Origin of the sequence: Enterobacter sp. PL1 (genome assembly GCF_945957325.1) — a bacterium.
Taxonomy (GTDB): Bacteria; Pseudomonadota; Gammaproteobacteria; order Enterobacterales; family Enterobacteriaceae; genus Enterobacter; species Enterobacter roggenkampii.
Genome location: NZ_CAMFKT010000008.1, coordinates 114,182 through 171,235, shown reverse-complemented (window position 1 = coordinate 171,235; position 57,054 = coordinate 114,182). Strand labels below are relative to the sequence as shown.

Sequence of the window (57,054 nt, the reverse complement as noted above, 5' to 3'; positions counted from 1 at the left end):
CACGATCGCTGCCTTTACCCCCTGATTCATCAGTGCGGAATCAATCAGCGGGCGGCTGCCCGAGGCATAATCTTGTAAAACCAGGTTTGCGCCCTGCAGTGACTGCCACCTGACGTCAGGCAACGCTGCCAGCGGATCGTCGTCACGGCAGAGCAGCAAAAAGGGCTCCGAAAGTACGCTTTCGCACTCCAGATCGCTCACCTGGCCGGGATCGATAACAATACCAAAATCGACATCCCCCTGGCGGATGCTCTCCAGTACCCACTGCTGTGGCCGGTCATGCAGGACAAAGTCAATGTCCGGGTAGCGATGGTTCCCCTCGGCAATACACTGCGGGATAAGGTGTGCAGATATCGTCTGGCTGGCCGCGACCCGCACGGTACCCGAAAGCTGCTGCCCCAGCCTCCCCACGTCTCTGAGCGTGCTGTTCAGCTCATCCAGCAGCCGTTCAAGGCGCAGAGCAAGCTGCTGCCCGGCTTCGGTCAACACCACTTCGCGCGTGGTGCGGTCAAGCAACCGGACGCCGGTCTGATTTTCCAGTTCTTTCACGCTGTGGCTGACCGCCGACTGGCTCAGGCCAATCATCTCCCCTGCCCGGCTAAAGCTGCGGGCATTGGCGACGGTAACGAAAATGCGGAGCTGGCGTAAGGAATAATTCATCTGTTTAATTCATGAATGGATGCAATAAATCAATTTTATTTCTCAAAAGGAAAAAAGCACAATAGCGACATCTGTTTTCAGGAGTCATTATGAAACTATTTCGTATTGTTGATCCGTTTACGCTCACCCTGGTCGTTACCGTTTTACTGGCCTCGTTCTTTCCCGCTCGCGGCGGGTTCGTCCCGTTCTTTGAAGGGCTGACGACGGCCGCCATCGCACTGCTGTTTTTTATGCACGGCGCGAAGCTGTCCCGTGAAGCGATTATCGCAGGGGGGAGCCACTGGCGGCTGCATCTCTGGGTAATGTGCAGCACGTTCATTCTCTTCCCGATCCTCGGCGTGCTGTTTGCCTGGTGGGCACCGGTTAACGTCGACCCGGCGCTCTATACCGGTTTTCTGTATCTCTGTATTCTGCCGGCTACCGTGCAATCCGCCATTGCCTTTACCTCTCTGGCGGGAGGGAACGTTGCGGCCGCCGTCTGCTCGGCATCGGCATCCAGCCTGCTGGGGATTTTCGTCTCGCCGCTGCTGGTGGGCCTGCTGATGAACATGCACGGCGCGGAAGGTAACCTTGAGCAGGTCGGCAAAATCTGTTTGCAGCTGCTGCTGCCGTTTGTGCTGGGGCATCTCTCGCGTCCGTGGACGGGCGCATTTGTGGCAAAGCACAAGAAATGGATTTCAAAAACCGACCAGTCGTCGATCCTGCTGGTGGTCTATTCCGCCTTCAGCGAAGCGGTCGTGAACGGGATCTGGCATAAGGTGGGCGCTGGTTCGCTGCTCTTTATCGTGGTGGTCAGCCTCATCCTGCTGGCAATTGTCATTGCAGTAAACGTCTTTGTGGCACGCAAGTGCGGCTTCAACAAAGCGGATGAAATTACGATTGTGTTCTGCGGTTCGAAGAAGAGCCTGGCAAACGGTATCCCGATGGCCAACATTCTGTTCCCGACCTCGGTGATTGGAATGATGGTACTGCCGCTAATGATTTTCCATCAGATCCAGCTGATGGTCTGCGCGGTGCTGGCGCGTCGCTACAAGCGCCAGACGGAAAAACTGGCGCAGGAAGGGACCCGCGCCGCAAAGGCTTAAGGACGTTTCAGGGGCTGCACCAGCTGGGTCAGCCCCTCGGTTTTGATCAGTAACGTGATAGCCATCAGCTCGCCCAGTCGCCCTGCCGGGAATTCATCCTTACGGGCAAACCACAGCAGATACTCCTCCGGCAAATCAATCAGCCTGCGGCCCTTGTATTTACCGAACGGCATCTCCGTATTGGCGATCTCAACGAGCTGCTCTTTCTCCACGTTACTCTCCTAACAGACGCATCATTTCTGCTTCGTCGATAACCTCAATGCCGAGCTCCTGGGCTTTCGCCAGCTTCGAACCGGCGGCCTCCCCGGCGATCACCAGATCAGTTTTCTTCGACACGCTGCCCGCCACTTTGGCTCCCAGCGCCACCAGACGTGCCTTTGCATCATCACGGGATAGCTGGCTCAGGCTGCCGGTCAGCACCACCGTTTTACCGGCGAACGGGCTGTCGATCTCTTCGGCGTTGACGACGACCGGCGCAGGCCATTTGATGCCCTCTGCCAGCAGTTGGCCGATGACCTCGCGGTTGCTCTCTTCAGCAAAGAAGTTAAAGACGTGCGTGGCGACGACGATGCCGACATCCGGGACTTTCTGTAGCTCCTCGATGCTTGCCTTTTCCAGCGCCTCCAGCGTACCAAAGTACGCCGCCAGCCCTGCTGCCGTCGCTTCACCCACTTCACGAATGCCGAGCGCATAAAGGAAACGGGCGAAGGTGGTCTCTTTAGCCGCTTCTAGGGCGTTAACCACGTTCTGGGCTGATTTTGGCCCCATGCGATCCAGACCGGTTAGTTTACCTGCGGTCAGCCTGAAGAGATCCGCTGGCGTGTGGACGTACTCTTTCTCAACCAGCTGGTCGATAATCTTGTCGCCCATGCCGTCGACGTCCATCGCCCGACGGGAGACAAAGTGCTTCAGTGACTCTTTACGCTGCGCACCACAGATTAAGCCGCCCGTACAGCGCGCCACCGCTTCACCTTCTACGCGCTCAACGTCCGAGCCGCACACCGGGCAATGGGTCGGGAAGACAACTTCGCGCGTATCGTCAGGACGCTCTGACTCAACGACGTTAACCACCTGCGGGATCACGTCCCCCGCGCGGCGAATTACCACTTTGTCACCAATACGCAGACCCAGGCGGTCGATTTCATCGGCGTTATGCAGCGTGGCATTACTCACCAACACACCCGCCACCTGCACGGGCTCCAGACGAGCGACCGGGGTAATGGCCCCCGTACGTCCCACCTGGAACTCCACGTCGCGGACGAAGGTCATCTGCTCCTGGGCCGGGAACTTAAACGCCACCGCCCAGCGCGGCGCGCGCGCCACAAAGCCCAGCTGCTCCTGCAGCGCCAGCGAGTTCACCTTGATGACCACGCCATCAATATCAAAGCCGAGCGTCGGACGGTCCGCTTCCACCTTGTGGTAGAACGCCAGCACCGCTTCCGGCGAGTCGCAGAGCTGAACGCGGTTGCTCACCGGCAGGCCCCATGCTTTAAACTGCAGCAGACGCCCGAGATGGGTATCCGGCAGCTCGCCGCCCTCCAGAATACCGACGCCGTAGCAGAAGAACGTAAGCGGTCGCTTCGCGGTGATGCGCGGATCAAGCTGGCGCAGCGAGCCCGCCGCCGCGTTACGCGGGTTAGCAAACACCTTACCGCCGGTGCGACGTGCCTCTTCGTTAATTTTCTCGAAGCCCGCCTGGGGCAGAAACACCTCGCCGCGCACTTCCAGACGTGCAGGAATATTGTCACCCTGCAGCTTCAGCGGGATCGCGCGGATGGTACGCACGTTGGTGGTGATGTCTTCGCCCGTCGTACCGTCGCCACGCGTCGCGGCACGCACCAGCACGCCGTTTTCATAGAGAAGACTGACCGCCAGGCCATCCAGCTTCAGTTCGCAGCACCAGGTGAGAGCGTCGCTGCTTTTCAGGCGATCCTGCACGCGCTTGTTAAACGCGAGAAAGCTCTCTTCATCGAAGACGTTATCCAGCGACAGCATCGGTACTTCATGACGCACCTGGCTGAAAGCGCCCAGCGGCTCAGCGCCGACGCGCTGGGTGGGAGAATCCGGTGTGATAAGCTCCGGGTGCTGCGCTTCTAATTCGCGCAGCTCGCGCATCAGGCGGTCATACTCCGCATCCGGGACTTCCGGCGCGTCCATAACATGATAGAGATATTCATGATGGCGAAGCGTGGTTCGCAGTTCAGTGAGTTGTTGTTCGATTGAGTCCATATCACACCATCAATGAGAAAAAACCCCCGACATGCGGGGGTTGAGGAGGAGTTGAAGATAACGCGTCGGTTACGCGTTGGCTTCCTTAACTTCGCGGATGCGGTCCTGATACTCGCGCAGCTTCTGCGGGGTCATCATGCGACGCTGATCGTCGAGCACCACACCACCCACTTCGTCAGCGATGTGCTGAGCGGATTGCAGCATCAGCTTAAAGTTTTGCAGTTCGTCGCCGTAGGACGGCACCTGCATAAAGATAGTGACACCCGGCGTCACGAAATCGCCCGTCATTTCTGGGTCGAATGTGCCAGGGTTAACCATATTGGCCAGGCTAAATAGCGCCGGGCCGCTACCGTCCGGGCTCAGGTGACGATGGAAGATATTCATATCACCAAACTTGAAGCCGGCCTGTTGAATACTGTTCAGCAGTACGTCACCGTTCAGATGGCTGCCGTGATGGGCGGCCACGTTCATGATGATCACCGCTTCTTTACGCTGCGGTTTTTCAACAACCGGCTCTGGCTCTACAACGGGCTCAGGCTCAACGTGCGGGGCAGGAGCGGGCTGCGGCGCAGGTTGAACATGAACAGGCTGCTGCGGTTGATGTACCGGTTGCGCAGGCTGCTGTTGCACAGGCTGCTGCACGGGTTGCTGTTGAACCGGCTGTGGCGCAGCAGGCTGCTGATACACACGCTGTTGCGGCGGCTGGCGCACCGGTTCTTCCACAGGCTGTGGCGCTGGCTGGCGCGGCTGTGCAGAAGCATACGGCGGTTGATACTGGTGCTGCGAAGGACGAGGTGCTTCATGCTCCCCATGGCCTACGCCGGGCGCAGTATTGACCCGATGAACACGAACTTCACCCACGCCGTCATCGTCGCTTCCATCGATGTCATCTTCACTGTCATCGTCGTCACGACTGGACTTCATGCGCTTCAGTGGGCGATCGCGAAACATCGAGGAACGCTCTTTACGGCTGGTCCAGAAACCATGTACCAGTAAAGCGATTATGGCGATCGCGCCAACAATGATTAATATCAGACGCAAATCCTGCATCATTATATTCTCTGTTGTTCTAACACCTTGCCACCACGGCAAACATTTACTCACTAAGAGTATTTGCCGTTTACGTCAAGTGCAAGTGTGTGCAGAGCATTCACAGCATAAAGATGAAGGAAATCGTGCTTTTTGCTGGTTTTTCGAACATTTCCGAACTGGTCATTGGTCCGTAAGTGGATAATATAGGCGGGCAATTCCACTGGTTGTGTAAAAAGGAGTACAGCCTGGCTATGGTTTCAACATCTTCTTCTCCCCCGCGCAGCGGCGTCTGGTATTTTTCTCAGGGCTGGAAACTGGTCTCTCTGCCGGGTATTCGACGCTTCGTCATTCTGCCGCTGTTGATCAACATTATTCTGATGGGCGGCGCGTTCTGGTGGCTGTTCACAAAACTGGAAAGCTGGATCCCATCGCTGATGAGCTACGTGCCGGACTGGCTGCAGTGGCTTAACTACCTGCTCTGGCCGGTGGCGGTGATCTCCGTTTTGCTGGTATTTGGCTACTTCTTCTCGACGATTGCCAACTGGATAGCCGCGCCGTTTAACGGTTTGCTGGCGGAACAGCTGGAAGCGCGCCTTACCGGCGCAACACCGCCGGACACGGGCATCCTGGGGATCATGAAAGACCTCCCTCGCATTATGAAGCGTGAATGGCAGAAGTTTGCCTGGTACCTGCCCCGCGCGGTTGTGCTGCTTATCCTCTATTTTGTGCCCGGCATTGGCCAGACGGTGGCACCGGTGCTGTGGTTCCTGTTCAGCGCCTGGATGCTGGCCATCCAGTACTGCGACTATCCGTTCGATAACCACAAGGTGCCGTTTAAAGAGATGCGCACCGCCCTGGGCAGCCAGAAGATCGCCAATATGCAGTTTGGCGCGCTGACCAGCCTGTTCACCATGATTCCGTTCCTGAATCTGTTCATCATGCCGGTTGCCGTTTGCGGCGCGACCGCCATGTGGGTCGACTGCTACCGTGCTAAGCACGCGTTATGGAAATAATGCAAAAATGTGTAAAGCAGGGGTGGCTTATGCCGCCCCTTATTCCATACTGATCCCCATTATTTCCTTGCAGTATATAGATATGCGAATTCCTTACTTCCCCCTACCTGCTTAGCAGGTATGCTGGGTCGGTATCCCAATTTCATACAGTTAAGGACAGGCCATGAGTAAGATTTATGAAGACAACTCGCTGACTATCGGTCATACGCCCCTGGTTCGACTGAACCGTATCGGTAATGGACGCATCCTGGCGAAGGTCGAATCACGTAACCCGAGCTTCAGCGTAAAATGCCGTATCGGTGCAAACATGATTTGGGATGCTGAAAAACGTGGCGTACTGAAGCCGGGCGTTGAGCTGGTGGAACCGACCAGCGGCAATACCGGGATCGCTCTGGCCTATGTTGCTGCCGCGCGCGGCTACAAGCTGACGCTGACCATGCCTGAAACCATGAGCATCGAGCGTCGTAAGCTGCTTAAAGCGCTGGGCGCGAACCTGGTGCTGACCGAAGGCGCGAAGGGCATGAAGGGTGCCATTCAGAAAGCCGAAGAGATTGTGGCCAGCGATCCGGCGAAATACCTGCTGCTGCAGCAGTTCAGCAACCCGGCTAACCCGGAAATTCACGAGAAGACTACCGGCCCGGAAATCTGGGAAGATACCGACGGCCAGATTGACGTCTTTATCTCCGGCGTAGGTACCGGCGGCACGCTGACCGGCGTGTCACGCTATATTAAAGGCACCAAAGGTAAAAAAGAGCTGATCACCGTTGCCGTTGAGCCGACTGATTCACCGGTTATCACCCAGGCCCTGGCGGGGGAAGAGCTCAAACCCGGCCCGCACAAAATTCAGGGGATTGGCGCAGGCTTCATTCCGGGCAACCTGGATCTGAAGCTGATCGATAAAGTGGTCACTATCACGAACGAAGAAGCCATCTCTACCGCGCGTCGCCTGATGGATGAAGAAGGCATTCTGGCAGGTATCTCTTCCGGTGCGGCCGTTGCGGCAGCGCTTAAACTTCAGGAAGATGAGGCCTTTACCAATAAGAATATTGTGGTTATCCTTCCTTCCTCGGGTGAGCGTTACTTGAGCACCGCACTGTTTGCCGATCTGTTCACTGAAAAAGAGCTGCAACAGTAGTGCCACTATGTTAATAACGCGTAAAAAAGCACCTTTTCAGGTGCTTTTTTGTGGCCTGCTTCAAACTTTTGCCCCTCCTGGCATTGCTTCACCCCGTTGGGTCTGGTATTTAAACCAGCAATTATTTTGATGCGTGAAATTAATCAGCGAACGAAATAGCCTTGCTGAATCGATTTTATGATTTGGTTCAAGTCTTGCTTTCGCTGCATAATGTTTAATGACGATCGAAACGTCAGCGCTAACAATACAGGCTAAAGTTCAGTCGCCAGGCTAGACTTTAGTTCCACAACACTAAACCTATAAGTTGGGGAAATACAATGTTCCAGCAAGAAGTTACCATTACCGCTCCGAACGGTCTGCACACCCGCCCTGCTGCTCAGTTTGTTAAAGAAGCGAAAGGCTTCACTTCTGAAATCACTGTGACTTCCAACGGCAAAAGCGCCAGCGCAAAAAGCCTGTTCAAACTGCAGACTCTGGGCCTGACTCAGGGCACCGTAGTCACCATCTCTGCGGAAGGTGAAGACGAGCAGAAAGCAGTTGAGCATCTGGTAAAACTGATGGCTGAGCTCGAGTAAGTTTCCGGGTTCTTTTAAATATCAGTCACAAGTAAGGTAGGGTTATGATTTCAGGCATTTTAGCATCCCCGGGTATCGCTTTCGGCAAAGCACTGCTGCTGAAAGAAGACGAGATCGTCATCGACCGGAAAAAAATTTCTGCCGACAAGGTTGATCAGGAAGTTGAACGTTTTCTGAGCGGTCGTGCCAAGGCATCTGCGCAACTGGAAGCAATCAAAACTAAAGCTGGCGAAACTTTCGGTGAAGAAAAAGAAGCCATCTTCGAAGGGCACATCATGCTGCTCGAAGATGAGGAGCTGGAGCAGGAAATCATAGCCCTGATTAAAGATAAAGGCATGACGGCCGACGCGGCTGCGCATGAAGTTATCGAAGGTCAGGCAACTGCCCTGGAAGAACTGGATGATGAATACCTGAAAGAGCGTGCGGCTGACGTACGTGACATCGGTAAGCGCCTGCTGCGCAACATCCTGGGTCTGGCCATTATCGACCTGAGCGCGATTCAGGATGAAGTGATCCTGGTTGCCGCTGACCTCACCCCATCTGAAACCGCACAGCTGAACCTGAAAAAGGTCCTCGGTTTCATCACCGATGCGGGCGGCCGTACCTCCCACACCTCTATCATGGCGCGTTCTCTGGAACTGCCTGCCATCGTGGGTACCGGAAGCGTCACCTCTCAGGTGAAAAACGGCGATTATCTGATTCTGGATGCCGTAAACAATCTGGTTTACGTCAACCCAACTAACGAAGAGATCGAAAAACTGCGCGCGGTTCAGGAGCAGGTTGCGACTGAAAAAGCGGAACTCGCTAAGCTGAAAGACCTGCCAGCCATCACTCTGGACGGCCATCAGGTAGAAGTGTGCGCAAACATCGGTACCGTCCGCGACGTTGATGGCGCTGAGCGCAACGGTGCGGAAGGCGTTGGTCTCTATCGTACAGAATTCCTGTTCATGGACCGCGACGCGCTGCCAACGGAAGAAGAGCAGTTTGCTGCGTATAAAGCCGTTGCTGAAGCCTGTGGCTCTCAGGCGGTTATCGTCCGTACCATGGACATCGGTGGCGACAAAGAGCTGCCGTACATGAACTTCCCGAAAGAAGAGAACCCGTTCCTGGGCTGGCGTGCCGTGCGTATTGCGATGGATCGTAAAGAGATCCTGCGTGACCAGGTTCGCGCAATCCTGCGTGCGTCCGCTTTCGGTAAGCTGCGCATCATGTTCCCGATGATCATCTCTGTTGAAGAAGTGCGTGCACTGAAGAAAGAGATCGAAATCTACAAGCAGGAACTGCGCGACGAAGGTAAAGCATTTGACGAGTCAATCGAGATCGGCGTGATGGTGGAAACACCTGCGGCGGCGACCATTGCGCGTCATTTAGCCAAAGAAGTTGATTTCTTTAGTATCGGCACCAATGATTTAACGCAGTACACCCTGGCAGTTGACCGTGGTAATGATATGATTTCACATCTCTACCAGCCAATGTCACCGTCCGTACTGAACTTGATCAAGCAAGTTATTGATGCTTCTCATGCAGAAGGTAAATGGACTGGCATGTGTGGTGAGCTTGCAGGCGACGAACGTGCTACACTTCTGTTGCTGGGTATGGGTCTGGACGAATTCTCTATGAGCGCCATTTCCATCCCGCGCATTAAGAAGATTATCCGTAACACGAACTTCGAAGATGCGAAGGTGTTAGCAGAGCAGGCTCTTGCTCAACCGACAACGGACGAGTTAATGACGCTGGTTAACAAGTTCATTGAAGAAAAAACAATCTGCTAATCCACGAGATGCGGCCCAAATTACTGCTTAGGAGAAGATCATGGGTTTGTTCGATAAACTGAAATCTCTGGTTTCTGATGATAAGAAAGACTCCGGAACTATTGAGATTGTTGCTCCGCTCTCCGGCGAGATCGTCAACATCGAAGACGTGCCGGATGTAGTGTTTGCTGAGAAAATCGTTGGTGATGGCATTGCTATCAAACCAACTGGCAACAAAATGGTTGCTCCAGTTGACGGCACCATCGGTAAAATTTTTGAAACCAACCATGCGTTCTCTATCGAATCTGATAGCGGTATCGAACTGTTCGTTCACTTCGGTATCGACACCGTTGAACTGAAAGGCGAAGGCTTCAAACGTATCGCGGAAGAAGGCCAGCGTGTGAAAGTTGGCGACCCGGTGATTGAATTCGATCTGCCACTGCTGGAAGAAAAAGCCAAGTCTACCCTGACGCCGGTTGTTATCTCCAACATGGACGAAATCAAAGAACTGATCAAACTGTCTGGCAGCGTCACCGTGGGTGAAACCCCGGTTATCCGCATCAAGAAGTAATTCTTGCCGCACAGAAAAATGGCGCCTTCGGGCGCCATTTTTGTTTATGCCGGGAGGATAAGCTCGTCGTAGCCTTTCGACTGGGTATACAGCATGACGTCAGTCACCCGATCGCCGGCCATGCGAATGGCATCGGCAACGGTTTTCCCCTCTACAATGCCGCTTACCAGCTCTGAACAGAACAGATCGCCCGTTCCCTTCAGATCGGTCTCTACGCGCGGATGTGCGCTGACGGTGACGCCCTCGCGTGAGACCAGCACCACGTGGATGTTTTGCGGATCGTCGGCAACCGGCGCACTGGTGATCGCCACCCATTTCAGGCTGTCGGAGAGCAGTCCCTGTGCTGCCGCGATGGCGCTTTCAGGTGTACGGCATGGTTTGCCGCTTAACACTTCCAGCTCGTAGACATTGGGCGTGATCCCCTGCGCCAGCGGCAGCAGGTGCTCCCGATACGCTTCGGGGAGCTCAGGCTTCACGTACATCCCGCTGTCAATATCGCCGATAACCGGATCGACCAGCACCAGCAGGTCAGGATGCTGCGCTTTGACCGCCTTCAACCACTGTGCCAGCAGGACGATCTGGCTGGCACTGCCCATATAGCCGGTGGTGACCGCCTTAAGCTCGCGCAGGATTTCGCGCTCTTCCAGCGCCTTCAGGTAGCCGCTGAACCACTCGTCGGGGATCACGCCGCCGTAGAAGGTGTCATAGTGTGGCGTGTTGCTGAACAGTACCGTCGGTACGGCGGTGACGTTCAGCCTGTGGGTACGAATATTCGGTACCGCAATGCTGTTCCCCACGCTGCCGTACACCACCTGCGACTGCACCGCGACAATATCGGTTTGCTGCGCCCGGGTATTATCCCGGAATAGAATCATCTCCATGACGCTTAAATCCCCGCCCCCTGCGAATAACTCTCTTCACCAAAGACGCCGGTAGAGAGATAGCGATCGCCGCGATCGCAAATAATCGCCACCACTACCGCACCCGGGTTTGCCTGCGCTACCCGAATCGCACCCGCTACCGCGCCGCCCGAGCTGACGCCGCAGAAGATACCTTCTCGCACGGCCAGATCACGCATGGTATTTTCCGCCTCGCGCTGGTGAAGATCCAGCACCTGGTCCACAAGCTGCGCATTAAAGATGCCGGGCATATACTCCGCCGGCCAGCGGCGAATGCCCGGAATGCTGCTCCCCTCTTCCGGCTGCAGGCCAACGATGGTGACGGTTTTCGCCTGCTCGCGCAGAAAACGGGATACGCCGGTAATGGTTCCCGTGGTGCCCATGCTGGAGACAAAATGGGTAATGCGCCCGTCGGTTTGCTGCCAGATTTCCGGGCCGGTGGTGGTGTAGTGCGCGTAAGGGTTGTCCGGGTTGTTAAACTGATCGAGCAGTTTACCTTCGCCGCGCTCGGCCATTTCTAACGCCAGGTCGCGCGCGCCTTCCATCCCCTGCTCTTTGGTCACCAGAATCAGCTCGGCTCCGTAGGCACGCATCGCGGCGCGACGCTCCTGACTCATGTTGTCCGGCATCAGCAGCTTCATGCGGTAGCCTTTCAGCGCCGCAATCATCGCCAGGGCGATACCGGTGTTGCCGCTGGTGGCTTCGATCAGCACGTCGCCCGGCTTAATCTCGCCGCGCTTTTCGGCCTGGACGATCATCGACAGTGCGGCCCGGTCTTTCACCGACCCCGCCGGGTTATTGCCTTCGAGTTTGACCCAGATTTCGCTGCCGTTATCCGGCCCCATGCGCTGAAGTTTGACCAGAGGGGTATTGCCGATGGTGTGTTCGAGTGTTTTCACGATTTTTACTCAATAAAAAAGCCGGGTTGCACGCAGCGATCCCGGCCTACAAGACGCAGTTTTAGCTGTAGGCCCGGTCAGCGCAGCGCCACCGGGCGATAAACATCCTAATAACCTATCAGGCTGACTCCGCCAGAGCAATATCCTCGCGCGTCTCGATGCGTTCCTTGCCGTGATAAATACGGGCATGCTGAAGACCGACAAACAGGCGCTCTCCCCGATGCGGCGGGACGTCGTCGCGCATGACCACGGTCAGCGGCTCGGTGTACCAGCCCAGCGGCTGAACCACCAGTTGGGTGTAATGCCCTTTAGGGCTCGCTTCCAGCACCTGTACCGGCAGCGGTGAGTCCAGGCTGGTTCGACGGCTCACGTCCACCTCCCATGGGCGCAGGAACAGATCGACCGGCCCCTGATGCGCGGAGGTATAGCCCAGCGGCCAGCGGTGCGCGCCAACGTGGAACTGACCGCCGCGAATGGTGCCCTGCAGGCGGTTCACCTCGCCCATAAACTCCAGCACGAAGCGGGTCGCCGGTTCACGCCAGAGCTGCTCCGGCTCGTCAACCTGCTCAATGTTGCCCTGACTCATGACCACCACGCGATCCGCGACTTCCATCGCCTCTTCCTGGTCGTGGGTCACGAAGACGCTGGTGAATTTCAGCTCTTCATGAAGCTGACGCAGCCAGCGGCGCAGCTCTTTACGCACCTGCGCATCCAGCGCGCCGAAGGGTTCGTCCAGCAGCAGAATTTGCGGCTCAACGGCCAGCGCGCGCGCCAGCGCCACGCGCTGTTTCTGCCCGCCGGACAGCTGGGCCGGGAAACGGTCCGCCAGATGCGCCAGCTGCACCATCTCCAGCAGTTTGGTCACTTTCGCCTTAATGGTTGCCGCATCCGGGCGCTCACGACGCGGCAGCACGGTCAGGCCAAACGCAATGTTGTCGAACACGGTCATGTGGCGGAACAGCGCGTAATGCTGAAACACAAAGCCCACCTTACGATCGCGGGCGTGCAGGCGGCTCACGTCGGTGCCGTGGAAGCGGATGTGTCCGCTGGTCTGGTGCTCAAGCCCGGCGATAATGCGCAGCAGCGTGGTTTTGCCCGAGCCAGACGGCCCCAGCAGCGCCACCATTTGTCCGGAAGAGATATCCAGCGAGATATCATTCAGCACCTGGGTGCGACCAAAAGACTTCTTAATATTGGCAATCTCAATGCTCATGATTTCCCTCCTGATGCTGACGTTTTTCCTGATTTTCTAAACGCCACTGCACCACACTCTTCAAAAACAGGGTCAAAATCGCCATCAGCGTCAGCAACGCTGCGGCAGTAAAGGCGCCGATGGTGTTGTAGTCCTGCTGCAGGAGTTCAATCTGCAGCGGCAGCGACAGGGTTTCACCCCGAATGGAGCCAGAGACGACGGAAACGGCACCGAACTCGCCAATCGCGCGGGCATTGGTCAGCACCACGCCATAAAGCAGCGCCCAGCGGATGTTCGGCAGCGTCACGCGGCGGAACATCTGCCAGCCCGAAGCCCCGAGCAGCACCGCCGCTTCGTCTTCGTTGCTGCCCTGGCTTAACATCACCGGCACCAGCTCGCGCACCACAAACGGACAGGTCACGAAGATGGTGACCAGCACCATGCCCGGCCAGGCGAACATGATCTGCAGGTTATGTGCATCCAGCCAGCCGCCCAGCGGGCCGTTGGAGCCGTAAAAGAGCAGATACACCAGACCCGCCACCACCGGCGACACGGCAAACGGAATATCCAGCAGGGTCAGCAGCAGCTGACGTCCCGGGAAATTAAAGCGCGTCACCAGCCACGCCAGCAGGGTACCGAACACCAGGTTCACCGGAACGGTGATCAGGGCAATCAGCACGGTCAGCCAGATGGCGTGCAGCATATCCGGGTTCGCCAGGTTTTCCAGCGCGGGCATCAGGCCCTTGCTGAACGCCTGAACGAAGATATAAATCGTCGGCACGACGAGAATGAGGGCGGAAACCAGCACGCCCGCCCCAATCAGAAACCATTTACCCCAGTTGATGCGGGGCGCATCGTATCGCTTCAATTGCGTAACTTCCGCCATCAGTGACCTACCACACGTCGACCAAAGCGACTTTGCAGAGTGTTAATCGAGTACAGCAGCAGCAGCGATGCCGCGAGGATCACCGAAGCGATCGCGCTCGCCGCCGGATAATCAAACTCCTGCAGGCGAATGAAAATCATCAGCGAGGTCACTTCCGTTTTCCAGGCGATGTTCCCGGCGATAAAAATCACCGCACCGAACTCGCCGAGGCTGCGGGTAAACGACAGCGCGACGCCCGCCATCAGCGCCGGAGACAGCTCCGGCAGCACCACTTTGCGGAAGCTCTGCCAGCGCGTGGCGCCCAGCGTTTCCGCCGCTTCTTCGTATTCCGGACCTAACTCTTCCAGCACCGGCTGCACGGTACGCACCACAAACGGGATGCTGGTAAAGGCCATCGCCACCGCGATACCAAGCCAGGTGTAGGTCACCTTGATGTCAAATTTCGCCAGCCACTCGCCGTACAGCCCGTTCACGGAGAAGAGCGACGCGAGGGTTAAGCCCGCGACCGCCGTCGGCAGCGCAAACGGCAGATCCATCAGGGCGTCAAGCAGCGTGCGGCCCGGGAAGCGATAGCGGGTCAAAATCCACGCCATCAGCAGGCCAAACACGCCGTTAAAAATGGAGGCGACAAACGCCGACAGCAGCGTCACCTTATAGGCCGCCACCACCTGCGGGTTGGTGATCACGTCCCAGTACTGCGCCCAGCTCATCTGCGCAAGCTGCATCACCAGCGCGCTGAGCGGCAACAGCAGAATCAGGCAGACGAACAGCAGGCTGGTCCCGAGGCTTAAGGTAAAGCCCGGCAGCACGCGTTTGGTCGAGACTGCAAACATTACTTATGCCCCGCCGCCAGCAGTTTGTCTAACTCACCGCCGCTGGCAAAATGCGTTTTCATCACGTCTGGCCAGGAGCCGAAATGGTCTTCCACGCGGAACAGCGCGGTCTGCGGGAACTTATCTTTCAGCTTGTTCATCACGTCCGGGTTGTTCACGCGGTAGTAGTAATCGGTAATGATGGTCTGCGCCTGAGGGCTGTACAGGTAATTGAGATAGGCTTTTGCCGCTTTCTCGGTACCGTTCGCCTGCACGTTTTTATCCACCCATGCGACCGGGAACTCGGCCAGAATGTTGGTTTTCGGGATAACCACCTCAAAGCCCTGCGCTTCATACTGCTTGCGGATGTTGTTCACTTCCGATTCAAAGCTGATCAGCACATCGCCCAGGCCGCGCTCTGCGAAGGTCGTGGTCGCCCCGCGGCCGCCGGTATCAAACACTTCGACGTTTTTCAGGAACTGGGTCATGAACTGCTCGGTTTTGGCTTTATCGTTGCCGTCAGCCTTGTCCGCCGCGCCCCACGCCGCTAAATAGGTGTAACGCGCGTTACCGGAGGTTTTTGGGTTCGGGAAGATCAGCTTCACGTCGGAACGCACCAGGTCGCTCCAGTCGTGGATATTCTTCGGATTACCCTTGCGCACCAGGAAACCCATGGTGGAGTAGAACGGCGAGCTGTTGTTCGGCAGACGGCTCTGCCAGTCCGCCGGGATGAGCTTGCCTTTGTCGTGCAGGATCTGCACGTCAGTCACCTGGTTGTAGGTCACGACGTCCGCTTTCAGTCCCTGAAGAATGGCCAGCGCCTGCTTTGATGAACCGGCGTGAGACTGCTTGATGGTCAGCTTGTCGCCGTTATTGTCTTTCGCCCACTGCTGTTCGAACGGGGGGTTAAGGGCGGCAAACAGCTCGCGGGAGACGTCATACGAACTGTTCAACAGTTCAGTCGCCTGCGCCTGTGCCACCAGCAGTAAACCTGCCAGCGCCAGAGTTCCTTTTTTCAGTACAGTAACGGCCATTGCGCACCCTTATAAATGTGATGACTATCTTATAGTCATAATATTTATAACGGTGATGAAAGCAGTAACGGTTTTATATACCGTTTGGTGATTTAGAAGCAGAAAAGGGAATAAGGGGGCGGGGAAAATTGCCGGGTGGCGCTAACGCTTACCCGGCCTACGTATGGAAAGCGGTTTATAGCGCCAGCAGACGCTCGACGGACGGCGCGAAGTAGTAGCCGCCGGTGACCGGTTTGGTGAAGCGCAGCATGGCGTCGCGCTTGCCGTCGGTATCGCCGAACATGCTCAGCAGCTGCTGTTCAATGTTATGCAGGCGCGCGCAGTAGGCGCAGAAGTAGAGGCCGTGCGTACCGCTTGCGGTACCGTACGGCAGGCTCTGGCGGACAATCTTCAGCCCTTTGCCGTCTTCCTTGAGGTCAACGCGGGTCAGGTGCGAGGTGACCGGACGGTCATCGCCGTCGATCTCTTCGTTAGCTTCTTTGGTGCGGCCAATCATCATCTCCTGGTCGTGCACGCTCATGCGGTTAAGCTGCTTGAGGTTATGCTCCCAGCGCTGCACGAACACGTAGCTTCCGCCCGCGTCCACGCCGTCTTTGATTACCGCGACTTCACGACGCGTCTCTTCACCCGCCGGGTTTTCGGTTCCGTCGACAAAGCCGCTCAGATCGCGCTCTTCGACCCAGCGGAAACCGTGAACCTCTTCCTGCACCTCGATGCTGTCGCCAAAGGCCGCCACCGCCGCCTGCGCAACCGAGAAGTTCACGTCGTGACGCAGAGAAAGGATGTGGATCAGCACGTCGTACTGGGTCGCAGGTGCAAGGCCTTTGCCGTAAGGAATGAAGTCCTTCAGCTCTTCTGCCCCTTCACCGCCGCTCAGCTGACGCCAGACGTTATTGCCAAACGCAACAACGGCGCCGAGGTGGGCTTCCGGGAATTTGGCCTGGAAGGTCGCCAGTTTATCAATAAAAGCTTTGCTGGCCGCACGCAGGGCATCCACGTCCCCTTTGACATTGGCTTCAATCCAAATCGCCGCGCGGCAATGTTCTGGCAAAATGCCACTCTGAACCTGAGACATCGCTCCTCCTGAAATAAAGATGCCACGTCAGCGTGGCATTGATGGCGGCTATTATACCCGGATTTCAGCGAGGCGGTTTGTTCAGACGCAAATTACTGCTTCCAGAGTATTTTGCTCACCTTCCAGCTCTTCAGGGTGTCGTCAGACGGCATCAACCCTTCCGGGCCGCTCCAGGTGCCGGTAAAAACATAGCTGATGTGCTGGCTGCCTTCCGCCTTACACTCCACCGCCACTTCATCGTCGGATGGCACGCTGGTGCAGTTGCCAAAGGCCTGCTTATAAAGATCGCTAAACGGCGTCCCGACCTTCACGCCGCTGGCGGTCGGAATATCTTCATCCATCACCGCGATCCGGTTTACCGTGCCTTTGTCACCGTTGATCGCCAGCGCCAGCTTGTCGCCCTTCAGCGCCTCGTAATAGCGAACAATATTGCCATTCTCTGTTTTCATGCCGCTGCGCAGGCGGTAGTCACTGCTGAGCGCATCCTGAATAGCATTCTGATCCAGCGCCGTCGCGGCGGTAATTTTCCCCACGCCCTGCTCGGTCACTTCCGTTGATGAGCCAAACCAGTTCCACGGATACGCGGCAGACCAGTTAATGGAGGAGAGCGTCGAACAGCCGGTCAATGCCAGCGGAAGAGCGCATAAAACTAAACGCAGCGATTTCATTGAAACGTCCTTACGTGTTAAATCAACGCTTGTTGGAGTGCGACATCGGCAAAAAGTGCCGGATTAATCATCCTGAGGCACAAAACAGGCGCGAAGGCGCGGGTTGGTCAGCAGCCACAGCAGCGCCACGATATCGGCAACCACCAGCGCAACGCCGATGCCCGTCAGCGGTTCACCGTACCACCAGAGTACCGGCTGCCAGAAGAGCAGCGCAATTTGGGCAAGGATCAGCAGCCCGCGAAGGGCGCGCCACAAGCGCGGGATTACGTGCCGCCGACCGCTGCACAAGAAAGCCACCACCGCTGGTACGCCCGGCAGCAAGCCGAGCCAGAAGGCATCGTGATCGGGATAGAAGAGCGTCAGCAGCGTGTCGCCCTGCCCGCGCGACGCAGCGGCCATTACAAACAGCACCCAGGTGCGGGCCTGAAGCAGCAGAACGCACCAGAATAAAAAGGGCAGCCTGACGCGACCCTGCGCGTCATAATCTGCCGGATGGATCTCAGTACTCTTCATCTTCGATGAGACGCTTTCCTAAATTCAGCACGTCAGCGTGTACGTAGCCCAGGCGTTCATACATGCCCAGCACCACGTCGTTATCTTCCCGCACCATGATCTGGATTTTCGGACAGCCGCGGGCGATCAGCTTCTTCTCGAGCCGGTTGAGCAGCGCATTGGCAATACCGCGACCACGGTATTCCGGATGGACGCCCAGATAATAGGCCGAGCCGCGATGGCCGTCATAACCGCCCATCACCGTCCCCACAACCTCGCCATTGACTTCCGCAACCAGAAACAGACTGACGTCGTGATTCACCTTACGTTCGATATCCATTTCCGGATCGTTCCACGGACGCAGCAGATCGCAGCGCTCCCAAAGGGTGATCACCTCTTCGAAATCTTCCTGGCGAAAAACGCGTATCTCCATGGTATTAACCGCCTTTTCGGGTTTAAAAACAGTGATTATGGCGCGAACCACGCCTTTAGCCAATAACCGGGGAAAATCTCGCCAAAATTTGGCATAATGTCACTTTGTCACGTATTGAAATGAAAAGTAAAACAATTCTCAATAAGGACTGTCGTAACGCTAAACGCGATACGATATAACACCAGGACCCCATTTTTTAGTATTCAGGCCGCATGAGCACATTCAAACCATTAAAAGCACTCACATCGCGTCGTCAGGTTCTCAAAGCGGGGCTGGCGGCCTTAACGTTAACGGGCATCGCAAAGCAGGCTCAGGCAAAAGACGAGAGCACGCTTAAAACCAGTAACGGACACAGCAAACCGAAAACCAAAAAGCCGGGCGCAAAGCGCCTGGTGATGCTCGACCCGGGCCACGGCGGTATTGATACCGGCGCCATCGGCAAAAACGGGTCGAAAGAAAAACACGTCGTGCTGGCGATTGCAAAAAATGTGCGGGCGATTTTACGCAGCAACGGCATTGACGCGCGTCTGACGCGCTCTGGCGACACCTTTATTCCGCTGTACGATCGCGTAGAGATCGCCCACCAGCACGGGGCGGATCTGTTTATGTCGATTCACGCGGACGGCTTTACCAACCCCTCTGCCGCCGGTGCCTCGGTGTTTGCGCTGTCCAACCGCGGCGCCAGTAGCGCCATGGCAAAATACCTCTCCGACCGCGAGAACCGGGCGGATGAAGTCGCCGGGAAAAAAGCCACCGACAAAGACCACCTGCTACAGCAGGTGCTGTTCGACCTCGTGCAGACGGATACGATCAAAAACAGCCTGACGCTCGGCTCGCACATCCTGAAGAAGATTAAGCCAGTGCATCGCCTGCACAGCAGGAGCACCGAACAGGCGGCGTTTGTGGTGTTGAAATCACCGTCTATCCCGTCCGTGCTAGTGGAAACCTCGTTCATTACCAACCCGGAAGAGGAGCGACTTCTCGGCACCACGGCGTTTCGTCAGAAGATCGCCAACGCCATCGCCTCCGGCATTATCAGTTACTTCAACTGGTTTGATAACCAAAAAGCGCACTCCAGGAAACGCTGATGAAACCCAATGCTCAACTGGTCAAAACCTTTCTGCTGCAGCTGCAGGACGAAATTTGCCAGAAACTGGCCGCCGCTGACGGCGGAGAATTTCAGGAAGACAACTGGCAGCGCGAAGCCGGCGGCGGCGGGCGTAGCCGCGTGCTGCGTAACGGCGGCATCTTCGAACAAGCGGGCGTGAATTTTTCCCACGTTCATGGCGACGCGATGCCCGCGTCTGCAACGGCACATCGTCCCGAGCTTGCGGGCCGCAGCTTCGAAGCGATGGGCGTTTCGCTGGTGGTGCATCCGTACAATCCGTTTGTGCCGACCAGCCATGCCAACGTGCGCTTTTTCATTGCGGAAAAAGCGGGGGCCGATCCGGTCTGGTGGTTTGGCGGCGGTTTCGACATGACGCCCTACTACGGCTTCGAAGAGGATGCCGTGCACTGGCACACCACCGCGCGGGATCTTTGCCTGCCGTTTGGCGAAGACATTTACCCGAAATTTAAAAAGTGGTGCGATGACTACTTTTACCTGAAGCACCGCGACGAGCAGCGCGGCATCGGCGGGCTGTTCTTTGACGATCTTAACACGCCTGATTTTGATACCGCATTTAGCTTTATGCGCGCGGTGGGCGAAGGCTATACCGACGCGTACCTGCCCATCGTCGAACGCCGTAAAGACACCAGCTATGGCGTGCGCGAGCGCGAGTTCCAGCTCTACCGTCGCGGGCGCTACGTGGAGTTCAACCTGGTATGGGATCGCGGGACGCTGTTTGGCCTGCAGACCGGCGGGCGCACGGAGTCGATTCTGATGTCGATGCCGCCGCTGGTTCGCTGGGAGTACTGCTACGAGCCAAAAGAAGGCAGCCCGGAGGCTGCCTTGAGTGAGTTCCTTAAAGTACGCGACTGGGTTTAACTGCCGGATGGCGCTGCGCTTATCCGGCCTGCTCAACCTGTAGGTCGGGTAAGCGAACGCGCCACCCGACTCACAAGGCTTACAGCGGCTGCGTCTGCGCCTCAACCACCGCCAGCGCCACCATATTCACGATACGGCGCACGGAGGCAATCGGCGTTAACACATGCACCGGCTTCGCCACGCCCATCAGCACCGGTCCTACGGTCACCCCTTCAGAGCTGGAGACGCGCAGCAGGTTGTAGCTGATACGCGCCGCCTCCACGTTCGGCATAATCAGGATGTTCGCCGATCCCTTCAGCGGGCTGTCCGGCATACGTTCGTTGCGGATGCTCTCCACCAGCGCCGCATCACCGTGCATTTCCCCGTCAATCATCAGCTCCGGCGCGCGCTCGCGCACCAGCGCCAGCGTCTCACGCATTTTGCACGCCGCCGCTGATTTGGACGAACCGAAGTTAGAGTGCGACAGCAGCGCCACCTTCGGCTCGATACCGAAGCGGCGCACGGTCTCGGCGGCCATCACGGTGATCTCCGCCAGCTCGTCCGGGCTCGGATCGTCGTTAACATAGGTGTCAGCGATAAAGGTGTTCCCGCTCGGCAGCAGCAGGGCGTTCATCGCCCCGGCGGTATGGACGCCGTCGCGATAGCCGAAGATCTCCTGCACCACGCTAAAGTGCTCGTGGTAGTCGCCGATGGTGCCGCAGATCAGCGCATCCGCCTCGCCGCGATGGACCATGATCGCGCCGATCACCGTCGTGTTGCTGATGACGGCTTTCTGCGCCTGCTCCTGGGTGATCCCCCGGCGCTTCATGATCGCGTAGTATTCGCTCCAGTACTCTTTGAAGCGCGGATCGGATTCGTTGTTGACGATCTCGAAGTCGACGCCCGGCTTAATCTGCAGGCCCAGCTTCTGGATACGCATTTCAATCACGCTCGGACGACCAATCAGGATCGGTTTCGCCAGGCCTAAGGTGATCAGCTCCTGGGTGGCGTGCAGCACGCGCGCCTCTTCCCCTTCCGCCAGCACCACGCGCTTCGCGTCGGCGCGCGCCTGAGAGAAGATCGGCTTCATGAACAGGTTGGTTTTATAGACAAACTCGGTGAGCTTATCGACGTAAGCGTCGAAGTCTTCAATCGGACGCGTCGCCACGCCGGAATCCATCGCCGCTTTTGCCACCGCAGGGGCAATTTTGACAATCAGACGCGGGTCGAACGGTTTTGGAATGATGTAGTCCGGGCCAAAGCTCAGATCCTGATCGCCATAGGCTGAGGCAACCACTTCGCTCTGCTCGGCGTGCGCCAGCTCCGCGATGGCGTGAACGGCGGCAAGCTTCATCTCTTCATTGATCGCCGTCGCGCCGACGTCCAGCGCGCCGCGGAAGATGAACGGGAAGCAGAGCACGTTGTTTACCTGGTTCGGGTAGTCGGAACGCCCGGTGCAGATAATGGCGTCTTCACGCACCGCTTTCGCCAGCGGCGGCAGAATTTCCGGCTCAGGGTTCGCCAGGGCCAGGATCATTGGCGCGCGCGCCATCTTCTTCACCATCTCCTGGGTCAGCACTTTCGGACCCGAGCAGCCGAGGAAGATATCCGCGCCGTCAATCACGTCCTCAAGCGTGCGCTTGCCGTCGTCTTCTACCGCATACGCCGCTTTGGTTTCCGCCATGTTCGGCTCGCGATCTTTGTAAATCACGCCCTTGGAGTCGCAGACCACAATGTTGTGTTTCTGCATACCCAGCGCCACCAGCAGGTTCATACAGGCGATGGCCGCGGCGCCAGCGCCGGAGACCACCATGCGCACGTCGGAGAGATTTTTCTCTACCACGCGCAGGCCGTTGAGAATGGCGGCGGTGCTGATAATGGCCGTTCCGTGCTGGTCGTCATGGAACACGGGAATGTTCATACGCTCGCGCAGCTTCTGCTCGATATAGAAACATTCCGGCGCTTTGATGTCTTCCAGGTTGATCCCGCCGAAGGTCGGCTCCAGCGCGGCCACCACGTTGATGAATTTGTCAGGATCGAGCTCGTCCACCTCGATATCAAACACGTCGATACCGGCGAATTTCTTGAACAGCACCCCCTTGCCTTCCATCACCGGCTTACCGGCCAGCGCGCCGATGTTACCGAGCCCCAGTACCGCCGTGCCGTTAGAGATCACGGCAACAAGGTTGCCGCGCGCGGTGTATTTATAGGCCGCCAGCGGATCTTTTTCGATCTCCAGACACGGGGCCGCCACGCCCGGCGAGTAGGCCAGCGCCAAATCGCGCTGGGTCGCCAGCGGCTTGGTTGGGGAGACCTGAATTTTGCCCGGGACAGGGAACTCGTGAAAATCGAGGGCACTCTGTTTCAACTGCTCATCCATCTTATTTTTCCTTTCACGTATCGGTCAAAAGGGTGACGAAAACGATCCGGTTGCACACCCTGGTGTGCCGCCTAGTATCGCCTCAGGCCGCCTCCTAAACTTTGAAGGCTGCCAAACTCTCACCATCACACATTAAAAATTGTTATCAATTTATAACAGCCATGTTACCCGTCTCAAAAGCAATGCCTCCCCCGTCTGCTATGCTTTTTTGTTAAGTCCATCATGATTTTCTCAGAAGTGTGAACTAACGCACTCAGCTAACGCTTTTATTTCCAAGGAGTAATCATTTATGAACCAGCTAGACGGCATCAAACAATTCACCACGGTGGTCGCAGACAGCGGCGATATCGAGTCGATTCGCCACTATCAGCCGGAGGATGCGACCACCAACCCTTCGCTACTGCTCAAGGCAGCCGGGCTTACCCATTTTAGTCATCTGATTGATGACGCCATTGCCTACGGAAAACAGCGCGGGAAGACGCAGGAGCAGCAGGTCGCCGAAGCCAGCGACAAGCTGGCAGTTAATTTTGGTGCGGAAATTCTTAAAAGCATTCCGGGTCGCGTCTCGACTGAAGTTGACGCCCGCCTCTCGTTCGATAAAGAAAAGAGCATCAACAAGGCTCGCCGCCTGGTGGAACTCTACCAGGAGCAGGGGATCGATAAATCACGCATTCTGATCAAGCTGGCGTCGACCTGGGAAGGCATCCGCGCGGCAGAGGTGCTGGAAAAAGAGGGAATTCACTGCAACCTGACGCTGCTGTTCTCCTTTGCCCAGGCGCGCGCCTGTGCCGAAGCGGGCGTGTTCCTGGTGTCACCGTTTGTTGGCCGCATCTACGACTGGTACCAGGCGAAACAGCCGATGGATCCGTACGTGGTGGATGAGGACCCGGGCGTGAAATCGGTGCGCAATATCTACGACTACTACAAACAGCATCGCTACGAAACCATCGTGATGGGGGCCAGCTTCCGCCGTACCGAGCAGATCCTCGCCCTGGCGGGCTGCGACCGCCTGACCATCTCCCCTAACCTGCTCCAGGAGCTACAGGACAAAGAAGAGACGGTCATCCGCAAGCTGATCCCCACCTCTACCGTTCTGCCAAAACCGAAAGCCATGACCGAAGCCGAATTCCGCTGGGAGCACAATCAGGACGCCATGGCCGTGGAAAAACTGGCGGAAGGTATCCGCCTGTTCGCCGTCGACCAGCGCAAACTTGAAGATCTTCTCGCTGCCAAACTTTAACCTTGCCACGGAGTGAACTATGTCCCGTAAAGAGCTCGCCAATGCCATCCGCGCCCTCAGCATGGATGCCGTGCAGAAAGCCAATTCTGGCCATCCCGGCGCACCGATGGGCATGGCCGATATTGCCGAAGTCCTGTGGAACGACTTCCTGAAGCACAACCCTAACGATCCCACCTGGTACGATCGTGACCGCTTTATTCTCTCCAACGGCCACGCCTCGATGCTGCTCTACAGCCTGCTGCACCTGTCCGGTTACGATCTGCCGCTTGAGGAGCTGAAAAACTTCCGCCAGCTGCACTCCAAAACCCCGGGGCACCCGGAGATTGGCTATACGCCGGGCGTGGAAACCACCACCGGGCCGCTCGGTCAGGGGCTGGCAAATGCGGTCGGGCTGGCGATTGCCGAGCGTACGCTGGCGGCACAGTTCAACCAGCCGGACCACAAGATTGTCGATCACTACACCTACGTGTTTATGGGTGACGGCTGCCTGATGGAGGGGATTTCCCATGAGGTCTGTTCCCTGGCGGGCACCCTGGGGCTCGGCAAGCTGATTGGCTTCTACGATCACAACGGCATCTCCATCGACGGGGAAACCGAGGGTTGGTTCACCGACGACACGGCAAAACGCTTCGAGGCCTACCACTGGCACGTGGTGCACGAGATCGACGGCCACGATCCTGAGGCGGTGAAAAAAGCGATTCAGGAAGCGCAGAGCGTGAAGGACAAACCGTCCCTGATTATCTGCCGCACGGTTATCGGCTTCGGCTCGCCGAACAAGGCGGGCAAAGAAGAGGCGCACGGCGCGGCGCTGGGTGACGAAGAAGTGGCGCTGACCCGGCAGAAGCTGGGCTGGAAATACCCGCCGTTTGAGATCCCGAAAGAGATCTACCGGGCGTGGGATGCCCGTGAAGACGGTGAGAAAGCCCAGCAGGCCTGGAACGAGAAATTCGCCGCCTACAAAAAAGCGTACCCGGAGCTGGCCGCCGAGTTTTCCCGGCGCATGAGCGGCGGTCTGCCGGAGGACTGGGACGATAAAACTCAGGCGCTGATTGAAAACCTGCAGTCCAACCCGGCAAAAATCGCCACCCGTAAGGCGTCGCAAAACACCCTGAATGCGATTGGCCCTCTCCTTCCTGAGCTGCTGGGCGGCTCGGCGGACCTGGCACCGAGTAACCTGACCATCTGGTCGGGCTCGAAATCGCTGAAGGAGGATATTGCCGGGAACTATATCCACTACGGCGTGCGCGAGTTCGGGATGACCGCGATCGCCAACGGCATCGCCCACCACGGCGGCTTCGTGCCCTACACCGCCACCTTCCTGATGTTCGTCGAGTACGCCCGTAACGCGGCGCGCATGGCAGCGCTGATGAAGGCGCGGCAGATTATGGTCTATACCCACGACTCCATCGGTCTGGGAGAAGACGGCCCCACCCACCAGGCGGTTGAACAGCTGGCGAGCCTGCGCCTGACGCCAAACTTCAGCACCTGGCGCCCGTGCGATCAGGTCGAAGCGGCGGTGGGCTGGAAGCTGGCGGTAGAACGCCATAACGGCCCGACGGCGCTGATTCTGTCACGCCAGAACCTGACGCAGATTGAGCGCACGCCGGAGCAGGTGAAAAACATTGCCCGCGGCGGCTATATCCTGAAAGACAGCGGCGGCAAGCCGGACGTGATCCTGATTGCGACCGGTTCCGAGGTGGAAATCACGGTGAAAGCGGCGGAAAAACTGACCGCCGAAGGCCACGCGGTGCGCGTGGTGTCCCTGCCCTCAACGGATATCTTTGACGCCCAGGACGAGGCGTACCGGGAATCGGTGCTGCCCTCTAACGTCGCGGCGCGCGTGGCGGTGGAGGCCGGTATTGCCGACTACTGGTACAAGTATGTCGGGCTCAAAGGGGCGATTGTTGGGATGCGGGGCTACGGTGAGTCCGCCCCTGCCGACAAGCTGTTCCCGTACTTTGGCTTTACCGTTGAGAACGTGGTAGAGAAGGCGCTGAGCGTGATTTAGTGCGGTCTGCGTTGCCGGGTGGCGGCTACGCCTTACCCGGCCTACAAAACCACCAAACCGTAGGCCGGGTAAGCGACAGCGCCATCCGGCAAAAAGCTACCGCGTGATCCACAGCGTGGGCCAGGCGTCTGGCCCATTCCAGTTATCACAGCTGGGTTCCTCGGCATAGCGCACCAGGCGGAAACGCTGGCCGTCAAACCGCCAGCGCGTCTGGATCCCACAATCCCCCATACCGCGCCCCAGCGAGAGCGTGGTCAGCTCAAGCGTCTTTTCATCAAAGCTGGCGTTCATCAACTCGATTTCGCTGCTGTCGCCTGACGGCGTAAACGGCAGACGCAGCCTCACGCTGCGGGCAGAGAACGGTTTTTTACGTGACACCAGCCACGCCAGATCGACCGTGTTATAGGCCCCCGCCTCGCAGCTGACGATCAGCAGCGCTTTGTCATCGGTTAACGCGGTGACGCGCACTTCGCGACGGTTAGGATCCAGCGAACACTGGCTGCTGTTCATCCTGCCGGTACCATAATCCAGCAGATCGTTCAGTTCAGCGTGAGAAAGCGGTGTTGGGGTAGGATTAACGATCGCCACCTTTTTCAGGGCAGGTGCGGGCGGCACGCTTAACGGCGGATCGTCACCTTTCTTGATCCACGCGGTTTCGCTGCCAACGCGCTTTTGCTGGGCATCAATGAACAGCAGCGCGGCTTTCAGACCGGCCAGTGAAATCACCTGCTTACCGCCTCGCAGAGTCAGGGCTTTTCCTTCCTGGATGTTTTTCAGAAAGGCGGTGATGGTGGCCGCATCGTCCGTTTTCAGATGCCAGGGGGTGAGCTGCCAGCGCTGTTTGTCGAGCTTCAGGGGAACATTATCCAGCAGCAGCCGCGGGGCAATATCCGGCTCTTTCACGGAAGGCGTATCAAGACCGCCGAGATCGATACGCAGCGTGGCATCCGTTTTCGCCCCGGCGCTCCGGGTGAGCGTCATGACCAGACCGCGGTGTTCGCCCGTGTTGCGGGCAAGGCAAAAGTTCTGGTTATTGCAGGTCACCTGCCAGTCAGAGAAGGCTTGCTGCGCGGGTGCAGCCCGCACCTGCGGCGCGAGGAGCACACAAAACAGGGAAAATAAAAAAACGCTGTAGCGCATGAATGACACAATCCCGGAACGAAAACGCATAACAGGGCAGTATCTTCGTGTTCCCGCCGGGGTTGCTCAATCGGATTTATCAGATATACCTGAAAAACAGGCTATATCCGTTCGAAAGGGGTGTTCATCAGCCCGGTTGTCTGTAAATACTGCAGCAATATCACCGCTTTACCATCCCTGATTTCGCCTGAACGCACCATCTCCAGCGCTCGGGCAAAAGGAAGCTCCAGCACGTCGATATCTTCATCCTCTACGCCACCGCCCCGGTGCGTGCGCTGTGCGTCGCTGTATTCAGCAATGAAGAAATGGACAATTTCCGTCACGCCGCCCGGGGACATGTACAGCTCGAAGACCTTTTTGACCTCGCCCACTTCAAAGCCGGTCTCTTCGACGGCCTCTTTGCGGATACAGACTTCCGGCTCATCGTCATCGAGCAGGCCCGCGCAGGTTTCAATCAGACGTCCGTCAGGATTGCCATTGACCCATGTTGCCACCCTGAACTGCCGGATCAGCACCACGCTCTGCTTTTCACGGTTATAGAGCAGAATGGTTGCTCCGTTACCACGGTCATAGACCTCGCGCTTGTGGCGGATCACTTCACCGTTGTTACGTGTAAGATCATAGGTGATGTTACGCAGGACAAAGTAGTTTTCAGAGAGAATTTTGTCTTTGATAACGTCAATTTTCAGGGTCATACGGGCTCCACGGCACAATGAGTCGTCCTATACTACGCCGTGAATCCCGCTTTGTCGTCCGCCGGATTAATGATGTTGTGGTACATCCACTCCCAGCCAGTCGAGTATCCCCTGCGCGGCATGACGCCCTTCCGCCATCGCGGTGACGACCAGATCCGCGCCGCGTACCGCATCGCCCCCGGCGAAGATCTGCGGGTTGGTTGTTTGATAACGGTAGCGGCTCTCGACCGAGGCCACGATCCGCCCCCAGTCATCCGTTTCGACACCCTGCGCCTGCAGCCACGGCATCGCGTGCGGATTAAAGCCAAACGCCATGATGACTGCATCCGCGGCCATCACAAACTCGCTGCCCGCCACCGGAACGGGCCGACGACGCCCCTGCGCATCCGGCTCACCGAGCGCGGTACGCAGCATCCGGATACCGTTGACCTTACCGTTCGGATCCAGCGTCAGCTCAACCGGCTGGACGTTAAACTCAAATGACGCCCCCTCTTCTCTGGCGTTCTGCACCTCTTTCTTCGAGCCCGGCATGTTGGCCTCATCCCGACGATAGGCGCAGGTGACCGTCGCCGCGCCGTGACGTAACGCCGTGCGGACGCAGTCCATCGCGGTATCGCCTCCGCCCAGCACCACCACGTTCAGGCCACGGGTGTCGATGGACGGCTCGCTGGCCGTCGCCTCCAGCCCCATAACATGACGCGTGTTGCCCACCAGGAAAGGCAGCGCGTCGTAGACCCCTGGCGCATCCTCGTTCGGGATACCCGCCTTCATCGAACGATAGGTACCCACGCCAATAAACAGGGCATCGTTATCGCTCTTGAGCTGCGACATCGACACGTCCTGGCCCACCTCGCAGTTCAGCTCGAAGCGGATCCCCATCGCGGTAAAGATCTCTCTGCGCCGGGCGAGCAGCGATTTATCGAGCTTAAATGCCGGGATGCCAAAGGTCAGCAAACCGCCGATCTCCGGATGCCGGTCATAGACCGTCACGCTCACGCCGCGGCGCGCCAGCACGTCGGCGCACGCCAGCCCGGCGGGCCCCGCGCCGACAATCGCGACACGTTTACCTGACGGCGTGACGGCGGACATATCCGGCCGCCAGCCCATCGCCAGCGCCCGATCGGAGATGTAGCGCTCGATGTTGCCTATCGTCACGGCCCCCGCCGCGTCACGAAGCGTGCAGGCGCCCTCGCATAACCGGTCCTGCGGGCAGACGCGACCGGTAATTTCAGGTAAACAGTTGGTCTGATGAGAAAGCTCGGCCGCGCCGGTGATATCCCCCGCGTTGAGGCGCTCAATCCACTGCGGGATGTGGTTGTGAAGCGGGCAGGTCCATTCGCAAATGCTGTGCTCTCCGCACTTCAGGCAGCGCGACACCTCGCGGGCGGCCTGTTCGGCCCGGAACGGCAGGTAAATTTCGTTAAAATGGCCCACGCGCTCTGCGCCAGCCAGCTTGTCGGGCTCGCCGCGGGGCGGGGTCGTTTGCATCTGCTGCAGTTTAGTACGCGGCGCGTCCACGCTGACGGCCTCGGCACCATGCCAGGGCTGCGCCTCCAGGCAGGCCGTGCGCTGTCGGCGCGATTTCGCCAGGTTTTCCAGCGCGGCGGGCGTCGCCAGGGTGAGGACATCCGCCGGGCAATTTTCGATACAGGCCGGGCCGTGTGGACGCGTCAGACAGAGATCGCATTTATTCGCCGAGGCCTTCACGCTGCCATTGTCGAGCGGAGTGACGATAATCTCCATCGTGCCAAACGGGCAGGCCACTACGCAGGCCTTACAGCCGATGCATTTTTGTTGATTCACCTGTACGCTGTCATCGCATTTGCTGATGGCGCCGTTCGGGCAGCTTTGCGCACAGGGTGCATTTTCGCAATGATGACAGGTCACGGGGTGGCTCTTCTCGCCGGATCTCAGGACCGTGATACGGGGATGAAAATGGCGCTCGCTCAGGGCATGCTGCTCACCGTTGTGCGCCATCACGCAGGCGACTTCGCAGGCGCGACACCCAATGCACTGCTGGCTGTTAGCCATAATAAAACGATTCATAACCACACCTGTTTTTGGTTCAATAACCTTTCTCTTTATAAGAGTATGGTATTTACGCATCACGGTGCGTTCGGGCAATGTTCAAATGCCTGAAGCGCCCAATTATTTCCAGTGAACCTGTGGCAGATCAATTTTATTCAGAGAGCCGTTCTGTGACCGTTAAACGACCCGTTTCCGGAAGCCTTGCCTGGGCTTTCTTTTCGATCATTGCCCTATCCGTACTCAGCAGCACCGTCGCGTTGCTGACGCTGGCCAGCAGCCAGCGCGATGCCGAAGCCATCAACATCGCTGGCTCACTGCGCATGCAGAGCTATCGTCTGGGCTACGAGATGCAGCGCAACAGCCCTTCCCTTTCGGCACATCGCGAGAGCTGGCAACAGACGCTCGGTGCGCCTGCCCTGCAGAAGCTGGATCGCTGGTACGTCCCGGACAATGTGAAAGCACGCTATCAGCAGCTGCATGTGGCCTGGCAGGAGATGGATGCGCATATCGCCCGCGGCGACAGCGCGTGGTACCAACGCAATATTGAGGATTTTGTGGGCCGCATTGATGCCTTTGTGCTCGCCCTCCAGCACTACACCGAACATAAAATTCAAACGGTCACCCTGCTCTCGCTGGCTGGCGCACTCGGGATCCTGCTGCTGACGCTGTTTACCCTGCGACGCATCCGTCGTCAGGTGGTGCTGCCGCTGAATAACCTGGTGGCGGCCAGCGAACGCATTGAGCGCGGCGAATTTGCCACTCCTGCGCCGGATAGCGCCCTGCCGAACGAGCTGGGCCAGCTTTCGCGCGCCTTTAACCACATGTCAGCCGAGCTCGATACACTCTACCGTTCGCTCGAAGCCTCGGTTGCGGAAAAGACGCGGCACCTGCACGAAGCCCACCAGCAGCTCGACATGCTGTTTAAGTGCTCGCAGGCGCTCAATACCGGCCAGATAGACAGCCACTGTTTCCGGCATATCCTGCAGATTGTCCATGACTATACGCAGATGAATTATCTGGAACTGCGCACCAGCGACGACTGGCGGCTGTGCGAAGGGACGGAGGCTGAGGGTATCCCTCTGCAAAACCTGCCGGTACTGATGCAGGACACGCTCTACGGCGAGCTGCGCTGGCAAAGCGAGGCGGACAGCGTCCCCCTTCCGCTGATGAGAAGCGTGGCGACCATGCTCGGGCGCGGGCTGTACTTTAACCAGGCGCAAAAGCATTACCAGCAGCTGCTGCTGATGGAAGAGCGCGCCACCATTGCCCGCGAGCTGCACGATTCGCTGGCGCAGGTGCTGTCGTATCTGCGCATTCAGCTTGCACTGCTCAAACGCGCCGTGCCGGAAGAAAATACCCAAGCGCAGGCCATTATCACCGACTTCTCCCGCGAGCTGAACAATGCCTGGCAGCAGCTGCGCGAGCTGCTGACCACCTTCCGCCTGACGTTGAACCACGCGAATTTACCCGCGGCGCTGCAGGAGTCACTCGATGTCCTGCAGAGCCAGACGCAGGCGAAACTGCATCTCGACTGCCGCCTCTCCTCGCTGGCGCTCGACGCGCAAAAGCAGGTGCACCTGTTACAGATCGTGCGTGAGGCGGTGTTGAACGCCATTAAGCACGCGCAGGCCAGCGAGATCACCGTGAGCTGCGTGACCGCAGCGGACGGTACGCACAGCGTCAGCATTCGCGACAACGGCATCGGGATTGGCGAGGCCAGCGAGCCGCCGGGACATTACGGTCTGAACATTATGCGCGAACGCGCGCAGCGGCTTGGAGGAGTGCTGCACTTCTCGCAGCCGCAAAACGGCGGCACGCTGGTCAGCGTGACGTTTCCGGCGCCCACGCCGTTAACGGGTAAATAACGGTAAAGAGGGAAGCGCAGGGAAAAGCGCATGATAATTTACACTATCTCCTTTATTTCTCCACGTTTGACCTGGGCCTTACCGCTAAAGTTATGCGGGCAATAAACAATAATGACGTGCAGCAAAACGAGGTCACACTTTCATGGCGAATTTTTTCATCGATCGCCCCATTTTTGCCTGGGTGCTTGCCATCCTGTTGTGTCTGACAGGTGTCCTGGCGATTACGTCACTTCCCGTTGAGCAATACCCCGACCTGGCACCGCCGAACGTGCGCGTCACCGCAAACTACCCCGGCGCGTCCGCTCAGACGCTGGAAAATACCGTGACGCAGGTTATCGAGCAGAACATGACGGGTCTGGATAACCTGATGTACATGTCCTCGCAAAGCAGCGCCACGGGACAGGCGACGGTGACCCTGAGCTTTAAGGCGGGCACCGACCCGGACGAAGCGGTGCAGCAGGTCCAAAACCAGCTGCAGTCGGCGATGCGCAAGCTGCCCCAGGCGGTGCAAAACCAGGGCGTGACCGTGCGTAAAACCGGCGATACCAACATATTGACCATCGCCTTTGTCTCGACAGATGGCTCGATGGATAAACAGGACATCGCGGACTACGTCGCCAGTAATATTCAGGATCCCATCAGCCGGATCAACGGCGTCGGGGATATCGACGCCTACGGCTCACAGTACTCCATGCGTATCTGGCTCGATCCCAACAAGCTGAACAGCTACCAAATGACGGCAACCGACGTGACGGATGCCATTAAAGCCCAGAACGCCCAGATTGCCGTGGGGCAACTGGGGGGAACGCCTTCCGTTGATAAGCAAGCCCTGAACGCCACCATTAATTCGCAATCCCTGCTGCAGACGCCGGACCAGTTCCGCAATATCACCCTGCGCGTGAATCAGGACGGGTCGGAAGTGCGTCTCGGCGATGTCGCCACGGTGGAAATGGGGGCGGAGAAATACGACTACCTGAGCCGCTTTAACGGCAATCAGGCCTCCGGTCTGGGGATTAAGCTGGCCTCCGGCGCGAACGAAATGGCGACGGCAAAACTGGTGTTAGACCGTCTGGACGAGCTGTCGCAGTATTTCCCGCACGGGCTGGAGTACAAAGTCGCCTATGAAACCACCTCCTTCGTTAAAGCCTCCATTGAGGACGTGGTGAAGACTCTGCTGGAAGCCATCGCGCTGGTGTTCCTGGTCATGTACCTGTTCCTGCAAAACTTCCGCGCGACGCTGATCCCCACCATTGCCGTCCCCGTCGTGCTGCTGGGGACCTTTGCGGTACTCTACGCCTTCGGGTACAGCATTAATACCCTGACGATGTTTGCGATGGTGCTGGCGATCGGCCTTCTGGTGGATGATGCCATCGTGGTGGTTGAAAACGTCGAGCGCATCATGAGCGAAGAAGGGCTCTCTCCGCGCCAGGCGACGCGCAAGTCCATGGGGCAAATTCAGGGGGCGCTGGTCGGGATTGCGATGGTGCTGTCGGCCGTCTTTATCCCGATGGCCTTCTTTGGCGGCACCACCGGGGCGATTTACCGCCAGTTCTCGATCACCATCGTCTCGGCGATGGTGCTCTCCGTGCTGGTCGCGCTGATCCTCACCCCCGCGCTGTGCGCCACCATTCTGAAACCGCTGCACAAAGGGGAGCATCACGGGCAGAAAGGGTTCTTCGGCTGGTTTAACCGGATGTTCAACCGCAACGCCGCGCGCTATGAATCTGCCGTTGGTCGCGTACTGCACCGCAGTCTGCGCTGGATGATGATTTACGTTGTGCTGCTGGGCGGGATGGTGTGGCTGTTCCTGCACCTGCCCACCTCGTTCCTGCCGATGGAAGACCGGGGGATGTTCACCACCTCGGTGCAGCTTCCGAGCGGCGCAACGCAGCAGCAGACGCTGAAAGTGGTGCAGAAAGTGGAGCAGTACTTCTTCACCAAAGAGAAAGATAACGTTGTCTCGGTCTTCTCCACCGTCGGTTCCGGCCCGGGCGGAAACGGGCAGAACGTTGCCCGCATGTTTGTCCGCCTGAAGGACTGGGACGAACGCGATACCCGGACGGGCACCTCGTTTGCCATCATTGAACGTGCGACAAAAGCCTTTGCGCACATCAAAGAAGCGCGCGTCTTTGCCAGCAGCCCGCCGGCGATAAGCGGCCTGGGCAGTTCAGCCGGGTTCGATATGGAGCTGCAGGATCACGCCGGGGCGGGCCACACGGCGCTGATGGCGGCACGCGATAAGCTGTTAGCGCTGGCAGGCAACGATCCCGGCCTGACCCGCGTTCGCCATAACGGCCTCGACGACAGCCCGCAGCTTCAGGTTGATATCGATCAGCGTAAGGCGCAGGCGCTGGGTGTGTCGATCAACGATATCAACGACACCCTGCAAACGGCGTGGGGGTCGAGCTATGTGAATGACTTTATGGATCGCGGCCGCGTGAAAAAAGTGTATGTCCAGTCCGCCGCGCCGTTCCGCATGCTGCCGGATGATATTAACCGCTGGTTTGTCAGAAATAATGCTGGCGGCATGGTGCCGTTCTCCGCCTTTGCCAGTTCGCACTGGGAGAGCGGATCGCCACGCCTGGAACGCTATAACGGCTATTCTGCGGTTGAAATCGTCGGGGAAGCCGCGCCGGGCGTCAGCACCGGTACCGCCATGGACACCATGGAAAAACTGGTGCAACAGCTGCCCGCCGGTTTTGGTCTCGAGTGGACGGCCATGTCTTACCAGGAGCGCCTCTCCGGGGCGCAGGCCCCCGCCCTTTACGCGCTCTCTCTGCTGGTGGTCTTCCTCTGCCTTGCCGCCCTGTATGAGAGCTGGTCGGTCCCGTTCTCGGTCATGCTGGTCGTGCCCCTTGGGGTTATCGGTGCGCTGCTGGCGACCTGGATGCGCGGCCTGGAGAACGATGTCTACTTCCAGGTGGGCCTGCTCACCGTCATTGGGCTGTCGGCGAAAAACGCCATTCTGATCGTTGAGTTTGCCAACGAGATGAATGCCAAAGGCCACGAGCTGATGGCCGCCACGCTGCACGCCTGCCGTCAGCGCCTGCGTCCGATTCTGATGACGTCGCTGGCGTTTGTCTTTGGTGTTCTGCCAATGGCAACCAGTACGGGTGCAGGCTCCAGCAGCCAGCATGCGGTCGGGACGGGGGTGATGGGCGGCATGATTTCGGCCACCATTCTGGCCATTTACTTCGTTCCGCTGTTCTTTGTGCTGGTGCGTCGCCGCTTCCCGCTGAAGGAACGTCCTGAGTAAGTGGTTGAAATAAAAAAAGGCGGCTTTATCGGCCGCCTTTTTATTGTGTGATTAATTCACACTATGGTTATTTTACTTATTTTAGTGCTCTTGCAATTCTTACTGAATGTCATTTACGAAGCATGCCTTCGATAAAATCTTTCCAGTTCCCCAGTTCACGTTCAATCATAACAACCTCTCTTATTATTATGCGCATTCTACAAAAACGTACCATCATTGTGAAGACTATTTAACCAATTGCTGTGATTGTACCCCACGTCCTGCGGGGATTTATGATAAATATGAACGGAGAGACCTCAATTTTTTGTGACGGCCAGCAATATTTTGAAATAACCCTACGGACGGGTGAGTTTTATTTTATTGGCTGACTTTATTGGGTTTTTAAAGTTTATGGACATCTATGCTTAAATGATGAAAGAATATTCAGCGTACAGTTGTGAGTCGAATTAAGAAGACACATTAATCCAGACGATTCCTGAATGTGTTATATTCCACTTAAGGATATACCTTCGAATTTACTGAACATTTAATTATCAGAACATCAAAAGGATTCACCATGGTTGTGATGTACGGCATTAAAAATTGCGACACCATCAAAAAAGCCCGCCGCTGGCTGGACGCTAACAGCGTGGAGTACCGCTTCCACGATTACCGTGCCGACGGGCTCGATGCAGAATTTCTGCATAGCGCTATTCGCGAACTGGGCTGGGAAGCCCTGCTGAACACCCGCGGTACCACCTGGCGTAAACTGGACGACTCTCTGCGCGCCAGCATCAAAGATGCCGACAGCGCGGCAAAACTGATGCTCGAGATGCCGGCAATTATCAAACGCCCATTGCTCTGCGCGCCAGGGCAGCCTATGCTGCTGGGTTTCAGTGAAACCCTTTATTCCGACTTTTTTCGTTGAGGTGTAGTTTATGTCATGCCCGGTCATTGAGCTGACTCAGCAGCTTATTCGCCGTCCTTCCCTTAGCCCGGACGACGCAGGTTGTCAGGCTCTTATGATTGAACGCCTGCGTGCCATCGGTTTTACCGTTGAACGCATGGACTTTGGCGATACCCAGAACTTCTGGGCGTGGCGCGGACAGGGCGAAACGCTGGCCTTCGCCGGGCATACTGACGTCGTTCCCGCCGGTGACGCGGATCGCTGGATTAACCCGCCGTTTGAGCCGACCATTCGCGATGGCATGCTGTTTGGCCGCGGCGCGGCAGACATGAAAGGCTCTCTGGCGGCGATGGTCGTGGCGGCAGAGCGCTTTGTGGCGCAGCATCCCAACCACAAAAACCGTCTCGCGTTTTTGATCACCTCCGACGAAGAAGCCAGCGCGCACAACGGCACCGTGAAGGTCGTCGAAGCGCTGATGGCACGCAACGAGCGTCTCGACTACTGCCTGGTCGGTGAGCCGTCCAGCACCGAAGTGGTGGGTGACGTCGTCAAAAACGGACGCCGTGGCTCGCTGACCTGTAACCTGACCATTCACGGTGTGCAGGGCCACGTCGCTTATCCGCATCTGGCCGATAACCCGGTCCACCGCGCCGCGCCAATGCTGAGCGAGCTGGTGGCGATTGAGTGGGATAAGGGCAACGAGTTCTTTCCGCCGACCAGCATGCAGATTGCGAACGTCAAGGCCGGGACCGGCAGCAATAACGTGATCCCGGGGGATTATTTCGTCCAGTTCAACTTCCGCTTCAGCACAGAACTGACCGATGAGATGATCAAGGCGCGCGTTATCGCCCTGCTGGAAAAATATCAGCTGCGTTACACCGTGGAGTGGTGGCTTTCCGGCCAGCCGTTCCTGACGCAGCGTGGCAAACTGGTGGATGCGGTGGTGAACGCCATCGAGCACTATAATGAAATTAAACCACAGCTGCTGACAACGGGTGGTACCTCAGACGGACGCTTTATCGCCCGTATGGGTGCTCAGGTTGTCGAACTGGGGCCAGTGAACGCAACCATTCATAAAATAAATGAGTGTGTCAATGCGGCAGATTTACAACTGCTGGCCCGTATGTATCAACGTATTATGGAGCAAATCGTCGCCTGACGAACGCTCTGAGAGGAATAGCGAATGGATTGGCTTTCAAAGTACTGGTGGGTTCTGGTGTTGGTTTTTCTGGTCGGCGTACTGCTTAACGTGATTAAAGACCTTAAGCGCGTGGACCATAAAAAATTTCTCGCCAACAAGCCGGATCTTCCCCCGCACCGTGATTTCAACGACAAGTGGGACGATGACGACGACTGGCCGAAGAAGGATCAGAAGAAGTAATCGATCCGATTCCCCCTCTCCATGGGAGAGGGGGAAGAATCACATAAACTCAACAATATCATCGTTATCCGGCTTACCGCCGCTGAGCGCTTCATCAAAGTAGTGCTTCGGTACGGTATAGCGCAGATGGTCAAGCGCAAACTGCATGCTGCGGTCGTCAATGGCGTGGCCCAGATCGTCAACGATATCCAGCGTCACATCCCCACCCTCACGAATCAGCGCTTCCTGGGCAGCAACCGCATGCGAGAGCTCAATCACCCGGTCTTCACCGCCGTGGATTAAGTGGATCGTGGTTTGCGTGGTTGCGCTTGTCGGTAACGTCGCAAAACGGCCGTTAAACGCGATCACCCGTGAAACCAGACCCGGCTGTGCCTTTACGCTTTCCAGCGACATGATTGACCCCTGCGAGAAGCCAATAAGCGCGGTCGCTTCGGCTCCTACGCCGCTCTGCTGCTGCCAGTAGCGGACGACGTCGATAAAGGCCGGCATGATGGCGTCGATACGCGCCTGACGGTTCTCTTCCGTCACGCCCTGAACCGAGAACCACTGGCGCCCGTTCGGGCCGCATGGCTCTACGCCGCCGATGCTGACAATCAGCGCTTCCGGGAAAACGGGCGCAAACCAGCTGCCAATCTGCCCCATATTGACGGCATTATCGCCAACCCCATGAAACAGAAGCAGTAACTGTTTAGCCGGTTTGTCAGGGCTTTGAACAACAAAATGGTCATGTTTCATGGTGGTCTCCTTAATAGATGACCTGGATTCTACGCCTCCCGGCGGGAATGACCATGCCACTTTACTGAAGAAGTCATTGAAAAAATTGCCATTGCAAAATGGCTTCCTTCAACTGCTGGCAGCGCGGATAATCAAGGCTTTCAAGCGCTTGCGCGGTTTCAGAGCGCAGCTTTGCCAGCAACGCTTTTCGCCCGAGCTCATCCGTTTTCCCTGCTAGTTTCCCCCGCAGGGCCGGAAGCGGCATATCAACGGTGAGCAACAACCGCGTCAGCGCGGCAACCGAGGTTGAAAACGCGCGATGGGCAAAAGCAAACCCCGCCAGCTCCCGCCAGTCATCACTATTAAGGGTAGCTTCCCAGCCGTCGTCCACCGGGATCTTTTCACCGTTCCAGGCCGACAGGACGCGCATATCCCGGCATAAACGGTGATGTTCCTGCGCGCACAGCCGACGCCCGGCCTCGCTCAGCGGCAGCAGCGCCATCGCCGTGTAGCAGCCGCTGCTGGCTTCCCGATGGCTCCCCATCCGCACCAGCACAAACCCGCACCGCTGCCAGAAACGCCACAGCTCGTCGGTATAACCAAAACTCACCGACAGATAATCTTCCCCGCTGGCGCTACGGATAAGCCGTTGCCCGATGCCTTCCCGCTGGCGCAGGGGGTGAATCGCAATGCGGCTAACCCGTCGCCCTTTCAGCGTCGCCGCGAGCGGAGAGCCGCCGTGCGCCGCCAGCGACTGCGCCACGAGATTCCCGCGTGGACGCCGGTATCCCGCCCACACGGCGCGGCTAAGCTCCGGTGACAACCCGCCCTCTTCCACCAGCCAGAGCGCGCCTGCAATATCAGCCCCCGTCTCTGCAACAGCAAAGTGCTGGCCGGGCGCGTCCATCATCCGGCGTAAATCGAGCGGTGACGTGCGGTAGTGTGCAGCACACAGCAGTTCATAAACGCTTGCCGCGCGTGCCGGGTCGCTCTCCCACATCCGCGGCGCCAGCGGCGTTATACGAACCTCACCTTCCGGTTTGCGATCGATAAGCGCATCATCAAATAACAGAGCATTTGCCACGAACCGCTCAAGCGGACATCCGGCGGCCCAGCGAATGGGGGTCGATAAGGCATAATGCCGCAGTCCGCTGAAACGGGCGCAGAACTTCAGCAGGAAGCCCCTGCCCGTCCCTTCATAGCCCTGCACCGTGGTGGTTAATAATACGCGCGTAAAGCGCGTCACCAGCTTCTCCAGCAGCGGGCCCGGGATGGCAGCCGCTTCATCGACAATCAGCCAGTCGGCCTGCAGCGTGGAGGCCAGCAGCGCATCCGGGGCCATAAAGTGGAAATGCTCGCCCGCAAAGCGCGCAATGACATCCGTTGCCCCTTTAGCCGGTGCCGTGACCACCGCACTCCCCTGAATGCTATTGAGCAGCATCCCCGCCAGCGCTGACTTTCCGCGCCCGCGCGGTGCCGTTACGGCAGCGATGCCCGCAGGCATGGTCAGAAGCGCGTCGAGGATCTCCGCCTGCTCGCGCTGCGGTGCGCCGCTGGCAGGCTGCCAGTCGGGTAAATCCGGCGTAACGGGAACGGACAAAGGACGATGCTGCTGCCAGACAATCGCATCCGAATCGGCGGCAAGCGTCCGGCAGAAGTGGTACACAAAGTGTGGAGTGGCGATCGGCTCCGCGCTGTCGCTCCAGCGCAAAGAATCGCTGTCTGGCCTGTCGGCCCAGTCAGCAAGCGGAGGAACCAGCAGCACCAGGAGGCTTCCGGCGCGCAGCGTCCCGCTGAGCGCGGCGAAGGCTGAGACATCAAACCCGGCGCGCGCGTCAAAAGCGGCGTGAAGGTATTCGCGTCCCAGCAGTCCGCTGAGGGTTTTAGAGGGATTGTCATCCAGCCACAGCCAGTCTCCCGGCAGGGTATTACGCAGGTCAGTCGCCTGACTCAATGTCCACTGCGTCTCACCGCTGAGCACCACCAGCCGACGATGGCCGGTGCGCTCAAGCTCGCGTATCAGCTGTTCAAACGCCAGCATTACATCGCTTTGCCGAAGGTATTACACTGCGCCGGGTCGCCGCTGTCGAAACCGCGTAAAAACCAGCTGTAGCGCTGCTGCGAGGTACCGTGAGTGAAGCTGTCCGGCACGACGCGCCCCTGGCTCTGCTGCTGAAGACGGTCGTCACCGATCGCCTGAGCGGCATTCAGCGCCTCCTCAAGATCGCCGGATTCCAGCACGCCCTGCTGCTGCATGCTGTGGCCCCAGACGCCCGCGAAGCAGTCCGCCTGCAGCTCCATTTTAACGGACAGGCGGTTCACGTCAGCCTGCGACGCATTTTGCTGGAGCTGGCGCACTTTTGGCTCAATTCCCAGCAGCTTTTGCACGTGATGGCCAACTTCATGCGCGATAACGTAACCCTGGGCAAAATCACCGTCAGCACCAAGCTTGCGTTTCATGTCATCGTAAAAGGAGAGATCGATATAAACGGTGCCGTCCGCCGGGCAGTAGAACGGCCCCATCACGGACTGTCCGGTGCCGCATCCGGTGCGGGTTGCGCCCCGGTACATCACCAGCTTCGGCTGCTGGTAGGTACGCCCCATCTTCTCAAACAGCTGACCCCAGGTGTCTTCCGTTGTGGCGAGGATCACGGAGGTAAATTTGGCCGCTTCATCTTCATTCGGGCTGATGGAGCGCTGAGAATGCTGCTGTTGCAGCGGCTGACCGGTCATTAACCCGGTGAGATCGACGCCGTAATAGCCCGCGACCAGCACCACAATCAGCAGAATGATACCGCCCTTGCCGCTGGGTAAGCGGAAGCCCGGTCCGCCCATGGAAGGACCGCCGCCGCCATCACTGCGTCTGTCTTCTACATTGTCACTTTCACGACCCCCTTGCCAGCGCATAACCACCTCGAACTATTCCATTTATAATAGCTATGATCGTAGGCGGTTAACGGCAAGATTACCATAGGAAACAAAGGTAAGACGCCAAAGGATGCGAACATCCTTTGGCAAGTGAGGGAGTTAGTCGAGCTTAACGCCTAAACGGTGAGCAACCGCTTCGTACGCTTCAATCAGGCCACCCAGGCTCTGACGGAAACGGTCTTTGTCCATTTTATCCAGGGTTTCTTTGTCCCACAGGCGGCTACCGTCCGGTGAGAACTCATCGCCCAGCACCACTTCGCCTTTGAACAGACCAAACTCCAGCTTAAAGTCGACGAGGATCAGGCCCGCGTCATCAAACAATTTTTTCAGCACGTCGTTGGCTTTGTAGGTCAGCTCTTTCATGCGCGCCAGGTTCTCTTTGTTCACCCAGCCGAAGGTTTCGCAGTAGGAATCATTGACCATCGGGTCGTGCATGGCGTCGTTTTTCAGGAACAGATCGAACAGCGGTGGATTCAGTTCGATACCTTCTTCAATGCCCAGACGCTTCACCAGGGAGCCCGCCGCACGGTTACGAATAACGCACTCAACCGGAACCATATCCAGTTTTTTCACCAGACATTCCGTATCGGACAACAACGCTTCCATCTGAGTCGGGATACCCGCTTCGGCCAGTTTGGTCATAATGAAGTGGTTGAACTTGTTGTTCACCATGCCTTTACGATCGAACTGCTCAATGCGCGCGCCATCCCCTGCTGACGTATCATTGCGGAACTCGAGCACCAACAGATCCGGGTTTTCCGTGCTGTATACGGTCTTCGCTTTGCCACGATACAACTCAGCTTGCTTCTGCATCTTCATTACTCCTGGTGTGATGATTTGTGTTCAAAACTGGGGATATTATGCCACGCACACGTTTGCGTAGCACGAAAATAAAAAGGGCTGGATTCACCAGCCCTCGTATTTATTTGCTGAATGCTGCCTGGAAGACAGCGACCAGCGCATCGTTCTGCGACTGGGTCAGCGTGTGACCTTTTGGATCGATAAACTGCAGGCTACTGCGGTTATCAAGGTCACCGACCTGAATCTTGTAGTCACCGGAGGCAAGCTGAGGATCTTTCGCGCCCAGTTCCTGCCACGCGCTGTCGGAGAGCGGCTTATAGGTTGCCGTTATGCTGCCGGTTGAGCGGGTGCTGTCGGTCACTTTCATGCCCACTTTTTCCAGCGTCGCTGGCAGACGCTGCCAGGTCTGGTTAAACGGTGCACGCACCACCAGCATTGGCAGGCCGGTATCATCCGCGCCGCTCTGGACATCGAAGGTCACACCGTTGCGGCTCTGCGCGGCGTTGGCAGCATCGGTCGCGTTTTTATCCAGGCCTGCGGCAATCACGTTCAGCATTTCGGTGCTGTAACGCTGCAGGGATGCGGCATCCGCAACCGGTTTACCCGCCTGCTCCAGGTTCAACAGCTTAACGTTAACCGCCTGCTGATAACCCTGTGGTTTAACGGAGACTTGATAACGACCGCGGTACTGCTGGTCTTCATCCAGACGGTTCCATTCGATCCAGTCGGTGGTTAACGTCTGGCTGGCATCATCGCGTTTATCGATGGTGTAGTTCTTCGCCTGAATGACGCTGACAACCTGCGGCCACAGGGTGCTACCGCGCGCGCTCTCAACCATCAGAGACGCCGTATCACCGGTGAACTGGGTACGCGCCCCGCTCACCAGCGCCAGAGGCTGTGCTGGTGGACGAATATCAAGCGCTTTACCGACCAGGCCGCTGCCGTTGGTCACGGGAATATTATAATCGCCGTTCTGAATCGGCAGGATCATACCAGCCGGTGCGTGAAGTTCAGCAAGCGGGGTCGCATCCAGATAGGATTCATCACCGCTCACCTGGCGCTTGTAGCGCGAGTCTGAACTACAGGCAGCGAGCAGCATAACAAGCGAAACACTCGCAACCTTCGCCAGGCGCGACTTCTGTACTGAATAAGCCATCAAATCTCCCTAAACTTTACAGCAAACCGGCATGCTTCAGCGCTGCCCTGACGATATCACGACCGTGGTCGGTAATCGGTGTCATTGGCAGACGCAGCGTGTCGGTTGCTACAAGCCCCAACTCCTTACATGCCCATTTCACTGGGATCGGATTGGGTTCGACAAATAATTTATTGTGCAGCGGCATCAGACGCTGATTTATGACACGCGCTTCATCAAAGTGACCGGCCGCGGCCAGTTTGCACATTTCAGCCATGTCGCGCGCCGCAACGTTTGCCGTTACGGAGATCACGCCATGGCCACCGAGCTGCATAAAGTCCAGCGCGGTCGCATCATCACCACTCAACAGGATAAAGTCGTCTGAAACCAGCTCTTTGATCTGATGAACGCGGCTTAAGTTCCCTGTCGCCTCTTTAATACCGATAATATTTTTGACTTCCGAGAGACGGCCAACGGTTTCCGGCAGCATATCGCAACCGGTACGGGACGGCACATTATACAGAATTTGTGGCAAGTCAGTATGTTCAGCGATGGCTTTGAAGTGCTGGAACAAACCTTCCTGAGTAGGACGGTTGTAGTAAGGGGTCACCGTCAGACAGCCGACAATGCCGCTGTCGTTAAAACGTTTAGTCAGGCTGATCGCTTCTGCGGTGGCATTCGCGCCTGTGCCCGCGATGACCGGAATACGTCCGTCAGCCAGTTCCAGGGTCAGCATAACCACATCGCCGTGCTCGTCGTGGCTCAGCGTTGCAGATTCACCGGTAGTCCCTACCGAAACGATCGCCGAGGTTCCATTGGCGACATGGTAATCAATCAGCTTCTTCATGCTAGACCGGCAGACGTTACCTTTTTCATCCATCGGTGTTACAAGCGCGACAATACTTCCCGTGAACATGAGCCATCCTCTGTGCGAACAAGAGTCTCAATGGTACGTTTGGAACTGTAATAAAAGCAAGCGACCTGAGGCCCTCAGGCGGTTGTATGCATGTTTTTTTTATGCTTTCCTTAGGAAGACTTAACCATGCAAAGGAAGAACAGGTTTGACAACCTCATCACAACATTACCTGGTTATCACTGCGCTGGGTGCCGACAGGCCGGGTATCGTGAACACCATCACCCGCCACGTAAGCAGTTGCGGCTGTAATATTGAAGACAGCCGTTTGGCCATGCTCGGCGAAGAGTTCACATTCATTATGTTGCTTTCAGGGACATGGAACGCCATCACGTTGATTGAATCGACCCTGCCGCTGAAAGGTGCCGAGCTGGACTTGCTGATCGTCATGAAGCGCACCACCGCGCGCCCTCGCCCGGCCATGCCCGCTACCGTCTGGGTGCAGGTTGAAGTACCTGATTCTCCGCATCTGATTGAGCGCTTCACCGCGCTGTTTGACAGCCATCAGATGAACATCGCCGAGCTCGTTTCCCGCACACAGCCGGGCGACGCAAGCACGGTTCCCACGCTCTTTATTCAAATTACCGCGCACAGTCCTGCGTCACAGGATGCGTCAAATATCGAGCAAGCGTTCAAAGCCCTCTGTACAGAATTAAACGCGCAGGGCAGTATAAGCGTCGTCAATTATTCGCAGCACGAACAGGATGGAGTTGAGTAATGAATCCACTGAAAGCCGGTGACATCGCACCGAAATTTAGCTTACCGGATCAAGACGGCGAGCAAGTAAATTTGACCGACTTCCAGGGACAGCGTGTTCTGGTCTATTTCTACCCGAAAGCCATGACCCCCGGCTGCACCGTACAGGCCTGCGGCTTACGCGATAACATGGATGAGTTGAAAAAAGTCGGCGTGGAAGTGCTGGGTATCAGCACCGATAAACCAGAAAAGCTGTCACGATTTGCTGAAAAAGAGCTGCTGAACTTCACGCTGCTTTCTGACGAAGATCATCAGGTATGCGAGCAGTTCGGCGTCTGGGGCGAGAAGACGTTTATGGGTAAAACCTACGACGGTATTCACCGCATCAGCTTCCTGATTGACGCCGACGGTAAAGTTGAACACGTGTTTGACGACTTCAAAACCAGCAACCACCACGACGTGGTGTTGAACTGGCTGAAAGAAAGTGCCTGAAAGTGAGTGTCGGGTGGCGGCTTCGCCTTACCCGACCTACAAGGATAAATAGGCCGGGTAAGCGCAGCGCCACCCGGCAAAACTTACTTCTCCTCCACAGCCGGCACATCCGGCCACGCGTGGACGACCGCTTTAATCAGCGTCGCCAGCGGAATAGCGAAGAACACGCCCCAGAATCCCCACAGCCCGCCGAAAATCACCACCGATAAGATAATCACCAGCGGATGCAGGTTCACCGCTTCGGAGAACAGCACCGGTACAAGCAGGTTACCGTCCAGCCCCTGAATAATCAGATACACCGCGAAGCAGCTCCAGAACTCGGTACCCAGCCCAAACTGGAACAACGCCACGCCAACCACCGGAATGGTCACCACAAACGCGCCGATGTAGGGGATCAAAACCGAAAATCCGACCAGCACGGCCAGCAGCAGCGAGTAGTTCAGGCCGAAAATCAGGAAGCCAATCCAGGTGGCGACCCCCACCACAATCATCTCCAGCACCTTGCCGCGTATGTAGTTGGTGATCTGCTGGTTCATCTCTTCCCAGACCTGCCCCGCCAGCCCGCGGTTGCGCGGCAGAATACGGCGTACGGCGTTGAGCATCTGGTCTTTATCTTTCACCAGGAAGAAGACCATCAGCGGCACCAGCACGAGGTAGACCGCCAGCGTCAGCAGTCCGACCAGGGACGCCAGAGAGTACTTCACCACCGAATCGCCCATCGTCATGATGCGGGCGCGCATATTTTCGGCCATCGCGTCGATAATCCCGGCATCCATCAGCGCAGGATAACGGCGCGGCAGCGTGGCGGCGAAATCAGAAAGCTTATTCAGCATGCCGGGCATATCGCGGATCAGGTTAATTCCCTGTTGCCAGGCTACCGGCATCACCACAAAGGCCATCAACAGGAGAATGCCGACAAACAGCACCAGCACGATGCTGGTCGCCCAGCGGCGGGAACACCCAATATTCTCCAGGCGCGCCGTTGGCCACTCCAGCAGGTACGCCAGCACAATCGCTACCAGCAGAGGGGCGAGCAGGCCGCTGAAGAAGAACAGGATACCGAACCCGGCGACCAGAATAACCAACAAAGCAATGGCTTCCGGGTCGCTGAAGCGACGCCGGTACCACTGCATTAACATTTCGAGCATACAACCCTTCCCTGAATCGAATGGCGGGAGTGAGACGGTGAATTGTATCTAACTGTCACAAAAAAGACTTTCGCTTTTTGTATCCCGATCGCAATCCGCAAAAGCCTGATGAATGGGATTTTCTTCATGCTACAACACGGCTACACTCCCAGGGCAGCAGAGATGAACGATATGCCGGTTCATCGGTCAAACTAGCACATCTAACATACAGGACAGTGGTTATGTTCAGGCAGTTGAGAAAAACACTGGTTGCAACACTGATTGCCGCGGTGACGGTCGGTCAGGTGTTGCCCGCTTTTGCTGACTCGTCCGATACATTGCCGGACATGGGCACCACGGCAGGAAGCACGCTCTCTATTGGGCAAGAGATGCAAATGGGCGACTACTATGTCCGCCAGCTGCGCGGCAGCGCCCCGCTGATTAACGACCCTTTGCTGGTACAGTACATAAACGGGCTGGGAATGCGTCTGGTGGCGCACGCCGACTCGGTAAAAACCCCCTTCCATTTTTATTTAATCAATAATGACGAAATCAACGCCTTCGCCTTCTTTGGCGGTAACGTGGTGCTGCATTCGGCGTTATTCCGTTATTCGGACAACGAAAGCCAGCTGGCCTCGGTCATGGCGCACGAAATTTCGCACGTCACCCAGCGGCACCTGGCACGTGCGATGGAAGACCAGAAACGTAACGCTCCCCTCACCTGGGTGGGCGCACTGGGTTCCATTCTGCTGGCGATGGCCAGCCCGCAGGCCGGGATGGCGGCGCTGACCGGTACGCTGGCCGGGACGCGCCAGGGGATGATCAGCTTTACCCAACAAAACGAGCAGGAAGCGGACCGTATCGGCATCCAGGTGTTACAGCGCTCAGGCTTTGACCCGCAGGCCATGCCGAGCTTCCTCGAAAAACTGCTCGATCAGGCGCGTTATTCTTCCCGTCCACCGGAAATCTTGCTCACGCACCCGCTGCCTGAAAGCCGTCTGTCGGACGCGCGTAACCGTGCCAACCAGATGCGCCCGGTCGTGGTCCAGTCTTCGCAGGATTTCTACATGGCGAAAGTGAGAACGCTGGGGATGTACAATTCCGGGCGTAACCAGCTCACCAGCGACCTGCTGGATGCCCTGGCGAAAGGCAACGTGCGTGAGAAAAACGCCGCGCAGTATGGTCAGGCGCTCCAGGCGATGGAAGCCAGCAAATACGACGAGGCGCGTAAAGCGCTGCAACCGCTTCTGGCTGCCGACCCGAACAACCCGTGGTACCTCGATCTGTCGACGGATATCGATCTGGGGCAGAAGAAGCCTGCCGATGCGATTAACCGCCTGAAAGGGGCGAAAGACGTCCGTACCAACCCGGTGCTGCAGCTTAACCTGGCGAACGCTTACCTGCAGGGCGGCCAGCCGGGTGAAGCGGCGACCATCCTGAACCGTTACACCTTTAACAATAAAGACGATCAAAACGGCTGGGATCTGCTCGCTCAGGCAGAAGCCCAGCTTGGCAACCGCGACCAGGAGCTCGCGGCGCGTGCCGAAGGCTTTGCCCTGGTGGGCCGCCTCGATCAGGCCATTTCCGCGCTCAGCAGCGCCAGCTCGCAGGTCAAACTCGGCAGCCTCCAGCAGGCCCGATACGACGCGCGTATCGATCAGCTTCGCGGCCTGCAGCAGCGCTTCAAGCCGTACGAGAAGATGTAATCAAGGAGAATTCACGTCATGACAGACGCCGTAAAAATTTATCACAACCCGCGCTGCTCCAAGAGCCGCAATACCCTGAGCCTGCTGAAGTCTAACGGCGTGGAGCCGGAGGTGGTGCTGTACCTCGACACCCCACCGGACGCGCAAACCCTCCGCCAGCTGCTGCATATGCTGGGCATGGGCAGTGCACGGGATTTGATGCGCAAGAAAGAAGATCTGTATACGTCGCTTAACCTGAATGACGACCGTCTCTCCGAGGAGCGGCTGATACAGGCGATGGTTGAAAATCCAAAGCTGATTGAGCGCCCGATTGTGGTGGCGAACGGCCAGGCGCGCATTGGACGCCCGCCGGAAGACGTGCTCGAGATCCTCTGATGGTTTCGCCCGGTGGCGCTGCGGTTACCGGGCCTACGGGTGCCATATGTAGGCCGGGTAAGGCGCAGCCGCCACCCGGCACAACTATAGCTTCAGAATATCTTTCACAAACGGAATGGTCAGCTTGCGCTGGGCGGTAATCGAGGCGCGATCGAGCTGATCCAGCGTGTCGAACAGCGTGCGCATTTCGCGGTCCAGCCGCTTCAGCAGGAAACGGCCCACGTCTTCCGGCAGCTCAAACCCACGCTGCTTTGCACGCAGCTGTAGCGCCTGAAGCTTATCTTCATCCGACAGCGGCTGGAGCTTGTAGATTTGTCCCCAGTCCAGGCGAGACGCCAGATCCGGCAGTCCCAGATTCAGCTGGCGAGGCGGACGATCGCCGGTGATCAGCAGCCGGGTTTTGCCCGATTCCAGAATGCGGTTGTAGAGGTTAAAGATCGCCATTTCCCACGGCTCATCCCCCGCCACGCATTCGATGTTATCGATGCAGACCAGGGAGAGATGTTCCATCCCCTCCAGCACGTCAGGGACAAACCAGGTTCGTTTATCCAGCGGCACATAGCCTACCGCATCACCGCGCGCCGAAAGCTCCGCACAGGCGGCATGCAGCAGATGGCTGCGCCCCGCACCTTCGCGTGACCAGATATAGATGTATCCGCTGTGTTCCTGACGCAGCACGTTTTGCAGTGCAGCCAGTAAAGAGGGGTTATCACCCGGCCAGAAACTTGCAAACGTTTCGTCGTCAGGGAGATAGAGTGGCAGAGAGAGCTGTGCCGGTCCGTTCAGAAGTACCTCAACCAGATCTGACATAAAATCGGCATGGAGTTTAACACGGAACCTGCAAGGAGAGAACCGGGCGGATCGTCCGCCCGGTTAAAGGATCACTGTGACGCTTTTTCGCTTTCGTCAGCGTCCAGCACCACCTCTTCCGGGCGGATCACGGAGATCAGCTTGAAAATGAGGCTCAGGCCAACGCCGACGATGGTCGCCAGCGCCATGCCTTTCAGCTCGGCCGCCCCGATGTGCACCTTCGCGCCGCTCACGCCGATAATCAGGATCACCGACGTCAGGATCAGGTTCTGCGCTTTGCTGTAATCCACTTTGGATTCAATCAGCACGCGAATACCGGAGGCACCGATGACCCCGTACAGCAGCAGAGACACGCCGCCCATCACCGGCACCGGGATGATCTGAATCGCTGCCGCCAGCTTGCCGACGCAGGAGAGCAGAATGGCGATGATCGCCGCGCCGCCGATAACCCAGGTACTGTAGACGCGGGTAATCGCCATCACGCCGATATTTTCACCGTAGGTGGTGTTTGGCGTAGATCCAAAGAAACCGGAGATGATGGTGGAGAAACCGTTCGCAAACATGGAACGGTGCAGGCCCGGGTCGCGGATCAGGTCACGTTTGACAATGTTCGCCGTCACCACCAGGTGGCCGACGTGCTCCGCAATCACCACCAGCGCCGCAGGCAGAATGGTGAAAATCGCAAACCATTCGAAGCGCGGCGTATAGAAGGTAGGCAGCGCGAACCAGTGCGCCTGCGCAATCGGGGTGGTATCCACCACGCCCATCATAAAGGAGAGCGCATAGCCCGCCAGCACGCCGATCAGGATCGGGATAATCGCCATAAAGCCGCGGAACAGCACGGAGCCAAAGACCGTTACGCCCAGCGTCACCAGCGAGATGATAATGGTTTTGGAATCCGGCGACTGACCGTCTGCTGGCAGCAGGCCGGCCATGTTCGCCGCCACGCCCGCCAGCTCAAGACCGATGACGGCCACGATGGCGCCCATCGCCGCAGGGGGGAACATCACGTCCAGCCAGCCGGTACCGGCTTTCTTCACGATGAAGGAGACCAGGCAGAACAGCACGCCACACATGATAAAGCCGCCCAGCGCGACCTCATAACCCAGCGGCAGCAACAATAACACCGGAGAGATAAAGGCGAAGCTCGACCCGAGATACGCCGGGATTTTGCCTTTACAGATAAAGAGGTACAGCAGCGTACCAATGCCGTTGAACAGCAGCACGGTAGCCGGGTTAATGTGGAACAGGATTGGCACCAGCACGGTTGCGCCAAACATGGCGAACAGGTGCTGCAAACTAAGCGGGATAGTCTGTAAAAGCGGCGGTCTTTCACTCACCCCGATAGCACGGCGCGTCATAGTGTTTTCCTCTGAGTAGTATCGTTGTTGGTGTTTTATTCAAAAAAAAGCCGACTATCAAAGTCGGCTTATTTATCGTTATTCGATTATTTCGTACCAAAGATCTTATCGCCGGCATCGCCGAGCCCCGGGATGATGTACCCGTGCTCGTTCAGGCCCTGGTCGATAGAGGCGGTATACAGCTCAACGTCCGGGTGCGCTTTTTCCAGTGCCGCGATCCCTTCCGGTGCCGCAACCAGCACCAGCACTTTAATGCTGCTGCAGCCCGCTTTTTTCAGCAGGTCGATGGTGGCAATCATTGAACCGCCGGTTGCCAGCATCGGGTCAACCACCAGCGCCATACGCTCGTCGATGTTGGACACCAGCTTCTGGAAGTAAGGAACCGGCTCGAGGGTTTCTTCGTTACGGTAGATCCCCACCACGCTGATGCGCGCGCTTGGCACATGCTCCAGCACGCCTTCCATCATGCCGAGACCGGCACGCAGGATTGGCACAACGGTAATTTTCTTACCTTTGATCTGCTCAACCTGCACCGGGCCGTTCCAGCCTTCGATGGTGACTTTTTCTGTCTCCAGATCGGAGGTCGCTTCGTAAGTCAGCAGGCTGCCGACTTCAGAGGCCAGTTCGCGAAAACGCTTCGTGCTGATGTCATGCTCACGCATCAGGCCCAACTTGTGTTTAACGAGTGGGTGTTTCACTTCCACAATCTTCATTCTCTTTCTCCTCTGAATGGCATCCGCAAAAAAATCGCGGGATTATACCGCTTTTTTCGGATTGCGCCATACCCATGTTGCTTGACGTATATCAAGCAAAGTGATTTAGAGACAAAAAAACCGGAGGCGAGACTCCGGCTTGGGTGCGGGTTCTGCCGGGTGGCGCTAACGCTTACCCGGCCTACACGTCCCGTAGGCCCGGTAAGCGCAGCGCCACCGGGCAATTATAGCTGCTCGCCGTTGCTCGCAATCACCTGCTTATACCAGTCGAACGACTTTTTCTTACTGCGGTTCAGCGTGCCGTTCCCTTCGTTATCTTTATCGACAAAGATAAAGCCGTAGCGTTTTTTCATTTCACCGGTACCGGCAGATACGAGGTCGATACAGCCCCACGGGGTGTAACCCATCAGGTCTACGCCATCTTCCACCACCGCTTTTTTCATCTCGCGGATGTGGGCGGCGAGGTAATCAATACGGTACTGGTCGTTCACGGTGCCGTCGCTCTCCTGCACGTCGATTGCGCCAAAGCCGTTTTCAACGATAAACAGCGGCAGCTGGTAGTGATCCCAGAACCAGTTGAGGGAGTAGCGCAGCCCCACCGGGTCAATCTGCCAGCCCCAGTCGGATTTCTGCACGTACGGGTTAGAGACCAGGCTCTTGCTCTCGTCATAGTCCAGCTGCGGGTTGTCCGCCGTCGCCTTGGTGGCGAAGGACATATAATAGCTAAACCCGATGTAATCCACGCAGCCCTGCGTCAGCGCGACTTTATCTTCTTCGGTGATATCCAGCGCGAAGCCGCGACGTTCAAAGTAGTTGAGCAGATGCTGCGGATACTTACCGCGCACGTGCACGTCGGTAAACCAGTAGCGGCGGTGCATGGCGTTCATCGCCATCATCATGTCGTTCGGCGCGCAGGTCAGCGGGTAGATGGGGCACATGGCAATCATGCAGCCGATCTGCAGGGACGGGTTAATCTCGCGCCCCGCCTTCACCGCCAGGGCGCTGGCCACCAGTTCATAGTGCGCGGCCTGGAACATCACCGGCTCACGATCTTCACCCGGCGCGTACTTCAGCCCGGAGTTGGTAAACGGCGCAAAATCTTCATGGAAGTTGGCCTGATTGTTGATCTCGTTAAAGGTCATCCAGTACTTCACTTTATGCTGATAGCGCTGGAAAACCACTTTCGCAAAACGAACGAAGAAGTCGATCAGCTTACGGTTGCGCCAGCCGCCGTATTCCGTGACCAGGTGGAAAGGCATCTCGAAGTGGGAAAGCGTAATCACCGGTTCGATGCCGTACTTCAGGCACTCGTCGAACAGATCGTCATAGAATTTCAGACCGGCCTCGTTCGGCTCAAGCTCGTCACCTTTCGGGAAGATACGCGTCCAGGCGATGGAGGTACGGAAGCATTTGAACCCCATCTCGGCAAAGAGTTTGATGTCTTCTGTATAGCGGTGGTAGAAATCGATGGCTTCATGGTTAGGGTAATTTTTCCCCTCAAGCACGCCGTTGGTGATTTCGCGCGGTACGCCGTGCGCGCCCGCCGTCATCACATCGGCAACGCTAACGCCCTTGCCGCCCTCTTTCCAGCCGCCCTCAAGCTGATGCGCCGCAACGGCACCACCCCACAGAAAATCTGCTTTAAATCCTGACATTTGCTTTCCCTCATTCTGCGTTATTTTCTGCAAAAACAATTACAGAAACCGGTTTCAGTTCGATGATGTGCAAAGGGGATAGCCGTTGCAAGCAGAACGCCGAAACCGGTTTCATTTTCGTGAACAGAGTCAAGTTTGTCGCCCTGCCTAAGCCAGAGAGAAAAAAAGATCCCCGCACCGAGAATAGGCTCGCAAACGTTTGCCTGGACTGTTAGAATTGCGCCGATTTTTCTTACTAGCTATGCAATCGCGTGGGGACTTGAGCCGTGACCAACAAAACTTCTCTCAGCTACAAAGATGCCGGTGTTGATATTGACGCAGGTAATGCGCTGGTTGACCGAATCAAAGGTGTGGTGAAAAAAACCCGCCGCCCGGAAGTGATGGGTGGTCTGGGTGGATTCGGCGCACTGTGCGCGCTGCCGCAAAAATATCGTGAACCTGTTCTGGTCTCGGGTACTGACGGTGTAGGCACCAAGCTGCGCCTGGCGATGGATTTAAAACGTCACGACACGATCGGTATCGATCTGGTCGCGATGTGTGTGAATGACCTGGTGGTTCAGGGCGCAGAGCCGCTGTTCTTCCTCGATTACTACGCGACCGGCAAACTGGACGTGGATACCGCGGCCAGCGTCATTAACGGTATCGCCGAAGGCTGTCTGCAGTCCGGCTGTGCGCTGGTCGGCGGCGAAACCGCTGAAATGCCGGGTATGTATCACGGCGAAGATTATGACGTCGCGGGCTTCTGCGTCGGCGTAGTAGAAAAATCAGAAATTATCGACGGCAGCAAAGTGGCGGATGGTGACGTGCTGCTCGCACTGGCTTCCAGCGGCCCACACTCCAACGGCTACTCTCTGGTGCGTAAAATTCTCGAAGTGAGCGGCTGCGACCCGCTGACCACCGAGCTTGACGGTAAACCGCTGGCAGACCACCTGCTGGCGCCAACCCGCATCTACGTGAAAAACGTGCTGGAACTGATTGAGAACGTTGACGTGCACGCAATCGCCCACCTGACCGGCGGCGGCTTCTGGGAGAACATCCCGCGCGTGCTGCCGGACAACACCCAAGCCGTAATCGACGAATCCTCATGGCAGTGGCCAGCCGTGTTTAACTGGCTGCAGACCGCAGGCAACGTGAGCTCTCACGAAATGTACCGCACCTTTAACTGCGGCGTGGGCATGGTTATCGCCCTGCCAGCAAGCGAAGCGGATAAAGCGGTTAAACTGCTGACCGAAAAAGGTGAAAACGCGTGGAAAATCGGTACGATTAAAGCCTCCGATTCCGAACAGCGTGTGGTCATTGAATGAAAAACATCGTGGTGCTCATTTCCGGCAACGGAAGCAATTTGCAGGCCATCATAGACGCCTGCAAACAGAAGAAAATCAACGGCACCATTCGGGCAGTATTCAGCAACAAGGCCGACGCGTTCGGCCTTGAGCGCGCGCGGGAAGCGAACATACCCGCGCACGCGCTGGAAGCCAGCCAGTTCGCCGGGCGTGAAGCCTTTGACCGCGAGCTGGTTCAGGAGATTGATGCCTACGCGCCTGACGTGGTGGTGCTGGCGGGCTATATGCGCATTCTGAGCCCGGCTTTTGTTGCGCACTACGCCGGACGTCTGCTGAATATTCACCCTTCTCTTCTGCCGAAATATCCCGGCCTGCACACCCATCGTCAGGTTCTGGAAAACGGCGATGAGGAGCACGGCACTTCCGTGCATTTCGTTACCGACGAGCTGGACGGCGGTCCGGTGATCCTGCAGGCCAAAGTCCCGGTCTTTGACGGCGACAGCGAAGAAGAGGTGACCGAACGCGTGCAGACCCAGGAACACGCCATTTACCCGCTGGTGGTAAGCTGGTTTGTCGACGGGCGTCTCGAAATGCGCGACGGCGCTGCCTGGCTGGATGGCGTGAAGTTACCCCCGCAGGGCCATGCGGCGGAAGAGTAGTTTGTTATGTCGGGTGGCGCCGCGCTTACCCGACATCTACCTTGCATTACCCGATATTCCCTTCTCCAACCTTCTAAATTCTCCAACAAAAAAAATAACTGTCATACTTTTCTGGCACTGTTGGACATATCGTGGAAATGCTCGCCATAATAAGGACGAGACGGATTTACCACGTCCTGTGATTGAACTGGAGTGTGAGCTGTAATGGGTCAGGAAAAGTTATATATCGAGAAAGAGCTAAGCTGGTTAGCATTTAACGAACGTGTACTCCAGGAAGCGGCTGACAAAAGTAACCCGCTGATCGAACGCATGCGTTTTTTGGGCATCTATTCCAACAACCTGGATGAGTTCTACAAGGTTCGCTTTGCCGAGCTGAAAAGACGGATCATCATCAGTGAAGAACAGGGCCTAAACTCTCACTCGCGGCATCTGCTGGGCAAAATCCAGTCCCGCGTGTTGAAAGCCGATCAGGAATTTGACGGCCTGTATAACGAACTGCTGCTGGAGATGGCGCGCAATCAAATCTTCCTGATTAACGAACGTCAGCTTTCCGTTAACCAACAAAACTGGCTGCGCCACTATTTTAAACAGTACCTGCGCCAGCACATTACCCCGATTCTCATCAACCGCGAAACCGATCTGGTGCAGTTCCTGAAAGATGACTACACCTATCTGGCCGTAGAAATTATTCGCGGTGAATCCATTCGCTACGCGCTGCTGGAGATCCCGTCCGACAAGGTCCCGCGCTTCGTGAACCTGCCGCCGGAAACCCCGCGCAGACGCAAGCCGATGATCCTGCTGGACAACATCCTGCGCTACTGTCTCGACGACATTTTCAAAGGCTTCTTCGATTACGATGCGTTAAACGCCTACTCGATGAAGATGACCCGTGACGCCGAATATGACCTGGTGCACGAGATGGAGGCCAGCCTGATGGAGCTGATGTCCTCCAGCCTGAAACAACGCCTGACGGCCGAGCCGGTGCGCTTTGTTTATCAGCGCGATATGCCGGACGCCATGGTAGAAATGCTGCGCGAGAAGCTGACCATTTCGCGCTATGACTCCATCGTGCCGGGCGGCCGTTACCACAACTTTAAAGACTTTATTGGCTTCCCGAACGTCGGCAAGGCCAATCTGGTGAACAAGCCGCTGCCGCGCCTGCGCCATCTGTGGTTTGATAAATTCCGCAACGGGTTCGACGCCATTCGCGAGCGCGATGTTCTGCTCTACTATCCGTATCACACGTTTGAACACGTGCTGGAGCTGCTGCGTCAGGCCTCGTTCGACCCGAGCGTGCTGGCGATCAAAATCAACATCTACCGCGTGGCAAAAGATTCCCGCATCATCGATGCGATGATCCACGCCGCGCACAACGGCAAAAAAGTGACCGTGGTGGTTGAGCTGCAGGCGCGCTTCGACGAAGAGGCGAACATTCACTGGGCGCGCCGTCTGACGGAAGCGGGCGTGCACGTGATCTTCTCCGCGCCGGGTCTGAAAATTCACGCCAAGCTGTTCCTGATCTCCCGTAAAGAGGGCGACGACGTGGTGCGCTATGCCCACATCGGTACCGGGAACTTTAACGAGAAAACGGCGCGAATTTATACCGACTACTCGCTGCTGACCGCCGATGCGCGCATCACCAACGAGGTACGTCGGGTCTTTAACTTCATTGAGAACCCGTACCGCCCTGTCAGCTTCGACTATCTGCTGGTCTCGCCGCAGAACTCGCGCCGTCTGCTGTACGATATGATTGATAAAGAGATTGCCAATGCCCAGAAAGGGCTGTCGTCCGGCATCACGCTGAAGCTGAACAATCTGGTCGACAAAGGACTGGTGGACAGGCTGTACGCCGCGTCCAGCTCTGGCGTACCGGTTAACCTGCTGATCCGCGGCATGTGCTCGCTGATCCCGGAACTGGAAGGCATCAGCGACAATATTCGGGTGATCAGCATTGTTGACCGTTACCTGGAACACGATCGGGTCTATATTTTCGATAATGCAGGCGACAAACAGGTCTATCTCTCTTCGGCAGACTGGATGACGCGCAATATTGACTACCGAATTGAAGTCGCAACCCCGCTGCTGGATCCACGTCTGAAACAGCGTATTCTCGACATTATCGAGATCCTGTTCAGCGATACGGTGAAGGCGCGCTATATCGACAAAGAACTCAGTAACCGCTATGTACCGCGCGGCAACCGCCGTAAAGTGCGGTCGCAACTGGCGATTTACGACTATATCAAATCACTCGAGCAACCCGATTAACCTATGCCGATAAATGATAAGACCCCACGCCCGCAGGAATTCGCCGCGGTCGATCTTGGCTCTAACAGTTTCCACATGGTCATCGCCCGTGAGGTGGATGGCGCGCTGCAGATCATCGGTCGTCTGAAGCAGCGC

At 57.2% G+C, this 57,054-nt stretch carries 53 protein-coding genes (2 of these 53 only partly in view); 23 read left to right on the top strand and 30 right to left on the bottom strand.

Annotated elements, in window-relative coordinates:
- Nucleotides 1-660: the 5' portion of a LysR family transcriptional regulator gene (locus N6P30_RS09850; RefSeq protein ID WP_023294241.1), read on the bottom strand. Its footprint begins 276 nt before the window's first position; the window shows 660 of its 936 coding nt (coding positions 1-660); the start codon lies at nucleotides 658-660; its stop codon lies beyond the left edge, outside the window.
- 89 nt (nucleotides 661-749) lie between these two features.
- Between N6P30_RS09850 and N6P30_RS09845 the strand changes: the two genes are divergently transcribed.
- Nucleotides 750-1,745, top strand: a complete 996-nt coding sequence (locus N6P30_RS09845) for a bile acid:sodium symporter family protein (RefSeq protein WP_008501598.1) — start codon at nucleotides 750-752, stop codon at nucleotides 1,743-1,745.
- Here the strand turns inward: N6P30_RS09845 and N6P30_RS09840 are convergent.
- From N6P30_RS09840 to zipA, 3 genes are all read right to left on the bottom strand, one after another.
- Nucleotides 1,742-1,957 carry a DUF3820 family protein gene (locus N6P30_RS09840; RefSeq protein ID WP_003861328.1) on the bottom strand — a complete coding sequence of 72 codons (216 nt, stop codon included), beginning with the start codon at nucleotides 1,955-1,957 and terminating at the stop codon, nucleotides 1,742-1,744. The genes N6P30_RS09845 and N6P30_RS09840 overlap by 4 nt on opposite strands.
- A gap of 1 nt (nucleotide 1,958) precedes the next feature.
- Nucleotides 1,959-3,974 (bottom strand): NAD-dependent DNA ligase LigA, encoded by a 2,016-nt coding sequence (gene ligA, locus N6P30_RS09835; protein WP_032663110.1) that lies wholly within the window; start codon nucleotides 3,972-3,974, stop codon nucleotides 1,959-1,961.
- 69 nt (nucleotides 3,975-4,043) lie between these two features.
- The gene (zipA, locus tag N6P30_RS09830) at nucleotides 4,044-5,027 is read right to left on the bottom strand and encodes a cell division protein ZipA (protein WP_023294243.1); all 984 of its coding nucleotides are present in this window, start codon (nucleotides 5,025-5,027) and stop codon (nucleotides 4,044-4,046) included.
- A gap of 230 nt (nucleotides 5,028-5,257) precedes the next feature.
- Here zipA and cysZ point away from each other — a divergent pair, with 230 nt between their 5' ends.
- The 5 genes from cysZ to crr all read left to right on the top strand — a co-directional run bounded on the left by cysZ (nucleotide 5,258) and on the right by crr (nucleotide 10,051).
- Nucleotides 5,258-6,019, top strand: a complete 762-nt coding sequence (gene cysZ / locus N6P30_RS09825; protein WP_023294244.1) for a sulfate transporter CysZ — start codon at nucleotides 5,258-5,260, stop codon at nucleotides 6,017-6,019.
- A 163-nt stretch (nucleotides 6,020-6,182) separates the two neighbouring features.
- Nucleotides 6,183-7,154, top strand: coding sequence for a cysteine synthase A (gene cysK, locus N6P30_RS09820; protein ID WP_023294245.1), 972 nt, complete (start codon nucleotides 6,183-6,185; stop codon nucleotides 7,152-7,154).
- Between the two features lie 317 nt (nucleotides 7,155-7,471).
- The gene (ptsH, locus tag N6P30_RS09815; RefSeq protein ID WP_000487600.1) at nucleotides 7,472-7,729 is read left to right on the top strand and encodes a phosphocarrier protein Hpr; all 258 of its coding nucleotides are present in this window, start codon (nucleotides 7,472-7,474) and stop codon (nucleotides 7,727-7,729) included.
- 44 nt (nucleotides 7,730-7,773) lie between these two features.
- Nucleotides 7,774-9,501, top strand: a complete 1,728-nt coding sequence (gene ptsI, locus N6P30_RS09810; protein ID WP_008501604.1) for a phosphoenolpyruvate-protein phosphotransferase PtsI — start codon at nucleotides 7,774-7,776, stop codon at nucleotides 9,499-9,501.
- A 40-nt stretch (nucleotides 9,502-9,541) separates the two neighbouring features.
- Entirely contained in the window at nucleotides 9,542-10,051 is a 510-nt protein-coding gene (gene crr / locus N6P30_RS09805) for a PTS glucose transporter subunit IIA (RefSeq protein ID WP_003861316.1), read from the top strand.
- Between the two features lie 44 nt (nucleotides 10,052-10,095).
- Here the strand turns inward: crr and pdxK are convergent, their stop codons facing one another.
- The 10 genes from pdxK to N6P30_RS09755 all read right to left on the bottom strand — a co-directional run bounded on the left by pdxK (nucleotide 10,096) and on the right by N6P30_RS09755 (nucleotide 18,441).
- On the bottom strand, nucleotides 10,096-10,932 hold the full coding sequence (pdxK, locus tag N6P30_RS09800; RefSeq protein WP_023294246.1) for a pyridoxine/pyridoxal/pyridoxamine kinase: 837 nt from the start codon (nucleotides 10,930-10,932) through the stop codon (nucleotides 10,096-10,098).
- Nucleotides 10,933-10,937: 5 nt separating this feature from the next.
- Nucleotides 10,938-11,849, bottom strand: a complete 912-nt coding sequence (gene cysM, locus N6P30_RS09795; protein ID WP_023294247.1) for a cysteine synthase CysM — start codon at nucleotides 11,847-11,849, stop codon at nucleotides 10,938-10,940.
- Between the two features lie 118 nt (nucleotides 11,850-11,967).
- Complete coding sequence (gene cysA / locus N6P30_RS09790) at nucleotides 11,968-13,062, bottom strand: sulfate/thiosulfate ABC transporter ATP-binding protein CysA (RefSeq protein WP_023294248.1); 1,095 nt, start codon at nucleotides 13,060-13,062, stop codon at nucleotides 11,968-11,970.
- A complete protein-coding gene (cysW, locus tag N6P30_RS09785) occupies nucleotides 13,052-13,927 on the bottom strand; it encodes a sulfate/thiosulfate ABC transporter permease CysW (RefSeq protein ID WP_008501608.1) in 876 nt (291 codons plus the stop codon). The genes cysA and cysW overlap by 11 nt, the downstream gene beginning before the upstream one ends.
- Nucleotides 13,927-14,760: a sulfate/thiosulfate ABC transporter permease CysT gene (gene cysT, locus N6P30_RS09780; protein ID WP_008501609.1), complete on the bottom strand. Its 834-nt coding sequence runs from the start codon at nucleotides 14,758-14,760 to the stop codon at nucleotides 13,927-13,929. The genes cysW and cysT overlap by 1 nt, the downstream gene beginning before the upstream one ends.
- Nucleotides 14,760-15,773: a sulfate ABC transporter substrate-binding protein gene (locus N6P30_RS09775; protein ID WP_023344640.1), complete on the bottom strand. Its 1,014-nt coding sequence runs from the start codon at nucleotides 15,771-15,773 to the stop codon at nucleotides 14,760-14,762. The genes cysT and N6P30_RS09775 overlap by 1 nt, the downstream gene beginning before the upstream one ends.
- Nucleotides 15,774-15,948: 175 nt before the next feature.
- Nucleotides 15,949-16,848, bottom strand: a complete 900-nt coding sequence (locus N6P30_RS09770; protein WP_023294250.1) for a Dyp-type peroxidase — start codon at nucleotides 16,846-16,848, stop codon at nucleotides 15,949-15,951.
- Nucleotides 16,849-16,940: 92 nt separating this feature from the next.
- The gene (locus tag N6P30_RS09765; RefSeq protein ID WP_021241797.1) at nucleotides 16,941-17,516 is read right to left on the bottom strand and encodes an RpoE-regulated lipoprotein; all 576 of its coding nucleotides are present in this window, start codon (nucleotides 17,514-17,516) and stop codon (nucleotides 16,941-16,943) included.
- A gap of 63 nt (nucleotides 17,517-17,579) precedes the next feature.
- Nucleotides 17,580-18,029, bottom strand: coding sequence for a DUF2919 domain-containing protein (locus N6P30_RS09760; protein WP_023294251.1), 450 nt, complete (start codon nucleotides 18,027-18,029; stop codon nucleotides 17,580-17,582).
- Nucleotides 18,016-18,441: a GNAT family acetyltransferase gene (locus N6P30_RS09755; protein ID WP_008501614.1), complete on the bottom strand. Its 426-nt coding sequence runs from the start codon at nucleotides 18,439-18,441 to the stop codon at nucleotides 18,016-18,018. Before N6P30_RS09755 ends, N6P30_RS09760 begins: the two co-directional genes overlap by 14 nt.
- Before the next feature lie 212 nt (nucleotides 18,442-18,653).
- Here N6P30_RS09755 and amiA point away from each other — a divergent pair, with 212 nt between their 5' ends.
- A complete protein-coding gene (amiA, locus tag N6P30_RS09750; protein WP_008501615.1) occupies nucleotides 18,654-19,529 on the top strand; it encodes an N-acetylmuramoyl-L-alanine amidase AmiA in 876 nt (291 codons plus the stop codon).
- Nucleotides 19,529-20,428, top strand: a complete 900-nt coding sequence (gene hemF / locus N6P30_RS09745) for an oxygen-dependent coproporphyrinogen oxidase (protein WP_023294252.1) — start codon at nucleotides 19,529-19,531, stop codon at nucleotides 20,426-20,428. The genes amiA and hemF overlap by 1 nt, the downstream gene beginning before the upstream one ends.
- Nucleotides 20,429-20,507: 79 nt before the next feature.
- Here the strand turns inward: hemF and maeB are convergent, their stop codons facing one another.
- Complete coding sequence (gene maeB, locus N6P30_RS09740) at nucleotides 20,508-22,787, bottom strand: NADP-dependent oxaloacetate-decarboxylating malate dehydrogenase (protein WP_008501617.1); 2,280 nt, start codon at nucleotides 22,785-22,787, stop codon at nucleotides 20,508-20,510.
- Between the two features lie 289 nt (nucleotides 22,788-23,076).
- Here maeB and tal point away from each other — a divergent pair, with 289 nt between their 5' ends.
- Nucleotides 23,077-24,027: a transaldolase gene (gene tal / locus N6P30_RS09735; protein WP_008501618.1), complete on the top strand. Its 951-nt coding sequence runs from the start codon at nucleotides 23,077-23,079 to the stop codon at nucleotides 24,025-24,027.
- A gap of 19 nt (nucleotides 24,028-24,046) precedes the next feature.
- Nucleotides 24,047-26,035: a transketolase gene (gene tkt / locus N6P30_RS09730; protein WP_023294253.1), complete on the top strand. Its 1,989-nt coding sequence runs from the start codon at nucleotides 24,047-24,049 to the stop codon at nucleotides 26,033-26,035.
- Between the two features lie 96 nt (nucleotides 26,036-26,131).
- On the opposite strand, the gene N6P30_RS09725 is transcribed toward tkt, so the two are convergent.
- The 3 genes from N6P30_RS09725 to aegA form a co-directional block, all read right to left on the bottom strand.
- Entirely contained in the window at nucleotides 26,132-27,175 is a 1,044-nt protein-coding gene (locus N6P30_RS09725; RefSeq protein ID WP_023294254.1) for a DUF1176 domain-containing protein, read from the bottom strand.
- 101 nt (nucleotides 27,176-27,276) lie between these two features.
- Nucleotides 27,277-27,870, bottom strand: coding sequence for a GDP-mannose pyrophosphatase NudK (gene nudK / locus N6P30_RS09720; protein ID WP_025912781.1), 594 nt, complete (start codon nucleotides 27,868-27,870; stop codon nucleotides 27,277-27,279).
- A gap of 66 nt (nucleotides 27,871-27,936) precedes the next feature.
- Complete coding sequence (gene aegA / locus N6P30_RS09715; protein ID WP_023294256.1) at nucleotides 27,937-29,916, bottom strand: formate-dependent uric acid utilization protein AegA; 1,980 nt, start codon at nucleotides 29,914-29,916, stop codon at nucleotides 27,937-27,939.
- A gap of 152 nt (nucleotides 29,917-30,068) precedes the next feature.
- On the opposite strand from aegA, the gene narQ reads away from it, so the two are divergent.
- Nucleotides 30,069-31,763, top strand: a complete 1,695-nt coding sequence (gene narQ / locus N6P30_RS09710; protein ID WP_023294257.1) for a nitrate/nitrite two-component system sensor histidine kinase NarQ — start codon at nucleotides 30,069-30,071, stop codon at nucleotides 31,761-31,763.
- A 142-nt stretch (nucleotides 31,764-31,905) separates the two neighbouring features.
- Nucleotides 31,906-35,019, top strand: coding sequence for a multidrug efflux RND transporter permease AcrD (acrD, locus tag N6P30_RS09705; RefSeq protein WP_023294258.1), 3,114 nt, complete (start codon nucleotides 31,906-31,908; stop codon nucleotides 35,017-35,019).
- 109 nt (nucleotides 35,020-35,128) lie between these two features.
- Here acrD and ypfM read toward each other — a convergent pair whose 3' ends face one another.
- Nucleotides 35,129-35,188, bottom strand: a complete 60-nt coding sequence (gene ypfM, locus N6P30_RS09700) for a protein YpfM (RefSeq protein WP_015572204.1) — start codon at nucleotides 35,186-35,188, stop codon at nucleotides 35,129-35,131.
- A 387-nt stretch (nucleotides 35,189-35,575) separates the two neighbouring features.
- Between ypfM and N6P30_RS09695 the strand changes: the two genes are divergently transcribed.
- The 3 genes from N6P30_RS09695 to N6P30_RS09685 are packed head-to-tail and all read left to right on the top strand — an operon-like array spanning nucleotide 35,576 to nucleotide 37,286.
- Entirely contained in the window at nucleotides 35,576-35,926 is a 351-nt protein-coding gene (locus tag N6P30_RS09695; protein WP_023294259.1) for an ArsC family reductase, read from the top strand.
- A gap of 10 nt (nucleotides 35,927-35,936) precedes the next feature.
- A complete protein-coding gene (gene dapE, locus N6P30_RS09690; protein ID WP_023294260.1) occupies nucleotides 35,937-37,064 on the top strand; it encodes a succinyl-diaminopimelate desuccinylase in 1,128 nt (375 codons plus the stop codon).
- A gap of 24 nt (nucleotides 37,065-37,088) precedes the next feature.
- The gene (locus tag N6P30_RS09685) at nucleotides 37,089-37,286 is read left to right on the top strand and encodes a YpfN family protein (protein WP_008501627.1); all 198 of its coding nucleotides are present in this window, start codon (nucleotides 37,089-37,091) and stop codon (nucleotides 37,284-37,286) included.
- Between the two features lie 39 nt (nucleotides 37,287-37,325).
- On the opposite strand, the gene ypfH is transcribed toward N6P30_RS09685, so the two are convergent.
- From ypfH to dapA, 6 genes are all read right to left on the bottom strand, one after another.
- Entirely contained in the window at nucleotides 37,326-38,021 is a 696-nt protein-coding gene (gene ypfH, locus N6P30_RS09680; protein WP_023294261.1) for an esterase, read from the bottom strand.
- Nucleotides 38,022-38,094: 73 nt separating this feature from the next.
- Nucleotides 38,095-40,041: a tRNA(Met) cytidine acetyltransferase TmcA gene (locus N6P30_RS09675; protein ID WP_023294262.1), complete on the bottom strand. Its 1,947-nt coding sequence runs from the start codon at nucleotides 40,039-40,041 to the stop codon at nucleotides 38,095-38,097.
- A complete protein-coding gene (locus N6P30_RS09670; protein ID WP_260629941.1) occupies nucleotides 40,041-40,907 on the bottom strand; it encodes a neutral zinc metallopeptidase in 867 nt (288 codons plus the stop codon). The genes N6P30_RS09675 and N6P30_RS09670 overlap by 1 nt, the downstream gene beginning before the upstream one ends.
- A 120-nt stretch (nucleotides 40,908-41,027) precedes the next feature.
- Entirely contained in the window at nucleotides 41,028-41,741 is a 714-nt protein-coding gene (purC, locus tag N6P30_RS09665) for a phosphoribosylaminoimidazolesuccinocarboxamide synthase (protein ID WP_008501631.1), read from the bottom strand.
- A 109-nt stretch (nucleotides 41,742-41,850) separates the two neighbouring features.
- On the bottom strand, nucleotides 41,851-42,885 hold the full coding sequence (gene bamC, locus N6P30_RS09660) for an outer membrane protein assembly factor BamC (RefSeq protein WP_021241807.1): 1,035 nt from the start codon (nucleotides 42,883-42,885) through the stop codon (nucleotides 41,851-41,853).
- Nucleotides 42,886-42,901: 16 nt separating this feature from the next.
- Nucleotides 42,902-43,780, bottom strand: coding sequence for a 4-hydroxy-tetrahydrodipicolinate synthase (gene dapA / locus N6P30_RS09655; protein WP_008501633.1), 879 nt, complete (start codon nucleotides 43,778-43,780; stop codon nucleotides 42,902-42,904).
- Nucleotides 43,781-43,925: 145 nt separating this feature from the next.
- Here dapA and N6P30_RS09650 point away from each other — a divergent pair, with 145 nt between their 5' ends.
- The gene (locus tag N6P30_RS09650; protein WP_008501634.1) at nucleotides 43,926-44,495 is read left to right on the top strand and encodes a glycine cleavage system transcriptional repressor; all 570 of its coding nucleotides are present in this window, start codon (nucleotides 43,926-43,928) and stop codon (nucleotides 44,493-44,495) included.
- Entirely contained in the window at nucleotides 44,495-44,965 is a 471-nt protein-coding gene (gene bcp, locus N6P30_RS09645; RefSeq protein WP_008501635.1) for a thioredoxin-dependent thiol peroxidase, read from the top strand. Before N6P30_RS09650 ends, bcp begins: the two co-directional genes overlap by 1 nt.
- 83 nt (nucleotides 44,966-45,048) lie before the next feature.
- On the opposite strand, the gene N6P30_RS09640 is transcribed toward bcp, so the two are convergent.
- The gene (locus N6P30_RS09640; RefSeq protein ID WP_023294264.1) at nucleotides 45,049-46,113 is read right to left on the bottom strand and encodes an AI-2E family transporter; all 1,065 of its coding nucleotides are present in this window, start codon (nucleotides 46,111-46,113) and stop codon (nucleotides 45,049-45,051) included.
- A gap of 221 nt (nucleotides 46,114-46,334) precedes the next feature.
- Between N6P30_RS09640 and bepA the strand changes: the two genes are divergently transcribed.
- Both bepA and arsC read left to right on the top strand, forming a co-directional pair.
- The gene (bepA, locus tag N6P30_RS09635) at nucleotides 46,335-47,798 is read left to right on the top strand and encodes a beta-barrel assembly-enhancing protease (protein ID WP_021241809.1); all 1,464 of its coding nucleotides are present in this window, start codon (nucleotides 46,335-46,337) and stop codon (nucleotides 47,796-47,798) included.
- 18 nt (nucleotides 47,799-47,816) lie between these two features.
- A complete protein-coding gene (gene arsC / locus N6P30_RS09630; protein ID WP_023294265.1) occupies nucleotides 47,817-48,173 on the top strand; it encodes an arsenate reductase (glutaredoxin) in 357 nt (118 codons plus the stop codon).
- Nucleotides 48,174-48,257: 84 nt separating this feature from the next.
- Here arsC and N6P30_RS09625 read toward each other — a convergent pair whose 3' ends face one another.
- The 4 genes from N6P30_RS09625 to N6P30_RS09610 all read right to left on the bottom strand — a co-directional run bounded on the left by N6P30_RS09625 (nucleotide 48,258) and on the right by N6P30_RS09610 (nucleotide 52,712).
- Nucleotides 48,258-48,959 (bottom strand): DnaA inactivator Hda, encoded by a 702-nt coding sequence (locus N6P30_RS09625; RefSeq protein WP_213014348.1) that lies wholly within the window; start codon nucleotides 48,957-48,959, stop codon nucleotides 48,258-48,260.
- A gap of 95 nt (nucleotides 48,960-49,054) precedes the next feature.
- A complete protein-coding gene (gene uraA / locus N6P30_RS09620) occupies nucleotides 49,055-50,344 on the bottom strand; it encodes a uracil permease (RefSeq protein WP_023294266.1) in 1,290 nt (429 codons plus the stop codon).
- 86 nt (nucleotides 50,345-50,430) lie between these two features.
- Entirely contained in the window at nucleotides 50,431-51,057 is a 627-nt protein-coding gene (upp, locus tag N6P30_RS09615) for a uracil phosphoribosyltransferase (RefSeq protein WP_008501641.1), read from the bottom strand.
- Between the two features lie 224 nt (nucleotides 51,058-51,281).
- Complete coding sequence (locus N6P30_RS09610) at nucleotides 51,282-52,712, bottom strand: 6-phospho-beta-glucosidase (protein ID WP_058673578.1); 1,431 nt, start codon at nucleotides 52,710-52,712, stop codon at nucleotides 51,282-51,284.
- A gap of 266 nt (nucleotides 52,713-52,978) precedes the next feature.
- Here N6P30_RS09610 and purM point away from each other — a divergent pair, with 266 nt between their 5' ends.
- From purM to ppx, 4 genes are all read left to right on the top strand, one after another.
- Nucleotides 52,979-54,016, top strand: coding sequence for a phosphoribosylformylglycinamidine cyclo-ligase (gene purM, locus N6P30_RS09605; protein WP_023294268.1), 1,038 nt, complete (start codon nucleotides 52,979-52,981; stop codon nucleotides 54,014-54,016).
- Nucleotides 54,013-54,654, top strand: a complete 642-nt coding sequence (gene purN, locus N6P30_RS09600) for a phosphoribosylglycinamide formyltransferase (protein ID WP_023294269.1) — start codon at nucleotides 54,013-54,015, stop codon at nucleotides 54,652-54,654. The genes purM and purN overlap by 4 nt, the downstream gene beginning before the upstream one ends.
- Nucleotides 54,655-54,858: 204 nt before the next feature.
- Nucleotides 54,859-56,919, top strand: a complete 2,061-nt coding sequence (ppk1, locus tag N6P30_RS09595) for a polyphosphate kinase 1 (RefSeq protein ID WP_008501645.1) — start codon at nucleotides 54,859-54,861, stop codon at nucleotides 56,917-56,919.
- A gap of 3 nt (nucleotides 56,920-56,922) precedes the next feature.
- A protein-coding gene (ppx, locus tag N6P30_RS09590) for an exopolyphosphatase (protein ID WP_008501646.1) crosses the window boundary here: on the top strand, nucleotides 56,923-57,054 show its start. Its footprint extends 1,407 nt past the window's final position; the window shows 132 of its 1,539 coding nt (coding positions 1-132); its start codon is at nucleotides 56,923-56,925; its stop codon lies beyond the right edge, outside the window.

Bases quoted from the DNA above. Each gene is read 5' to 3' on its own strand.
- N6P30_RS09845 (WP_008501598.1), top strand. From the start codon at position 750: ATGAAACTATTTCGTATTGTTGATCCGTTTACGCTCACCCTGGTCGTT.
- ligA (WP_032663110.1), bottom strand. From the start codon at position 3,974: ATGGACTCAATCGAACAACAACTCACTGAACTGCGAACCACGCTTCGC.
- zipA (WP_023294243.1), bottom strand. From the start codon at position 5,027: ATGATGCAGGATTTGCGTCTGATATTAATCATTGTTGGCGCGATCGCC.
- cysZ (WP_023294244.1), top strand. From the start codon at position 5,258: ATGGTTTCAACATCTTCTTCTCCCCCGCGCAGCGGCGTCTGGTATTTT.
- cysK (WP_023294245.1), top strand. From the start codon at position 6,183: ATGAGTAAGATTTATGAAGACAACTCGCTGACTATCGGTCATACGCCC.
- ptsH (WP_000487600.1), top strand. From the start codon at position 7,472: ATGTTCCAGCAAGAAGTTACCATTACCGCTCCGAACGGTCTGCACACC.
- ptsI (WP_008501604.1), top strand. From the start codon at position 7,774: ATGATTTCAGGCATTTTAGCATCCCCGGGTATCGCTTTCGGCAAAGCA.
- crr (WP_003861316.1), top strand. From the start codon at position 9,542: ATGGGTTTGTTCGATAAACTGAAATCTCTGGTTTCTGATGATAAGAAA.
- pdxK (WP_023294246.1), bottom strand. From the start codon at position 10,932: ATGGAGATGATTCTATTCCGGGATAATACCCGGGCGCAGCAAACCGAT.
- cysA (WP_023294248.1), bottom strand. From the start codon at position 13,062: ATGAGCATTGAGATTGCCAATATTAAGAAGTCTTTTGGTCGCACCCAG.
- cysW (WP_008501608.1), bottom strand. From the start codon at position 13,927: ATGGCGGAAGTTACGCAATTGAAGCGATACGATGCGCCCCGCATCAAC.
- cysT (WP_008501609.1), bottom strand. From the start codon at position 14,760: ATGTTTGCAGTCTCGACCAAACGCGTGCTGCCGGGCTTTACCTTAAGC.
- N6P30_RS09775 (WP_023344640.1), bottom strand. From the start codon at position 15,773: ATGGCCGTTACTGTACTGAAAAAAGGAACTCTGGCGCTGGCAGGTTTA.
- N6P30_RS09770 (WP_023294250.1), bottom strand. From the start codon at position 16,848: ATGTCTCAGGTTCAGAGTGGCATTTTGCCAGAACATTGCCGCGCGGCG.
- N6P30_RS09765 (WP_021241797.1), bottom strand. From the start codon at position 17,516: ATGAAATCGCTGCGTTTAGTTTTATGCGCTCTTCCGCTGGCATTGACC.
- N6P30_RS09760 (WP_023294251.1), bottom strand. From the start codon at position 18,029: ATGAAGAGTACTGAGATCCATCCGGCAGATTATGACGCGCAGGGTCGC.
- N6P30_RS09755 (WP_008501614.1), bottom strand. From the start codon at position 18,441: ATGGAGATACGCGTTTTTCGCCAGGAAGATTTCGAAGAGGTGATCACC.
- amiA (WP_008501615.1), top strand. From the start codon at position 18,654: ATGAGCACATTCAAACCATTAAAAGCACTCACATCGCGTCGTCAGGTT.
- hemF (WP_023294252.1), top strand. From the start codon at position 19,529: ATGAAACCCAATGCTCAACTGGTCAAAACCTTTCTGCTGCAGCTGCAG.
- maeB (WP_008501617.1), bottom strand. From the start codon at position 22,787: ATGGATGAGCAGTTGAAACAGAGTGCCCTCGATTTTCACGAGTTCCCT.
- tal (WP_008501618.1), top strand. From the start codon at position 23,077: ATGAACCAGCTAGACGGCATCAAACAATTCACCACGGTGGTCGCAGAC.
- tkt (WP_023294253.1), top strand. From the start codon at position 24,047: ATGTCCCGTAAAGAGCTCGCCAATGCCATCCGCGCCCTCAGCATGGAT.
- N6P30_RS09725 (WP_023294254.1), bottom strand. From the start codon at position 27,175: ATGCGCTACAGCGTTTTTTTATTTTCCCTGTTTTGTGTGCTCCTCGCG.
- nudK (WP_025912781.1), bottom strand. From the start codon at position 27,870: ATGACCCTGAAAATTGACGTTATCAAAGACAAAATTCTCTCTGAAAAC.
- aegA (WP_023294256.1), bottom strand. From the start codon at position 29,916: ATGAATCGTTTTATTATGGCTAACAGCCAGCAGTGCATTGGGTGTCGC.
- acrD (WP_023294258.1), top strand. From the start codon at position 31,906: ATGGCGAATTTTTTCATCGATCGCCCCATTTTTGCCTGGGTGCTTGCC.
- N6P30_RS09695 (WP_023294259.1), top strand. From the start codon at position 35,576: ATGGTTGTGATGTACGGCATTAAAAATTGCGACACCATCAAAAAAGCC.
- dapE (WP_023294260.1), top strand. From the start codon at position 35,937: ATGTCATGCCCGGTCATTGAGCTGACTCAGCAGCTTATTCGCCGTCCT.
- N6P30_RS09685 (WP_008501627.1), top strand. From the start codon at position 37,089: ATGGATTGGCTTTCAAAGTACTGGTGGGTTCTGGTGTTGGTTTTTCTG.
- ypfH (WP_023294261.1), bottom strand. From the start codon at position 38,021: ATGAAACATGACCATTTTGTTGTTCAAAGCCCTGACAAACCGGCTAAA.
- N6P30_RS09675 (WP_023294262.1), bottom strand. From the start codon at position 40,041: ATGCTGGCGTTTGAACAGCTGATACGCGAGCTTGAGCGCACCGGCCAT.
- N6P30_RS09670 (WP_260629941.1), bottom strand. From the start codon at position 40,907: ATGCGCTGGCAAGGGGGTCGTGAAAGTGACAATGTAGAAGACAGACGC.
- purC (WP_008501631.1), bottom strand. From the start codon at position 41,741: ATGCAGAAGCAAGCTGAGTTGTATCGTGGCAAAGCGAAGACCGTATAC.
- bamC (WP_021241807.1), bottom strand. From the start codon at position 42,885: ATGGCTTATTCAGTACAGAAGTCGCGCCTGGCGAAGGTTGCGAGTGTT.
- dapA (WP_008501633.1), bottom strand. From the start codon at position 43,780: ATGTTCACGGGAAGTATTGTCGCGCTTGTAACACCGATGGATGAAAAA.
- bcp (WP_008501635.1), top strand. From the start codon at position 44,495: ATGAATCCACTGAAAGCCGGTGACATCGCACCGAAATTTAGCTTACCG.
- N6P30_RS09640 (WP_023294264.1), bottom strand. From the start codon at position 46,113: ATGCTCGAAATGTTAATGCAGTGGTACCGGCGTCGCTTCAGCGACCCG.
- bepA (WP_021241809.1), top strand. From the start codon at position 46,335: ATGTTCAGGCAGTTGAGAAAAACACTGGTTGCAACACTGATTGCCGCG.
- arsC (WP_023294265.1), top strand. From the start codon at position 47,817: ATGACAGACGCCGTAAAAATTTATCACAACCCGCGCTGCTCCAAGAGC.
- uraA (WP_023294266.1), bottom strand. From the start codon at position 50,344: ATGACGCGCCGTGCTATCGGGGTGAGTGAAAGACCGCCGCTTTTACAG.
- upp (WP_008501641.1), bottom strand. From the start codon at position 51,057: ATGAAGATTGTGGAAGTGAAACACCCACTCGTTAAACACAAGTTGGGC.
- N6P30_RS09610 (WP_058673578.1), bottom strand. From the start codon at position 52,712: ATGTCAGGATTTAAAGCAGATTTTCTGTGGGGTGGTGCCGTTGCGGCG.
- purN (WP_023294269.1), top strand. From the start codon at position 54,013: ATGAAAAACATCGTGGTGCTCATTTCCGGCAACGGAAGCAATTTGCAG.
- ppk1 (WP_008501645.1), top strand. From the start codon at position 54,859: ATGGGTCAGGAAAAGTTATATATCGAGAAAGAGCTAAGCTGGTTAGCA.